The 42,419-nt window shown below is 59.9% G+C and carries 43 protein-coding genes, 1 tRNA gene and 2 rRNA genes; 8 read left to right on the forward strand and 38 right to left on the reverse strand.

The annotated features are described in order from the left end of the window. Nucleotides 1–20: 20 nt before the first annotated feature. The 4 genes from Q7L55_01760 to Q7L55_01775 all read right to left on the reverse strand — a co-directional run bounded on the left by Q7L55_01760 (nucleotide 21) and on the right by Q7L55_01775 (nucleotide 3,154). Complete coding sequence (locus Q7L55_01760) at nucleotides 21–455, reverse strand: hypothetical protein (GenBank protein ID MDO8731291.1); 435 nt, start codon at nucleotides 453–455, stop codon at nucleotides 21–23. Between the two features lie 62 nt (nucleotides 456–517). Beyond that, the gene (locus tag Q7L55_01765) at nucleotides 518–670 is read right to left on the reverse strand and encodes a hypothetical protein (GenBank protein ID MDO8731292.1); all 153 of its coding nucleotides are present in this window, start codon (nucleotides 668–670) and stop codon (nucleotides 518–520) included. Nucleotides 671–817: 147 nt separating this feature from the next. Continuing rightward, the gene (locus Q7L55_01770; protein MDO8731293.1) at nucleotides 818–2,254 is read right to left on the reverse strand and encodes an AMP-binding protein; all 1,437 of its coding nucleotides are present in this window, start codon (nucleotides 2,252–2,254) and stop codon (nucleotides 818–820) included. 27 nt (nucleotides 2,255–2,281) lie between these two features. Then, complete coding sequence (locus tag Q7L55_01775; GenBank protein MDO8731294.1) at nucleotides 2,282–3,154, reverse strand: LLM class F420-dependent oxidoreductase; 873 nt, start codon at nucleotides 3,152–3,154, stop codon at nucleotides 2,282–2,284. Between the two features lie 163 nt (nucleotides 3,155–3,317). Between Q7L55_01775 and Q7L55_01780 the strand changes: the two genes are divergently transcribed. The 4 genes from Q7L55_01780 to Q7L55_01795 all read left to right on the forward strand — a co-directional run bounded on the left by Q7L55_01780 (nucleotide 3,318) and on the right by Q7L55_01795 (nucleotide 8,557). Continuing rightward, nucleotides 3,318–4,220, forward strand: a complete 903-nt coding sequence (locus Q7L55_01780; protein ID MDO8731295.1) for an NADP-dependent oxidoreductase — start codon at nucleotides 3,318–3,320, stop codon at nucleotides 4,218–4,220. Nucleotides 4,221–4,435: 215 nt separating this feature from the next. Continuing rightward, entirely contained in the window at nucleotides 4,436–5,737 is a 1,302-nt protein-coding gene (locus Q7L55_01785; GenBank protein MDO8731296.1) for an ABC transporter substrate-binding protein, read from the forward strand. 148 nt (nucleotides 5,738–5,885) lie between these two features. Then, on the forward strand, nucleotides 5,886–7,643 hold the full coding sequence (locus tag Q7L55_01790) for an MFS transporter (GenBank protein MDO8731297.1): 1,758 nt from the start codon (nucleotides 5,886–5,888) through the stop codon (nucleotides 7,641–7,643). A gap of 128 nt (nucleotides 7,644–7,771) precedes the next feature. Next, nucleotides 7,772–8,557: an oxygenase MpaB family protein gene (locus tag Q7L55_01795; protein MDO8731298.1), complete on the forward strand. Its 786-nt coding sequence runs from the start codon at nucleotides 7,772–7,774 to the stop codon at nucleotides 8,555–8,557. On the opposite strand, the gene Q7L55_01800 is transcribed toward Q7L55_01795, so the two are convergent. Continuing rightward, nucleotides 8,554–9,807 carry an acyl-CoA dehydrogenase family protein gene (locus Q7L55_01800; GenBank protein MDO8731299.1) on the reverse strand — a complete coding sequence of 418 codons (1,254 nt, stop codon included), beginning with the start codon at nucleotides 9,805–9,807 and terminating at the stop codon, nucleotides 8,554–8,556. The genes Q7L55_01795 and Q7L55_01800 overlap by 4 nt on opposite strands. Before the next feature lie 219 nt (nucleotides 9,808–10,026). Between Q7L55_01800 and Q7L55_01805 the strand changes: the two genes are divergently transcribed. Then, complete coding sequence (locus Q7L55_01805; GenBank protein ID MDO8731300.1) at nucleotides 10,027–10,881, forward strand: siderophore-interacting protein; 855 nt, start codon at nucleotides 10,027–10,029, stop codon at nucleotides 10,879–10,881. 31 nt (nucleotides 10,882–10,912) lie between these two features. Here the strand turns inward: Q7L55_01805 and Q7L55_01810 are convergent, their stop codons facing one another. From Q7L55_01810 to Q7L55_01845, 8 genes are all read right to left on the reverse strand, one after another. Further along, on the reverse strand, nucleotides 10,913–11,710 hold the full coding sequence (locus Q7L55_01810; protein ID MDO8731301.1) for an SDR family oxidoreductase: 798 nt from the start codon (nucleotides 11,708–11,710) through the stop codon (nucleotides 10,913–10,915). Between the two features lie 56 nt (nucleotides 11,711–11,766). Further along, on the reverse strand, nucleotides 11,767–13,014 hold the full coding sequence (locus Q7L55_01815) for an MFS transporter (GenBank protein MDO8731302.1): 1,248 nt from the start codon (nucleotides 13,012–13,014) through the stop codon (nucleotides 11,767–11,769). Nucleotides 13,015–13,058: 44 nt separating this feature from the next. After that, nucleotides 13,059–13,982, reverse strand: coding sequence for a hypothetical protein (locus tag Q7L55_01820; protein MDO8731303.1), 924 nt, complete (start codon nucleotides 13,980–13,982; stop codon nucleotides 13,059–13,061). Continuing rightward, complete coding sequence (locus Q7L55_01825) at nucleotides 13,982–15,436, reverse strand: metallophosphoesterase (GenBank protein MDO8731304.1); 1,455 nt, start codon at nucleotides 15,434–15,436, stop codon at nucleotides 13,982–13,984. The genes Q7L55_01820 and Q7L55_01825 overlap by 1 nt, the downstream gene beginning before the upstream one ends. A gap of 76 nt (nucleotides 15,437–15,512) precedes the next feature. Continuing rightward, entirely contained in the window at nucleotides 15,513–16,727 is a 1,215-nt protein-coding gene (locus tag Q7L55_01830) for a hypothetical protein (protein MDO8731305.1), read from the reverse strand. A gap of 96 nt (nucleotides 16,728–16,823) precedes the next feature. Further along, nucleotides 16,824–18,953 (reverse strand): transglycosylase domain-containing protein, encoded by a 2,130-nt coding sequence (locus Q7L55_01835; GenBank protein ID MDO8731306.1) that lies wholly within the window; start codon nucleotides 18,951–18,953, stop codon nucleotides 16,824–16,826. Between the two features lie 74 nt (nucleotides 18,954–19,027). Beyond that, nucleotides 19,028–19,324, reverse strand: coding sequence for a hypothetical protein (locus Q7L55_01840; protein MDO8731307.1), 297 nt, complete (start codon nucleotides 19,322–19,324; stop codon nucleotides 19,028–19,030). Between the two features lie 209 nt (nucleotides 19,325–19,533). After that, nucleotides 19,534–20,892, reverse strand: coding sequence for a hypothetical protein (locus tag Q7L55_01845; protein ID MDO8731308.1), 1,359 nt, complete (start codon nucleotides 20,890–20,892; stop codon nucleotides 19,534–19,536). A 195-nt stretch (nucleotides 20,893–21,087) separates the two neighbouring features. Here Q7L55_01845 and Q7L55_01850 point away from each other — a divergent pair, with 195 nt between their 5' ends. After that, the gene (locus Q7L55_01850) at nucleotides 21,088–21,399 is read left to right on the forward strand and encodes a hypothetical protein (protein MDO8731309.1); all 312 of its coding nucleotides are present in this window, start codon (nucleotides 21,088–21,090) and stop codon (nucleotides 21,397–21,399) included. A 103-nt stretch (nucleotides 21,400–21,502) separates the two neighbouring features. Here the strand turns inward: Q7L55_01850 and Q7L55_01855 are convergent. Beyond that, nucleotides 21,503–21,576 (reverse strand) — tRNA-Pro (locus Q7L55_01855). Between the two features lie 197 nt (nucleotides 21,577–21,773). Here Q7L55_01855 and Q7L55_01860 point away from each other — a divergent pair. Both Q7L55_01860 and Q7L55_01865 read left to right on the forward strand, forming a co-directional pair. Continuing rightward, the gene (locus tag Q7L55_01860; protein ID MDO8731310.1) at nucleotides 21,774–22,442 is read left to right on the forward strand and encodes a class I SAM-dependent methyltransferase; all 669 of its coding nucleotides are present in this window, start codon (nucleotides 21,774–21,776) and stop codon (nucleotides 22,440–22,442) included. 10 nt (nucleotides 22,443–22,452) lie between these two features. Next, on the forward strand, nucleotides 22,453–23,013 hold the full coding sequence (locus tag Q7L55_01865; GenBank protein ID MDO8731311.1) for a YkgJ family cysteine cluster protein: 561 nt from the start codon (nucleotides 22,453–22,455) through the stop codon (nucleotides 23,011–23,013). A gap of 7 nt (nucleotides 23,014–23,020) precedes the next feature. On the opposite strand, the gene der is transcribed toward Q7L55_01865, so the two are convergent. The 24 genes from der to Q7L55_01985 form a co-directional block, all read right to left on the reverse strand. Next, on the reverse strand, nucleotides 23,021–24,520 hold the full coding sequence (gene der / locus Q7L55_01870) for a ribosome biogenesis GTPase Der (protein ID MDO8731312.1): 1,500 nt from the start codon (nucleotides 24,518–24,520) through the stop codon (nucleotides 23,021–23,023). 18 nt (nucleotides 24,521–24,538) lie between these two features. Further along, nucleotides 24,539–25,105: a hypothetical protein gene (locus Q7L55_01875; protein MDO8731313.1), complete on the reverse strand. Its 567-nt coding sequence runs from the start codon at nucleotides 25,103–25,105 to the stop codon at nucleotides 24,539–24,541. Further along, nucleotides 25,102–25,806, reverse strand: a complete 705-nt coding sequence (gene cmk / locus Q7L55_01880; GenBank protein ID MDO8731314.1) for a (d)CMP kinase — start codon at nucleotides 25,804–25,806, stop codon at nucleotides 25,102–25,104. The genes Q7L55_01875 and cmk overlap by 4 nt, the downstream gene beginning before the upstream one ends. Nucleotides 25,807–25,808: 2 nt before the next feature. Further along, a complete protein-coding gene (locus Q7L55_01885) occupies nucleotides 25,809–26,909 on the reverse strand; it encodes a prephenate dehydrogenase (GenBank protein ID MDO8731315.1) in 1,101 nt (366 codons plus the stop codon). Further along, complete coding sequence (gene aroH / locus Q7L55_01890) at nucleotides 26,906–27,268, reverse strand: chorismate mutase (GenBank protein MDO8731316.1); 363 nt, start codon at nucleotides 27,266–27,268, stop codon at nucleotides 26,906–26,908. The genes Q7L55_01885 and aroH overlap by 4 nt, the downstream gene beginning before the upstream one ends. Before the next feature lie 3 nt (nucleotides 27,269–27,271). Further along, nucleotides 27,272–28,003 carry a pseudouridine synthase gene (locus Q7L55_01895; protein ID MDO8731317.1) on the reverse strand — a complete coding sequence of 244 codons (732 nt, stop codon included), beginning with the start codon at nucleotides 28,001–28,003 and terminating at the stop codon, nucleotides 27,272–27,274. After that, complete coding sequence (gene scpB / locus Q7L55_01900; protein MDO8731318.1) at nucleotides 28,003–28,629, reverse strand: SMC-Scp complex subunit ScpB; 627 nt, start codon at nucleotides 28,627–28,629, stop codon at nucleotides 28,003–28,005. The genes Q7L55_01895 and scpB overlap by 1 nt, the downstream gene beginning before the upstream one ends. Next, nucleotides 28,622–29,509, reverse strand: a complete 888-nt coding sequence (locus tag Q7L55_01905; protein ID MDO8731319.1) for a segregation/condensation protein A — start codon at nucleotides 29,507–29,509, stop codon at nucleotides 28,622–28,624. Before Q7L55_01905 ends, scpB begins: the two co-directional genes overlap by 8 nt. A gap of 11 nt (nucleotides 29,510–29,520) precedes the next feature. Next, nucleotides 29,521–30,369, reverse strand: a complete 849-nt coding sequence (locus Q7L55_01910; protein ID MDO8731320.1) for a ParA family protein — start codon at nucleotides 30,367–30,369, stop codon at nucleotides 29,521–29,523. A 51-nt stretch (nucleotides 30,370–30,420) separates the two neighbouring features. Next, complete coding sequence (gene xerD, locus Q7L55_01915; protein ID MDO8731321.1) at nucleotides 30,421–31,344, reverse strand: site-specific tyrosine recombinase XerD; 924 nt, start codon at nucleotides 31,342–31,344, stop codon at nucleotides 30,421–30,423. Further along, nucleotides 31,341–32,042: an NUDIX hydrolase gene (locus Q7L55_01920; GenBank protein MDO8731322.1), complete on the reverse strand. Its 702-nt coding sequence runs from the start codon at nucleotides 32,040–32,042 to the stop codon at nucleotides 31,341–31,343. Before Q7L55_01920 ends, xerD begins: the two co-directional genes overlap by 4 nt. Beyond that, entirely contained in the window at nucleotides 32,042–33,697 is a 1,656-nt protein-coding gene (locus Q7L55_01925; protein MDO8731323.1) for a CTP synthase, read from the reverse strand. Before Q7L55_01925 ends, Q7L55_01920 begins: the two co-directional genes overlap by 1 nt. Nucleotides 33,698–33,711: 14 nt before the next feature. Next, a complete protein-coding gene (gene recN / locus Q7L55_01930) occupies nucleotides 33,712–35,439 on the reverse strand; it encodes a DNA repair protein RecN (GenBank protein ID MDO8731324.1) in 1,728 nt (575 codons plus the stop codon). Next, nucleotides 35,424–36,317, reverse strand: coding sequence for an NAD kinase (locus Q7L55_01935; GenBank protein ID MDO8731325.1), 894 nt, complete (start codon nucleotides 36,315–36,317; stop codon nucleotides 35,424–35,426). The genes recN and Q7L55_01935 overlap by 16 nt, the downstream gene beginning before the upstream one ends. Next, on the reverse strand, nucleotides 36,314–37,150 hold the full coding sequence (locus Q7L55_01940) for a TlyA family RNA methyltransferase (GenBank protein ID MDO8731326.1): 837 nt from the start codon (nucleotides 37,148–37,150) through the stop codon (nucleotides 36,314–36,316). Before Q7L55_01940 ends, Q7L55_01935 begins: the two co-directional genes overlap by 4 nt. 8 nt (nucleotides 37,151–37,158) lie before the next feature. Beyond that, nucleotides 37,159–37,518, reverse strand: coding sequence for a hypothetical protein (locus Q7L55_01945; GenBank protein ID MDO8731327.1), 360 nt, complete (start codon nucleotides 37,516–37,518; stop codon nucleotides 37,159–37,161). Continuing rightward, a complete protein-coding gene (locus tag Q7L55_01950; GenBank protein ID MDO8731328.1) occupies nucleotides 37,518–38,000 on the reverse strand; it encodes a polyhydroxyalkanoate synthesis protein PhaF in 483 nt (160 codons plus the stop codon). The genes Q7L55_01945 and Q7L55_01950 overlap by 1 nt, the downstream gene beginning before the upstream one ends. Then, entirely contained in the window at nucleotides 37,990–38,811 is an 822-nt protein-coding gene (locus Q7L55_01955; protein ID MDO8731329.1) for an HAD-IIA family hydrolase, read from the reverse strand. Before Q7L55_01955 ends, Q7L55_01950 begins: the two co-directional genes overlap by 11 nt. Beyond that, the gene (locus tag Q7L55_01960; protein MDO8731330.1) at nucleotides 38,808–39,284 is read right to left on the reverse strand and encodes a hypothetical protein; all 477 of its coding nucleotides are present in this window, start codon (nucleotides 39,282–39,284) and stop codon (nucleotides 38,808–38,810) included. Before Q7L55_01960 ends, Q7L55_01955 begins: the two co-directional genes overlap by 4 nt. After that, on the reverse strand, nucleotides 39,271–39,624 hold the full coding sequence (locus Q7L55_01965) for a single-stranded DNA-binding protein (GenBank protein ID MDO8731331.1): 354 nt from the start codon (nucleotides 39,622–39,624) through the stop codon (nucleotides 39,271–39,273). The genes Q7L55_01960 and Q7L55_01965 overlap by 14 nt, the downstream gene beginning before the upstream one ends. A gap of 90 nt (nucleotides 39,625–39,714) precedes the next feature. After that, nucleotides 39,715–40,434 carry a tetratricopeptide repeat protein gene (locus Q7L55_01970; GenBank protein ID MDO8731332.1) on the reverse strand — a complete coding sequence of 240 codons (720 nt, stop codon included), beginning with the start codon at nucleotides 40,432–40,434 and terminating at the stop codon, nucleotides 39,715–39,717. After that, the gene (locus tag Q7L55_01975) at nucleotides 40,347–41,456 is read right to left on the reverse strand and encodes a hypothetical protein (GenBank protein MDO8731333.1); all 1,110 of its coding nucleotides are present in this window, start codon (nucleotides 41,454–41,456) and stop codon (nucleotides 40,347–40,349) included. The genes Q7L55_01970 and Q7L55_01975 overlap by 88 nt, the downstream gene beginning before the upstream one ends. 103 nt (nucleotides 41,457–41,559) lie before the next feature. Beyond that, a 5S ribosomal RNA gene (rrf, locus tag Q7L55_01980) occupies nucleotides 41,560–41,676 on the reverse strand. An 84-nt stretch (nucleotides 41,677–41,760) separates the two neighbouring features. Beyond that, a 23S ribosomal RNA gene (locus tag Q7L55_01985) occupies nucleotides 41,761–42,419 on the reverse strand; the annotation flags it as partial.

Raw genomic sequence — 42,419 nt, forward strand, 5'->3', positions numbered from 1 at the left:
CGCTTGTTATAACTCTAAGGTCATCGAGCCGCGCTGTCCAAGATGTAGGTGCCAGTGTCGAGCGATGCTGGGCCACCTTCGGGGAATCCAAGAGTCATCTTCGAGAATGCCAGACTCTTTGGAGCATGTGCGAGACCGCCAAGCTTTATCGTGACGGGGTAGGTGACACCAATGCCCGCCGCACAATTCTGTGGCAGGCAGGTGTTCCACGACAGAACTCCCTTGCCGCGAGCTTCATTTGGGTTCCAGCTTGACCAAGTGATCTTGTTGACAGACACGCCGCCATCAGCACAAGTGATGGTGATGGATGTGGGCTTGACCACGCCCTTGCCAGCACAATTGATCACAGTGGTCGTTCCGGCAGGCGTCGCTGTCGCTGCCGTCGAGGCCCCAATCGCGCCAATCGCGAGCAAGCTGAATGAGGCTGCGAGTGTCAGGGAAAGGCGAGGCTTCATCGTGGCTCCAAGTGATTGTCGGGTCTGCAAGCGGTTCGATGACCATAACCCGACGAAGTTGGCTATTGAGTCAATGACGTATCCGACAGCCCAGAAGAGCGAAACAGGTGCCAGCGCTCACGTGTGAGTTGATGCACCAGGCAGCGATCATCGCCGAATACCTGCATACCGATAGACAGGAATCCCAGCCGCTCATAGCACGCGATCGCACGCACATTGGACTCCAATGGATCGACGTGGCCCCAGTAGTGGCTCGGTTCTACATGGGATCAATGATTTGCACGACGCCTATTGATCGCCTTTCGTCGAACTCAGCAATCCATCCTGCTGCAGCATTAGTGATTTGGGCTGGCTGTTCTTCCCTACTGAGCGGCGTAGCTGGCTCGCAATCTCGCCTTCTCAACCTTGCCCATCGCATTGCGCGGCAGTGCATCAACCACGAAGACCCTCTTGGGCACCTTGAAGCCAGCCAATTGCTCACGTGCGGCCAAGCGGATTGCCTCAGGCGTGGTCGACACAGAGCCGTCAAGCACGACGACGGCAACAACGGCCTCGCCAAAGTCTGGATCGGCAACACCAATGACCGCGGATTCCTCGATGCCAGGCAGCGAATCGAGAAGCAACTCAATCTCCTTTGGATACACATTCAATCCACCGGAGATGATCAAATCCTTCGAGCGCCCAACGATCTCCACATAGCCGTCGTCGTCGATAAGCCCGAGGTCTCCGGTGATGAACCAACCATCGTCGGTGAACTCGCTGGCTTTGAGTTCGGGTCGTCGCCAGTAGCCATCAAACACATTCGGGCCCCGCACCTGGATTCCTCCAGATGAGCCTTCCGCCAATCGCAGTTCAACTCCCGGAAGTGGTGGCCCAACAGTTCCGGCTTTGCGCTGCCCGATCAATGGATTGGACGTGAGCATGCATGTTTCAGTCATGCCATAGCGCTCCAGAATTACTTGCCCTGTTCGCTCGGTGAACTCATGATGAGTGGACACGAGCATAGGTGCCGAACCCGAAGTGAAGAGACGAAGATTCGCAGTCACTCCCCCGACAAAACTTGGTTCGGCGAGCAGTCGAACGTAATGAGTGGGCACTCCCATCAAGACTGTTGATGACGGCAGATCCGCGACCACGCTCTTGGGATCAAAGGATTCATGCAAGATCATTGAAGCGCCGCTGGCCAACGCCGTGTGGACCGCGACGTACAAGCCATGGGTGTGAAAGAGCGGCAGGATATGAAGCAGAACATCATCTGAAGTGAAGCCCCAGGCGACCACCAAAGTTCTTGCACTGGAGGCAAGGTTGCCATGGCTGAGGACGGCACCCTTGGGCTTGCCGGTCGTTCCGCTCGTGTAGAGGATGCTGGCCGGATCCCCTGGACCACGGGCCACGTCTGCGAATTTCGATGCAGCGGCTTCGGCTCTTGCAAGGATCTCGCCGATGCTCAGTCGGGCCACTGCGTGGTTCAAGGATTCCTCACGCACCAGCAGAGTTGGCTCTGCGTCATCGAGCAGCACGATGAGTTCAGTTGGCGTGTAGGTGGAATTCAATGGCAGATAGATCGCACCTGCGCGAATGCAGGCAAGATGCAAGGCAATGGCTTCGGCCGACTTTGGGATTTGCACGGCCACACGATCACCGGGCTTGATGCCAAGCTCGACCAGCACCTGAGCAATCTGCCCGGAACGATCTTCTAAGTCCCCGTGCGTCCAGTCGCGCACGCCAGGCACGTGGATTGCCAATGCATCTGGGGCAGATCTCGCAGTTGCCAAGAGCAGATCGGCGAGCAGGTTCACGCTTCGAGAATCAGTCAACACAAATCGCTAAAGCTCGCTCAACTGCGGTACAACCTTGTCTGCGAACTGAGCGATCCATTCAGCTGGATTCGGTCCGGCGGGCGTTACCCACACTTGGTCAACACCCATGTCAGCAAAGGGCCTCATTCGCTCGACGAAGTTGCTGGCTTCCTGCGCAGGACCCAGCGACCCCGAAGTAATCGTCTTGTGGACGCTGGAGAATTCGCGACCTTCGTCCTTGCAATGCTGCTCGAGTACTTTGATCTTGTGTTGCACGGCGTCCTGATCAGTCGCGAACAGATTGCAGGAGTCCGCATACTTCGCGACTAAGCGCAGTGTCTTCTTCTCGCCACCCCCGCCAATCAAAATCGATGGTCTGGGCGATTGCAGCGGCATGGGTCGGCAGATGGTCTCTGCCAGTTGATAGTGGATTCCTTGATATGGGCCCTCGTTCGGGCTCCACATCTGCAAACAGATCTGCAGAGCTTCTTCAAGCCTCTCGAAGCGTTCTGCAATCGGCGGGAACGCCACCCCAAGACCAGCATGCTCACGGTCGTACCAGGCGGCGCCGATGCCGAGTTCGGCTCGACCACCGGAGAGCACATCCAAAGTGGCTACCGTCTTGGCCAGCAAGCCTGGGTGTCGATACGTAACGCCCGTGACGAGCAGACCTAGACGAATGCTCTGCGTCTGTCCGGCAAGGAAGCCCAAGGTGGTGTACCCCTCAAGCATCGGATCTTGCGCCGTGGCGAGCATTTCCATCTGGAACCAGTGATCCATCACCGTGAACTGCGTGCAGCCGTTCTCTTCAGCCGCGCGCACAGTTGCAGCAATCGTTGGAGCGATTGCCTCGGAGCCACCGGGGAAACTGAAATTCGGGTAATGAACTGCAAGTTTCATGGAGTCAGGCTACTGGCCAAGAGTGTGCGGGGCCGGCTCTTCCCAATGGCCCGAATGCCCCTCGATTCCAGCCCAAACAATGGTGTTGACGCATTCACCCGCGTGACAGGACGACCGGGCGTACTGTTAGTTGAACTATCAACTGATTCAGACTGGAGTTGACATGCGCGCAGTGGTCTTTGAGGAGTACGGCGACCCACAGGTTCTTCATGTTGCAGAAGTTCCCGATACCCATGCCGGACCCGGGCAGGTGCGCATCGCCGTGAAGGCCGCCAGCGTCAATCCTGTGGATTGGAAATTCCGTGCCGGCTACATGGCCCAGATGATGCCCGTGGAGTTTCCATCAGTTATCGGGCGCGACGCCTCTGGAGTCGTGGATGAAATTGGCGAGGGCGTAACAGGAGTGAACATTGGCGACGAGGTGTTCGGCAGTGCGGTTGGCGGCTCTACGGCCCAATTCGCAGTGTTGGTGGGCTGGGGCAAGAAGCCAACGGCCTGGAGTTTTGCCGAGGCTGCGGGGGCTGGCGTGGCCTCATCAACATCAGTTCGCTGCCTCGATCAGTTGGGTGTCGAAGTTGGCAAGACAATCCTTATCGAAGGTGCCGCCGGAGGGGTCGGCTCAGTTGCGGCACAACTTGCAGTTGGCCGTGGACTCAAGGTCATCGGTACTGCTAGCGAAGGCAACCATGAATTCCTGCGATCCCTCGGTGTCATTCCGACAACCTACGGCGAAGGCCTGGCTGCACGAGTTGCAGCACTCGCACCAGAAGGTGTCGATTACGTCATCGACACCGTGGGCTCAGGTTCGATCGCTGATCTCGTGACCCTTGTTCCTGATCCGAACGATGTCATCACCGTTGCCGACCCGAATCCAGCTGCCGTAGGTGCTCGCCGATCGAGCAACGAAGGCGATCTGTTTGCGGCCTACGCAGAAGTGGCCGCGCTAGCCGAACAGGGCAAAGCGATCATTCCCATTCAGGCAACTTTCGGTTTCCACGATGCAGCGAAGGCTCATGAGTTGAGTCAGACCGGGCACGTCCGCGGAAAATTAGTGATCACGCCCTGATCTACTGGCACAAAGAAGCCTTCGCAGGCAAGCTCTTCACTTCAGCGCAATTGCGGCCTTCAAATCACGATGCTGTAACGAATGTCCGTTGCGTATTGGTTTGTTCCCCCACTGTCCTTACTCTCAAAAGTATTGGTGTGGCGGGAGATAGCTAGACACAAATCCCCACTCACCATCGACACCCAAATTGTGTGCCGATCGTTGAAGGGAATTCAATGTCAATCTCAATGACGGGCCGTCGCCGAACAGCGGCAGCCATCGGAGGCGTCAGTGCCGCGATGATCATGTCGCTGGCTGCCAACGGTGCGCTCGCTGCAACTGCGGCACCCAAGCCGGTGACTCCTGCCAGCAACGCGTCGTGCCCCGCCACCCCCGGTGTCACCCCGACCACAGTCAACCTAGGTTGGATTGGGCCAAAGACTGGCGCAGCGGCAGCCAACTACATCGGTTCGTCTGAGGCGGCGCAGTTGCGCATCGATCAGGAGAACGCCAAGGGTGGCGTCTTTGGTCGCAAGCTCATCTACAAGGTCTATGACGATCAGTCCAACGGCAGTGGCCAGATCACAGCCATGCAGAAGGCCCTGCAATCTGACAACATGTTCGGACTGACCGCTCAGACCAACATCACGTCGATGTACCCGACCCTCAAGGATCAGGGCATCCCGGTCACCGGCTTCTCCAACCCAGCCTTTGGCACTGACCGCAATGCCTTCGGTGCAACAGGGGCCACGACCTCCTCCAACCCAGCTATCGCCAGCACCGGCGTGCTGGAGAAGCTCAAGCAAGCCGGTGTGACCAAGGTTGCGAACATCAACCACGTCTCCACGGGTGCTTCGGCTTCAGGAAATGCAACGGCAGCCCTGTTCCAGTACGTGAACGGCATCACTCAGTCACTGCGTATCTCGGACGAGCCTCAGGGCACGCACGATGCAACCTCCACAGCACTGCGCGTCAAGAACTCCGGTTCTGACGGCGCGATCATGGTGATGTTCATCGATGGAGCAATCTCCATCGCGCAAGCGCTTAAGCAGCAGGGAGTCAACCTGAAGACCATGTACGTCGCCGGCCTTTCAGACCCCTCCGTGCTGAAGAGTGCCAACGGCGCTCTTGACGGCGCGATTGGCGTCAACTACGGCACTGTGCCAGTCGGAGTGAACGTTCGTGCAGTGAAGACCTTCGCATCAGGAATGAAAGCTGCAGGGCTCAACCCCTTCTCCTCAGCAGCACCTCAGGGCTTCCTTGGTGCCGATCTGTTGATCAAGGGCCTCAAGGTCGCCGGCAGGTGCCCAACTCGTGCGTCCTTCATCAATAATCTGCGCAATGTCACCAACTACAACGGTGGCGGCCTTGTGCCAGAGAAGATCAGCTTCAAGCCAGGCCTCATGCCCAACGGCAACCCGCCGCTGTGCGCTTGGTACATGATCGCCAAGGGAACCGATCTGGTTCCTGACACCAAGGCAACATGTGGCAACAAGTACATCGACACCACAACAGGCAAGGTCATCCTGGGCGGCTAGTCCTCTTGGCAGATGTGCGTGTGGCGAGTGCCTTCGGTGCTCGCCACACGCATGTCTACAGGAATTTGCCCTCCGCTTCGCCCATCCGTTGGTACCGTGAACAACTGTTCACCAGAACAGGTGGCGCATACGGAACGCAGGTGAAGCCTTGGCACGCACGAAAACGCCGATGCCGCCCTCCGTCATCGTTGCGGTGCTCTGCATCGGTGGCGCCACCGTCTCCGTGATGCAATCGATTCTCATTCCACTGCTGACTGACTTACCAGGCATTCTTGGCGTGAGCGTCAGTGACGCTTCTTGGCTCGTGACCGCCACCTTGCTGGCTGGAGCAATTGCAACTCCTTCACTTACCAGGCTTGCTGACATGTACGGCAAGAAGCGCATGATGCTGGTCAGCCTGAGCATGCTGCTCTTCGGATCTCTCCTTGCAGTCGTGAGTACGAGCCTGTGGACGCTTGTAGTCGGCCGAGCCTTTCAGGGAACGGCGAGCGCCGTGATCGCGATCGGCATTAGCGTGATGCGCGACGCGCTCCCAGCCGAACGCTTGAGTTCCTCGGTCGCTCTCCTGAGTGCCACCCTCGGCATTGGAAGTGCATTCGGCCTGCCCATGGCTGGAGTCTTGTATGGCGCCTTCGGGTGGCAATCGGTGTTCTGGCTCTCAGCGGTTCTCGCCGCTGCACTGATCGTTGCAGTGTCGATTGTGATCCAAGAATCCGAAGTGCGCACAGGCGGCTCTTTCGACATCGTCGGAGCGCTATTGCTGTCCGCAGCTCTGTTCTGCCTGCTGCTTGGGATCACTAAGGCCACCACTTGGGGATGGTCGAGCTCTTCAACCCTGACCGCCTTCGGCGCCTCGGCTCTGATCTTCATCTTGTGGGTTCCCTGGGAACGGCGAGTCAAGGATCCACTCGTCGATATCAAGACCACCCTCAATCGCCCGGTCTTGATGACTCACATCACTGCTGTGCTCATTGGCGCGTCCATCTACATCAACACCCTCGCCACTCTGCAGCTTCTTCAACTGCCGACGAGCACCGGTTACGCATTTGGGCTCACGGCGACAGATGCGGGGCTCTTGATGGTGCCCGCTGCGCTGATGTCACTGATCGTTGCTCCACAGTCGGCTCGAATCACGCGGAAATTCGGAGCTCGCATCACCCTGTGCTGCGGTGCATTAGTGATGGCTACTGGCTACTTCCTTCGAATTCCCTTAGGAGGATCGCTCACGGTCATCATCATGGCGGCGATTGTGGTGTCGGTCGGTATGGCAATCGCATTCGGTTCATTGCCTACCCTGCTGATGGCATCAGTACCCATCACTCAGACTGCCGCGGCCAATGGCATCAATACTTTGGCACGAGCATCCGGAGCGGCTCTCTCCAGTGCAGCGGTTGCGGCATTGCTCGCCGGATCCACTATTGCCGTGGGTGACCACATCTATCCTTCAGATAGCGCATTCATCGACGCCTTCCTCATGGGCGGGGTCATTGCACTGATGGCGGCAGGATTCGCGCTCACTATTCGAGTCAGGACTTCACTGTTTGACTCGCAGGTCGTTGCTGACGAGCAGCAACTGCACGTACCCGTGGTGGTGATGGACGATCATGCGGCAAAGTCATCAGGACGCACTCACGACATGGCTCGCCATGGACGCGTCATCGACGTGAATGGGCAGCCAGTAGTCGCGGCACTCGTTGAGGTTCTGGATGATAAGGATGTGCTCGTCGATTGGTCTCACACCAACGGCGACGGTGTATTCACTGTTGCCATGCCTGAAGCTCGGCAGTATCGAACAATGGTTTCAGCAGAAGGCTGGCAACCGGAGTCGCTGTTCATCGACTTCGCGCATGAAGACGGAACACCTGAGATCCATCTCTCCAAGAGGGTCGAGCAAACTCTCGGCTAGGAAACAATGCCCGGATACGGTTGTCCTCTCACGAGGAGGAACCATGACCGATCGTCCAGAAGGCATTGAGGCTGGACAACACAGAGGACGACGGGCTCTACGGACCCGACAGCGTCACATGGAAAGTGATGGCCGCCCCCGTTGTTGGCCTCGCAGCAGGTGCTGCGGCAATGCTGCAGATGCTGCTTCCGCCCGTGATGTACGTCGTGGATCAATCCTCGTCCGTACGTCAGAAGCCAGAGGAGCGCGCAAAACTCACGGGCGACTACACCGTCACCATCACGTATGGTGATGTCGCATCCGCTGAGCGCGCAGGCGAGCATTTGCGCCGACTCCACGCGACACGCACCGCGGTTGACCCGAATACTGGTGCTTCCTACCGGGCCGACGATCCCGACTCGCTCGCCTGGGTGCATCAGGCACTGACCTGGATGATCCTGCGCGCGGTGCGTGAGTACGGACCCAACCTGACTCCGGCCGAGGAGGATCAATTCGTCAAGGAGCAGAGGGCAGTTGCCGCGCGATTGGTCGGCTGCGACCTGGAGAAGGTCTCCGAGAAGGTCGCGGACCTCGATACCTACATGGATGCCATGATTCCACGTCTTGCCAAAACCACTCCGGTGATCTGGTTCAAGGAAATGATGGTGCCTACTGACTTTCCCAAGGGCCCGGGCGACCTGGTCAAGCGCCTTTTCACTCATGCCTACGCAATGCTGATGAGCGAAGAACAGCAAGAGCTCTACGGATTCCGCTTCAACTTCTTCCAGCGTGTCAGTACTGTGAATGGAACCAAGGCATTGCTCAAAGCCGCTTCTTCCAACGGCAAACTCGACTCAGCGATTCCAGCGATCCGTGACTACGTCGACGCACATGCCTTCGGCGCCAAGCGCGCGCGCATTGTTGATCCGACCTAGCGCCCTCGGCGGACCTCTCGAAACGGCACATCACGATCTGCAGCGAGCTCACGCGGCATTCCAAGCACCCGCTCGGCAATCATGTTTCGACTCATCTCAGCTGAGCCACCACCCAAACTGATGCCCTGACGCATCAAGTAGTTGACTCCAATTGTTTGCAAGTAGCCATTGCCCTGTGCGTCGTTGGTGAGCGCCCTGCTGCCCGCGATATCGAGCATCATGTCCTGCTTCTGCTGAGGCACTTCGGCATGGTTCAGACGCATCATCGCGCTTGCCAGCGCTGGGTACTCCCCTGATGCCATGCCAGTGCTCACGCGCTTCACGAGTTGCCCCATCACCACATCCTGGGCATGCGCCCATCCCACGAGTTCCCTCGTTGCTGGATCTGCTGATTTTCCCACATCGCGTGCGAGATCCTCGATGGGAACCGATGCCATGAAGCCTTGATTGCGGCCGCGGCCACTGGCATACGGAGAGGCGCCGCCGACAGCTTGGCGTTCGTAGAAGAGTTGGCGCTGCGCAACTGTCCAACCATCGTTCTCAGTGCTGATGAGATTCTCGGCAGGAACAACAAGATCGGTGAAGAACTCCTCGCAGAACTCTTCGTCACCGTTGACCATGCGCACTCTGTTGAGGTGAAGTGATGGATGATTGATTGGCACGATGATCATCGACAGACCCCGGTGCTTTGGTGCATCCCAATCAGTTCGCACCAAGCAAGTGCCGTAGTCAGCGGCGTAGGCAAAGGTGCTCCATGTCTTCTGGCCGTTGACGATGTAGGTATCGCCATCGCGGTCAGCCCGAGTGAGCAAGCCAGCAAGATCGGATCCTCCGCTGGGCTCCGAAAGCAATTGACACAAAACCAGCTCACCTGAGACTGCCCCGCGCACAAACTTCTGCTTCTGCTCTTCAGTGCCCATCTCCAAAATCATGGGTGCACAAATCAGTAATGATGCGCCGGTGATCTGCCACGGCATTTCATACTCGACGCATTCTTCATTGAAGGCATCCTGATGCGCTCGAGTAAGACCCTGGCCTCCGTATTCACGCGGGTAGCAGATTCCGGCAAATCCCCCAGCGAAGAGCAGCTTCTGAAGTTCGCGATGGCGAGCCCATGACGCAAGATGCTCATCCGTGGTTAAGCGGGTGCCAACTGGGCGTTGATCTGGCATGTCATCTACCCGTGGCATGTTGTCCTTGAGCCAGGTGCGAGCTTGCAGCCGAAAGTCCTCGACGGTGTTTGCAGACATAGAGTCCTCTCGCGGTCGCGCAGCAGTCGAAATGCAGACTAAGTGAAGGCAAAGCCGCGCGTGGGAAAAGCTGAGCATGGAGCCAAACGAGCTGGCGAAGGGCAGGAATGAGACTGTCTCCGACAGTCGAGCGCCAATCCCAGATGGGAAGTTAGGGTAGGCTAAGTACAAGCAATCTGTGCTGAGACGAGCCGGCACCTCAAGGGAACGGACCAACTCATGGCAGAGGCAAAGCAGGATCCATCGGCAACGCCACGAAAGACAGCCCGCATGCAGCATGTGCTGACGGTGGATTCAACCCAATGGCTTGGCCCGCACCTGATACGCGTGGTTGCAGGTGGGCCCTCACTTGCTGACTTTGCACACGACGGCAACACTGACGCATACGTGAAGTTGATGTTCGCTGATCCCGCGCTCGGCCTTGAGCCCCCGTATGACATCGCTGCATTGCGCGAGACCTTGCCAGCCGAACAACTCCCGGTGACTCGCACGTACACAGTGCGCTGGTTCGATGCCTCCGCGCAGAAATTGGCAATTGACTTCGTCGTGCACGGCGACACCGGCATAGCTGCTCCGTGGGCAGCAAATGCCAAGCCCGGTGATCGATTTGCGCTGAGCGGACCTGGAAGCGGATTCAAGCCAGACACTGAAGCCCGATGGCATGTCTTCGTCGGCGACCTTTCTGGATTGCCGGCTATCAGCTGTGCAATCGAGAGCTTGCCTGCAGAAGCCGAAGGAGTTGCCCACCTCGAAATCACCCAGACAGACGACATCATCGAAATCGCTAACGTCAGCAAGGTGCGCGTTGAATGGCTGCTCAATCCCGATGCTTCTGATGCGGAGTTCCTCGCGCGTTGCCTGCAGGAAGGGCAGTGGCCTCAGGAGACCAACAAGGGTGCTGGTGTGCAGGTCTTCGCGCATGGAGAGCGCGAATCGATCAAGGCAGTGCGCAGGGCTCTGGCTCAACGTGAGGTTCCCCGCGAGGCCATCTCAATTTCTGGGTATTGGGCGCGAGGCCGCACTGAAGACATCTTCCAAGCAGAAAAACGCGAACCCATTGGGAAGATCGACTAGCACGGCTGATACCCAGAGGAAGGCGGCCGTTTCAGTAGAAGATCGGCCCCGGGGTTCCGCCTCCGGCAGCAATGGCATCCCCGTTGATCGCGACGCTGCGAGGCGAAGCAAGGAAAGCGACGACCGTAGCCACTTCGGAGGCGTCCAGCATCCGGCGAATTGAATTTTGACCCATGAGCTTCTCTGCTTCGGCAGCAGTGATGCCTTGAGTCTCGGCGAGCCTTGCCAATTTGGATGCGCTTGCCTCGGTGCGCGTCCCGCCAGGGTGCACAACGGTCACATTGATGCCTTGCGGCCCGAGTTCATCGGCGAGGTTCTTGGTCATAGCGGCCACCGCGACGTTGCGCATCGAGCCCAGAGTCGCACCTGTCGAGCGGGCGGCCAGCCCAGAAATATTGATGATGCGGCCCCAGCCACCCTCGAGCATGTGTGGCACCACGGCCTGAGCGCAACGCAGATAGCCCAGCACCTTGACGTTCATGTCTTCCCAGAATTCTTCGGCGGTGATGTCGGCCAATTTGGGAGGCGGCTGAGGGCCACCCGGGCGGGCGGCGTTGTTCACCAAGATGTCGATGCCGCCGAGCGCAGCTACGGCTTCGGCGACCATGCCCCGGATCGCTGTTGCAGAGTTCGTATCGGCAACGACCGGCACCACACGACTTCCTGTTATGTCAGCAAGTTCTGCAGCACTCGCGCGCAAAGCCTCCTCGTTCCGCGCTGTCACCACGACATCGCAGCCCTCTTGTGCCAGCGCCAAGGCGATGGCCTTGCCAATGCCGCGACTCCCGCCAGTCACAAGTGCGCGTTTGCCAATCAGTTCCAAATCCATATCCGAGATCCTGTCATCTACGATTCGCGAAGCTGCTCGTGAATTCTGTACGAGTGCTAGTCGGTCAGATTCACGAGGTCAGGCGTGTTTTCGACTGCAGCAGCCTTGCGGGCAACCCGCTTGAAGTTCCAGAACATCGGCAGTCCAAAGACGAGGAGCGCGATGGCCGCCAGCGGGAAGACTGCGGTGAATCCGACGTGCGCCGCGACGATGCCGCCGATCGCAGGTCCGATCTGTGAGGACAGCGACTGCACGCTCTGATATAGGCCGAACATCGAGCTGAGTGCGGCAGCCGAGACCAAGGTCGGCAACAGTGCCACTGCGCTGGTCTGGAGCAGCCCTTGGAAGATGGACATGAGCACGACCAGAAATGCCAGCGCCACGACAGTCTTGACGATGCCCATTGGGAACAGGAACACCGCAACGCCGAGCGTGGAAATCAGCAGTAGTCGCTGGATTCCGGACCGCGAGATGAGCCGGCCCGCGTTCATGGCGGCTATGGCACTTGCTGCTGAAATTCCGAAGAAGAGCATGCCGACCGCGACAGTCGGGTTGGTGCCTGGCGGGAGGAGGGTCACGACGTACGGTGCCAAGATCGGCTGGATCATCGGGCCCGCGAAGCTGAGGCTGAGTACCAGTCCAAGGGCAGCCCAGGCCACTGGCGATTTGAGCACCGAGCGCATGCCGCGCTTCTCGGTCGTGTGCACTGGAGCAAGGGCGAACTTTGGCTCGCGGATCATGATCATCACGACGGCTGCTCCAGAGAACATGAGAATGCCGGCGAGGATGAAGGTCGGGCGGTAGCCCCACATCGCAACCAGCACGATGGCGATCACGGGACCAAGAGCCGAGCCGCCCATTATCGAGGCCTGCAAGCGGCCCAAGGCCTTGGGCAGCGAGGCGCCAGGTGTGCCGGCTGCGATGAGCGCCATTGCAGCCGCCGGTGCACCGGCCATCAGGCCGATGAAGAAACGGATCGCCACGATCTGCCAGGTGGTGGCTGCGAAGCCCAGGAGCAGCAATCCGGTTGCTCCGCCGAGGCAGGCGCGCACGAGCATTGGCTTGCGCCCCCATCGGTCGCCGGCCATGCCCCAGAACGGGCCAGATACGAAAGCACCAATCCCCTGCAAGCCAGTTGCGATGCCTGCCCACATGGCCGCCTCTGGTCCACTCATGCCATCGATCTGCTGGATGTAGAGCGGCAAGAAGGGATTGGTGAAGGCGAAGGTGATGCACAGCAGAAAAACTGCGAGGCTGGCGGCAGCGTTGTTGCGCTTCCAATCCAGCAGGTGTTGCTCGGACATCCATGCCTCTCGGGTATGCAAGTGATGAGGCTGTCCATCGGAACCTAATGGAGCGATGCTGCTTCCGCATCGGATACGCGACGAAAACTGCGGACCGCGGGTAGGTACTCAAGCAGCCACCACGACACTGCGTACATCGCAATGGCCACAACAATGCCGTAGACGGCTGCCATCAGGCTGTGCTGATGCAGAACCTGGGTCGCAGTAATGATCAATGCGGCCAAGACCACCACTCCGAGCGACCACCACCGCCTCTCGCGGCGTACCCATGCGATCGCCAGAGTGACAGACCAGGCGACATGCACGCTAGGGAAATCGCCGTAGTCAGGTATCGAGAACATGTGCTCATCCATGTATCTCATCCATGACCAGAGGAAGTTGCTGTAGGCGTCTTGGCTGAGCACGATCGTGTTGACATCAGTTTGGAACAGAAAGAAAGTACCGATCGCCGTACTAACGCAGAGCAGTCCGGCGACCAGAACGGTTCGCAGATGCCGGTTGAGGAGACGGAGTGCAAAGAAAGTGACGGTCGATACAACCCACACGTACGTGAAGAGATACGGAACTATGAAGGCAGGAATAGTGGGAACGAACTGATCCCAATGCCCTCGCACTGAGTGACTCCCGTACAGCGGCGCGTTGGCAGCGCCGTAGGCGGTCATCAGCATTGGCAGTAATACAAGGAGCACGATGTTCGTCCAGCCAATCCCGGTGATGCGACCGCGAGTTGTCAGGCCGCTCGCGTCCCCTCCATAGCGCAGGCTCAACAAGATGTAGGTCGGCAGCGCAATCAAGAAGGACAAGCCTTCTGCTGCCGTCAGCAGCCAACCAGTGTTCAGCGCAACGGCAGCCCAAGCGCCCACAGCCATAAGGGCAAACACGACCCAGGTTGCGATACGGCCAAGTGATGTTGTCCGAGCCGTCTCGTATCCGAGCCCCGGAAATGCTGTCTGATGGTCCTGGTGCATTAGTGCGTGGTGTTCGAGCAGAACAGCCGTCGCTGGTCCACGCCGCACCTGGCGTATTGCGTGCCTGAGTCGTCGAGCATTGCCATCCTCCACGAACCTGCCTTGGCGTTTGGATAGGCCATCGCGTAGCCAAAGCGCGCGTCAACCCACGCATACGCCGGTGCCGGATATGCCTGATCGGCACCGACCACCTGACCAGTGGTGGGCAGTGCATAGCCGACAGCCGGATCGAGCAGGGTGCCGCCATTGCCGAGCACCAACTGCCCCGGGAGCCCAGGCAGCTGCACCGCCTGAGCGAGGTGTATGTGCGAGGACGAGACGAGATCGAAGTTGCCGAGCAGCCCGAATGCAGCGGCAGCCTGGTCGCGGGAAGTCCAAGGATCGAAGGCCTTGCCGGGCTTAGCGAAAGTGCTGGAAACGAATGCATACAGCGGGCGGTGCGTGACCAACCAAGATTCACGCCCGCTTGCTGGCGCAGCGAGCCTGGCCGCTTCCTGGTATGCCGGTCGCTGTACTGCCGCGTACGCCGTCACCTCCGTGTCGCTTCCGCCAGCGGTGTCCACTATCGCCAGCCGCAGTGTCCTAGTGGGGTTCACCTGCAGGTCGATTGCGTATGTCGGAGTTGGGATTGTTGGCGCCGCCTCCAGTCCCTTGCTCTTGACTACCGGAGCGCAGGTTGACTCTGTTCCCTGGCGTGGGTCAAAGAGCAGGAAGTAGCCGTTGCCCGCCCGATTGCAGGCCTCGTGATTGCCGCGCGTGACGACCAGCGGTGCCGTTTGCAGCACGGGCGCCATGGGAAGCAGCACATCGGCGATCCACCCGTAGGCACTGTCGGTAATGGGCAGGCTGCTGATCGGCGCCGGGCTGGAGCCGCACTCGTCATCGTCAACAGATGGGCAGGGCGCCTCGCGATAGAAGAAGTCGCCGTTGAAGACGATCGCATCTGGATGCTGCATTGCCATGCTGCGCCCCAGGCGCGCCAGCGGCCACTGATTCACGTCAGCGCAGTCCTGAACCTCCCCGACCACGATGCGGCAGCCGGAATCGCCAAACATCGCCAGCTTGGCAATGTGATCGGGCATGTGCGCGGGAACCGTGTGGCCACCGATGCTCGCCGTCACGACACCAATGGGCACCGGTGCCGAGCACACGAGTATTGATGCGAAGGCTGCACCTGTCGTTGCTGGCGCATTGCGCGGAATCATGGGGATAGCGCGATGCGCGCGACTTCCAGAGTCACCTGTAGTGATGTCGAGCGTTGGACAAGTGGAACCTGCCGGCACCACAGCCCGGACCACAAGGCCCGAAGGCGTCTGGCTGACCGGCGCCGCCAGAGCGTACGCGGCGATCACCCCATGGTCGGGAACTGCGCTTGCAACAACGGCCCCGGCGACCGCGCCGAGAGCGAGTCCGACCGACACGGTCATTGCACCGAAATGAGTCACGCGAATCATGTGCAGAGGCTACTGACCGACGGGCGGCAATTCTTGAACAGCACCGCACGTAGCTGGCCCACTGCCAAACGGAACTCTAGGCACCGAACCAGACGGGCATTCGACCGATCATTACCGTGGAGCCGCCGGTTACCGCGCTGCACACGTTGAGGGCGTCGCACAAACGTGTGGCGTAGGCGGGCACGAGGAATGCGCTCTCGGTACCCGCACTCATCCAGGCGACTTCGGAGAGCACTCCTCCTTTGCTGATGTGGCAGACCCTCACAGTTGCGCTCGTGCATCCCACGGTCGCCTGCGCGAGCCAGGAGTACGTGGTCTGATAGGCGATCGCACCCAGGGTGCCATCGAACAGTGTGACGCCAAGGAGATCGGTCGGCGGCGACCATGAATACCAGTAGGTGCGAGCAAGTCGCAGGCGGATGCTGTCGAGATACGTCTGCGCGACATCCGCCGCAGCAGGTGCTCCCTCCACGTCAACATCCGGATAGGCAGTGCCTGGCCCCTTGATCCCGTAGTTGATTTCGGTGTCCCAGAGCGGTCGCGCAGGCGCTTTCGCCGCCTTGAGTCGCGCCCGCGCACGCGCGACGTACGCCTCGCGAATCGCAGGTGCTGCCGTACTTGGGCCATAGGTATGGATCGCGAACACATCAACGGGCCAAGCTAAACGCTTGAGCTCATTGAGATACTCGGGGAAGAACCGACTGAACGAACTGGTCAGCCTTATCGTGCTGCTGGCTGCGATGACCTTCGCGGTGGGGTCCAGTTTGCGGATGATCCGCTTGGCCTCCAGAGTCAACGTCGCCATCTGGCGAGTTGTGCCCTGCCAAAACGTCGGGAGGTTCGCCTCATTCCAGATCTGATATGCATCGATTGAGCTGCCGTGGCGTCGCACGACGGCAGTCACCCACGTCCGCCAATCAGCCAGATACTTGGGATTCGATGCAGCACCCTTGTTCGGGTAGCTGCCCTGATACGTGTGGGTCGCCGCCCACTTCGGCGTTGAGCCGAGCACGTAGACGATCTCCGCGTGCTGGGCTTTGGCAGCCCCGATCGCCCGATCCAATCCAGCCCACCAGTAATGACCACGGCTCTGCTCTACCAAGCCCCATGCGATACCTGAATCCCAGAGCCGGATCGATCCGTAGGAGACGGTCGGCACTGCCCCATTGGCGATCTGCGGCACGTGCAGACCGAAGAGTCGGCCGTCGACGTAGGTGTCGGCCTGTGCAGTCGCAGAGCCGCCGATGCCCACGGCAGCAAGAACACACAGCAGCACAACGAGTCGTCTCAATTGTCTGCTCCATTGCGTGGGCTCGCGTAGATGCGCACCACCGAGAGAGCTGCCAGCTCAACCATGAAGGAAGACTACGCACGCCGAGTGAAGGGGCTATTGGGCGAACAGGTGCACGACTTCACCCTTGCCGACCTGTACTCCCGGTCCGGGAACGGTTCTTTTCACGACAGCAGTGCCCGCGGTAGTCGTCGATTCGGGTATCAGTCCGGCATCCCCAATTGCTGCGGCAGCATTAGCGAGCGTCAGACCCGTGACGTCAGGAACGACTCTGCTCAGGGAGGTTTGCTCCGCAAGCAGATACTCGCTGTCCAAGGAACCCACCATCGGCTTCACGGGCAAGCCTCGATGGATAGCCGTCATCGTGTCGACGAAGACCGCAGCTGGGATCGTGCCTCCGTAGACGCGTGAGTAGCCCAAAGTATTGACCAGCGGGTAGCGCGGTCCTCGAGGATCCGCAACCATGACGACCGTCGCCCAATCGGGGGTATAGCCGGCAAACCAGGCCGAGGCCACGTCTTGCGATGTCCCGGTCTTTCCGGCTACGGGTCGGTCGGGGAGCCTCGCGGACTTGCCTGTCCCCTCCCCCGTCACCTGCTCAAGGGTCCACGTGACTGCACGAGCAGCTGCAGGGGTGAGCACCTGCTCACATACCGTTGGAAAGTCACGGCGCCCGGCCGGAGTTGTAATAGACGTGACGAATGTTGCAGGGCATGCCAGTCCGTTGGCCGCCACCGTGGCGTATGCCGCTGCCATCTGAACTACGGGGATCTCGCGCGCACCGAGAGTGAAGGATCCCTCGTCGTGGAGCACCGCTCTGGGACCGGTTAAGGGAATCGCAGTGGCACCCATGCGGGTGGCGAGATCAGCGATACGGAGCACGCCTACACGCTCCTCCAGTTGGACGAAGGCCACGTTGAGAGATCGAGTGGTTGCCTGCACGATCGAAACATTGGATGCCGGCGAGGTGTTGTAGTTGTGAAATGCACCTGAGGCGGGGTTCGCCATAGTCGGCGAGGTGTAACTGGTGCCACCAGGCAGGACTGTGGTCAATGGGATTCCGTCGGACACCGCGCGCGAAAGAGTGAAGAGTTTCATGGTGGATCCTGGCCCCGTCACTGGAGCCGTGCCCAATGGTAATTCTGTCTTTCCGCGGCCGCGCCCGAAGTCCTTGCTCAGTGCCAGTGCGGCCACCTGTCCAGTGCCAGGCTTCACGACAGCAACCACTGCTGACACCCTGTGCTGAGCAGGCACATGGGCGCGCGCGGCGGCACGTGCCGCTAGCTGTGCGGTGGGAATCAATGCGGTGCGGATTACCAAGCCGCCTCGCGTCCAGGCTGCATCTTGCTCTGCCTGCGTGCTTCCCAAGATCTTGTCATCCTTGAGCTGACGCAGCACGGCATCGCAGTAGGTCCCCGAGCCGCCGCTTGCTGCTTCGCATCCGCGCCCTGGGTATGTGGCTTTCAAACCCAGCGGCTCTGCCTGAGCCTGCTTCGCGTCGATCGCACTGATGTCACCATTGGACTCCAGTCGGTCAAGGACGAGATTGCGTCGCGCAAGTGCGCCGTCTGGGTTTCGAATTGGATTCAGCAACGACGGCGCTTTGAGTATCCCGACTAAAGTCGCAGCCTGGCTCAGACTCAGACTCTTCGCGTCGCGCGAGAAATAGCGGCGGGCTGCCGCTTCGATGCCGTATGCGTCGGATCCGAAGCTCACAACATTCAAGTAACCCTCAAGAATTTGCTCCTTCGTCAGCCTGCGCTCAAGAGCAACCGCCTTGACGACCTCGGTCAACTTGCGTGAGATCGTGCGTTCGGTGGCCTGTCGCACCAGCTCAGGATCTCCAGAGAGTTCAGCCTTCAGCAGGCTGACATTCTTGACGTATTGCATGGTGAGGGTTGATCCGCCCTCCTGCGAGGAAGTTCCGGCGTTATTGCGCAATGCACGGAGCAACCCGAAGATGTCGAATCCATGGTGCTGATAGAACCGAACGTCCTCTGTTGCGACGAGCGCTTTAGGCACCCACGGTGAAATCTCGGCCAAGGCGACTGGCTTCCTGTCATAGGAAGCGAAGCGGGCAATTTCGGTGCCGTCGGCAGCGAGCATGACGGACTCGCCAGGGAGTTGCAGGTTCAGGAAGTCGCTCAGCAACCCGTCCACCTGGGCGGACACCGCACGGGTTCCAGCCAGCACCGGCAGCATCAGACCAGCGATGAGTGCGCCCATGACCGCCAGGCTGACTGCGAAGTCGCGCCATTGCGGCCGATGAGGCCGACTCACTGGCAAGAATCGGGGAAGCCTCACGGATGTGTCGCTTCCACTTTGAGATGCACATACGCAAGGACGGTGGCCCAAGGAAGGCTCGCCGTCAGCGACTGAACATCAGTGGTAGTCAGGGAGATCCAGTCACCCTTGAGTTGTGCTGCGATGCTCGTGGGCTCGTCTACCGTGAGTTTCCAGCCCTTGCTGAGCAGTTGGGTGCGGTAGTTGCTGACTGGGTTACTCGCTGAACGAATCGCCGCCTGCCAGCCCTGAGCACCACGGGATTCATAGTCAATAACGGAGTCATCAATTACACGCTCGCCGGATGCCGTCACTAGCAAACCGTCGAGAATAGGCCTCGGCTGCGTGGACGTACTCGCCGACGACGACGCAGACGGTTGTGCGGACTTCGAGTTAGAGATGGTGGGTATCGACGAACTAGTCCCGGATCGTGATGATTGCTCCGACACAGCGGTGCAGGCACTCATGAAGACCGTGACGATGGCGGCAAGAGCGACGAGGACGGTCAGTCGACTGGAGCGTGTCATCGCGCGCCCGTTGCTGTTGGGCTAGGCACCGGCGAACCGGTTGGCTCGACGGATGGCACATCGGTCGGCGCTGCTGATGGCAACTCTGAAGGTGCAGTCAAAGGCTCAACGGGAACATACGCGTACCAGGTGTCCAGCGAGATCTTGCGCCGGTCGACTGCAGCCTGCAATGCGACGGTCGCCTTCCTGCGTGCATCGTCATATCTAGCCCAGGCCGCAAGTGCTGCCCGCGTCTGTGCATCTTCGAGGGCGTGTGTGTGCGCATCCACCGACCACGCAAGCCACGAGGCCAATTGGTCCGCCGCGGTGGTGAAGGCGCCATCGATCCGGCCCTGCAACTCGATCCCTGGAAGTGCCGGGTCGAATGCAGGCGCTACGGTGCCCGCAAATGACCATCCACATCCAGGTCCCACCGTGTCCGGACGAGCAAAATAGGCAGTGGCTGTGGTCGGGAAATGTGGGGAAGCCGGCGGCGCGGCTCTAGGTCGTTTGACCGCGGGCGGCACTATTTCGGCTGGATCAACGAGAACCGGTATGCGACCAATCGGAATTTGCTCTACGTCCGTCGTATACGGGTTGAACGTGACGTCAGGGATCGCGAAGACTGCCAGCTTTGGCCACGCTCTCGCCTCGGGGGCCGCCCATTCGACGGTCGCTGATAGGTCAGGCACCTTCGGACCACCGGGCTCTGGGGTATCGATTGGAACCGCGGGGTGCCATGGACGGTAGCCCGGGCGCCAGGGATTGCGTCCCGTATCTGCGTCCGGGTCGCTCAGGCATTGCGAGGCGGTGCGTTCCACCACAGTGGTGGCGATCAATTCGAGAGCCTGCGTCGACGCACTGTACGAGGCCTGAAGCACGCTGACGAGCACATCCTCGTGTCGAGCAATGACCCACGTCACCGGAACGTCAGTCCGGCGCAGGGCCAACGATGTGGGCGTTGAATCGACAATGCGGAACTGGGTGCAGCCAGAGAGTTCGGCAAGTTGCTGCTGCCAAAGTCTCGCGCCGTCGCCAGCGCTGCCAATCACGGTTGCCACTTGAGTGCCATCAGCGGTCACGCCGAAGCCCTTCCAAGGCCCCTCAGGTGGTGCACCGCACCATGAAGGCCAGTTGCCAAGATCCGTGGCTGCTCCGACGCTGGCAAGCGCCGCTTCCATGTCTTGCACTCCGGGCGGACGCGCACTCGCTGGCGTGACCGCCAGTTGTGTCTCCGGACGCGCCAACGACGGCTCGACTGACACTTCGGCAGCACCCGATGAGCCAGAGGCTAGAGGGCCCACAAGCAACAACACGGCCACTGCGTTGATCGCCAATAGCCCGCAGGCGCCACTGACGACGACGATTTTCCGCATGATCCCGCTAGCGTAGGTCGCCACCACCGAGCGCGTCGCCAATAGCCCTGCGCGCGTGGCGAGGGCTTGCCGGTCACTCGTTCATCTCCGTGCCTTCAACATTTGCGCCGACGCAATTGAGAAAGTCCCCGTCGCCGGGCCGTGACCGTGTAGCGTCCCGCTCGAGCAGCATCCAGGGACTTTGATGGAGGAACAATGAAGCGCACTCTTGCAGTGACCATGGGCCTTGCCCTTGCGCTGACACTCGCCGCATGCGGGGGCAACAGCAGCGACGCTGGTACGATCCCTGATCGCGATGCGCTGATCGCGGATCTGCGCGCTGACGGCGAGAAGAACGGTGCGCCGACTGAGCAGATCGATTGCGTTGTTGACGCGATTTCGGAGCTCGACGCTGCGCAGCTGCAATCGGTCAAGGACGGGACGCCAGACGCGGCGACCCTGGCGGTCATGACGGCAGCTTCGGACAAGTGCATCCCGAAGGATTCCCCATCACCGGCGGCCTCCTAGCAGCTGAGGTCAGCTCAAAGCTCGGCAAGGTGCGCCGCCTAGACCCATAACGGCGCCTCGAGTGGTGTGGAGCGGCCGCGGATCGGTGTGCGGAGGAATTGAGTCGGGCTGGCAGGATTCGAACCCACGACCCCTTGACCCCCAGTCAAGTGCGCTACCAAACTGCGCTACAGCCCGAGCACTTACCCCGTGAGGGATTTATGCACTTGCGAACACTAGTCGTCGCGTCATTTGGGTGGAGCACCACCTGTGGCACCACAGACGCAACAGTGGATCCGCGCAAAGCCGATGGAAACTCCAAACTGTTCGCCACAATTACTAGGCCGTGAGTGGCTACCATTCCGCAGCGAACGCACCTAGAGCTAGGAACACCGATGAAGCATGCCGCCCGTCTCGTTCCGTCACGCTACGTGCCGGCCGCAAGAACGATGAAGCGTTCAGTTTCAAATGCATTTGCCAAATCACCACTTGGCGCTGCCGTAGAGGCGAAAAAATGGGCTGATCGTTGCTACGACATGCCAGCACCGCAAATGGTGAAGTGGTCTGTTCTCACACGGTACGGCCACCCCTTGGGAACTTGGGTTGAAACTGGAACCTACCTAGGTGAAACGACAGCATTCCTTGCGGGTTCAGCCAATCACGTGTACTCCCTTGAACCTATGCCGGATCTGGCTCAAGCAGCAGTTGAACGATTCGGCGGCATTGCAAATGTCACGATCATTCAAGGACTGTCCGAAGACTGCTTGCCCGAAATCCTCGACGGGATTGCAGGTCCCGTTTCATTTTGGCTCGACGGTCACTTTTCGAAGGGCAATACCTTCCAAGGCCCATCGGATACCCCAATCCGAGCAGAACTTGCAGCCATCGAGCCCCACCTTCCCCGCTGGGACTCGGTCACTGTGCTGGTCGATGACGTGCGCTGTTTCGACCCCTCAAACCCAAACTTTGCCGACTACCCGACTCGCGGATGGCTCGTGGATTGGGCAGAACGCAATAACTTGAACTGGCTCATTGAGCACGACATCTTTGTGGCCCGCAGGTAGACAGCTGGCCGTGAGAGTCGACAACAGCGTTACGCCGGCCGTCCCCGCGGGCAATTTTCTGGTCTGGTTGGGCGAGATCAAGCACGCAATTTCAGATGGCGCAGATTCTGAGGTGCCGTGCGGAACATGCAGTGCCTGTTGCCGTTCTTCACAGTTCATTCTCGTTGCCGACACTGATGCAGCCGCTCGTTCGGTCATTCCTGCGGACCTCCTGTTCGCGGCTCCGGGCCTGGCTGCTGGCAATCACATCATGGGTTACGACTCCCGCGGCCATTGCCCGATGTTTGGCTCAGATGGCTGCTCGATCTACTCGAACCGACCACAAGCCTGCCGCGCATACGACTGCCGCATCTTTGCTGCCACAGGTATTGAAGTTGCGGCGGACGGGCACACAGAGATCGCTGCGCGGGTTCAGCAATGGCAGTTCGACCTTGATGCCGAGGGCGAGTCGGCCCTGGTTGATATCAGGGCCGCAGCCTCGTACGTCAGTCAGAATTCGGCATCGTTGGGCATTGGTACAAGCGCGACTGCGATTGCCATTGCGGCAATCACGATGGCAACCCAGCGGTAACTGCTTGTTACTTGCGCACTCGCTTTTCGCGCACGCGCATCAGGATGCGTATCGGCGTGCCTTCAAATCCGTACTCTTCACGCAATCGGCGCTCAAGGAAGCGGCGATAGCCGGCCTCAAGGAATCCGGTGGTGAAAAGCGCAAAGGTTGGCGGGCTGACTGACACCTGAGCGCCAAAGAGAATGCGTGGCTGCTTGCCACCACGGATTGGGTGCGGATTGGACTGCACGATCGAACCGAGGAACTGATTGAGGCGACCCGTTGGAACTCGCGTTTCCCAACCCTTGATAGCTGCTTCCAATGCAACCTCAAGGCGTTCGATATGTCGGCCGGTCTTGGCCGAGACATTGACATGCGGAGCCCAGGGCACCTGCACCAGATCGCGATCGATCTCGCGCTCCAAATAGGTGCGGCGCTCTTCGTCGGTGAGATCCCACTTGTTGTAGGCGATGACGATTGATCTTCCCGCTTCTTCGGCCAGCGCGATGATGCGAACGTCCTGCTCGCTGATTGGCTCGGAAGCATCGATCAGAACAAGTGCCACTTCAGCGCGATCAAGAGCAGTCTGGGTGCGCAGGGTTGCGTAGTACTCGTGGCCACTTGCTTCTTTAGCCCTTCTGCGGATGCCGGCAGTGTCAACGAACCACCACCATTTCTCCTTCAGCTTCACGAGCTCATCGACAGGATCAACCGTGGTGCCAGCAACGTGATCGACCACTACGCGATCAGAACCAGCCATCGCGTTCAGGAGGGATGACTTGCCAACGTTTGGCTTGCCAAGCAATGCCACCCGACGTGGGCCCGCACTGCGCATCCGGCCTTTACCTTCGGCGGGCAGGATGTTGACGATGGCGTCGAGAAGATCTCCGGCACCGCGACCATGCTGGGCCGAAACCGGGATCGGCTCGCCAAGTCCAAGTGACCACAGCGCTGCTGCTTCATTCTCCAGGACGGCATCGTCAGCCTTGTTTGCAACGAGCAACACCGGCTTGCCCGACCTACGCAAGACCTCAACAACGGCCTCGTCTGTGTCGGTGGCTCCAACAGTGGCATCAACGACGAAGGCAACCGCATCAGCGTCGTTGATCGCACGCTCGGCCTGCGCCGCAATTTGGGCAGCCATGCCCTTGACCTTGCGATCCCAACCACCGGTGTCGATAACGATGAAGCGCTTGCCGTTCCAGTCTGCTTCATAGGTCACTCGATCGCGTGTGACACCAGGTATGTCTTCAACCACGGCCTCTCGGCGTCCGAGTATGCGATTGACGAGAGTCGATTTGCCGACGTTCGGTCGGCCCACGACAGCAAGCACAGGCCAGCCTTCTTGGCTGGTCTTGTCAGTCAGGTCAGCAAGATCGTCGTCGAACTCGCCAAACTCAGCGCGCGCAGCTTGCAGGGCACGATCAAGGGCAGCGAGATCCTCGCCTTCCTCAAGTTCAGAGTCTTGCCCCTCTTCGAGAACGAGATTTTCGTCGTCTCCATCGATTGCAACCCAGGAGTCGCTCATCCTTCACTCACTCTCGTTTTAGGCCTGCGCATCCGCGCGAGCCTGTCGCACCTGCTCAGCAACCTCTTGGACGGTTGCGAGCGCACATGGATCGCCTTGGACTGCAATCTCGATAGGTGCTTCGAACACGATACTGATAGGCGATCCGGGCTTTGGCGGGTCGGTCCGCACTCGGCCACCGGCCCCGGTCACACGTACCGGCACAATCGCAGCGCCGCTGGCGGCGACCAAATAGCCCAAGGGCGGGTGTTCCCCCACAAATGCGACTGATCCACCAGATTTCAGCACGCTGATTGCTTCCTCTGCGGCACCAAAGCCGAAGCCCTCCATGCTGATGTCGCCGGCCAGAATCTGCGAGCGGCCAAGAAAAACCTTGTTGAGTGCTCCGGAGACAATGAACTGGACAGGACGTGGCGCAACCGCCTTCAAGGCCGGACCAGACAGCAGTTCATCGCCCTCAATATGGAATATGACCGGACCAGAGGCGGGCACCAGGGACTGCCCGGAAATTCGCAGTCGATAGATGAACTTCAGCGCAGATGCCGAAAGAGAATCCAGCATCCCGTTCTTAGAGGTCCTGCTCATCGTGCAGCTTCCTTGGCGTAAGAGACAACCTTGGCGATGACCTGCTCGAGGGTGAGCGCACTGGTGTCGAGTTCGATCGCATCTTCTGCTTTGGTCAACGGTGAAGTCTCACGCGAAGTATCCAGCTGATCGCGCATAGCCAGCGCTGCTTGCGTTGCTTGCACCGCATCAGCGGCCACCATTCCCCCATCCGCCTGCTCCAGCGCGCGGCGCTGGGCGCGAACTTCGGGGTCGGCAGTGAGGAAGATCTTCAAATGCGCATTGGGCAAGACGACAGTCGTGATGTCGCGGCCTTCGACAACGATGCCAGTTCCAGAACGCATTGCAAGTTGCGCGGCATCTCGCTGCTTTTGCACCAGGAGTTGACGCACCTTCGGCACTGCACTGACGGCACTGACAGCGCTGGTGATTCTGTCCTCGCGGATTGCGTCACCGACATCGGTGCCATCAACCTCGATTGTTGGCTGATATGGATTCGAGCCACTCGCGATGTCGGGCTTCTTGGCGAAGCTGGCGACGGCATCAGCATCATTGGGATCAATACCGGCATCGAGAACAGCCCAAGTCATCGCCCGATACATGGCACCTGTGTCGAGATAGTGCCAACTCAGTCGAGCAGCAGTGCCGCGGCAAACGCTCGACTTACCCGAGCCGGCAGGACCGTCAACAGCAACAACAAGCGGTCGAATGTCGTTCGTCATATTCAGCTTCCCCGAACGTCAAAGCCGCGCTGCTGCAGAGCTTCTACCAAGAGATCCGCGGCCTCTGGCTTGACAGCCAGTTCCACTCGCCCGCTTGGACGACCGAGCACATGCTCGATCCGCACATCTTCCAGATTGATGTCGGCTTCGCCAGCGGCGATGAACAGCCGGGCGAGTTCACCTGGCTCATCTGCGACTACGACGGTGACTTCGCGGTAAGGCGAGTCTGGTGAACCGTGCTTGCCCGGAATTCGCATGCGTCCGAGGGCACCTGCACGAAGGGTGGCATCAATTGCGTGTTGATGATCGCGATCACCGGCTGCGAGTTCTTGCAGGGCACGCAGCACTTCTTGCAACTCGAACACCACTCCGCTGAGCACCTCAGAGACAGGACCAGCGTTCTCACTCAGAATGTCGAGCCACAGAGCGCTGTCAGAAGAAGCGATGCGAGTCATGTCGCGAAGACCTTGACCGGCTACGGCGATATGAAGTTCCTTGGCAGGCAGCAACTGCGCAGCCAGTGCGCTGGATACCACCTGAGGAGCATGCGAGACCAAGGCCACTGCGACGTCATGCTCACTAGCAGCCATCTCAATTGAGATAGCGCCGCATGTAGCAACAAGTTGTTGAGCGCGCTTGACATGCTCGGTGTCTGTTTCGAGGGTAGGAGTGAGAATCCACAGTCGATCGTCAAAGAGATCCGCACGCGCTCCCTCGGCGCCGGAAACCTCGCGACCGGCCATTGGGTGACCGCCGACGAGTCGCGAAGAATCTGCTCCGGCGAACAGCGCCTGACGCAGGATGCCTGACTTCACCGAGGTGACATCAGTAATTGTGGCTCCGGGAAATTCCTTGCTGGCCGCAGCAATCACCTGTGGCGCTGAACTTGGCGGCACAGCAACGACAACAAGCTCAGGAGTTCGACCGTTGAGCTCCGATCCAGCCGCCATCTCGATGGCTGTCGCGAGTTGATGCGCATCCTCATCGCGCAAGAACACGTCGACGCCAGCGCGAACAAGAGCTAGGGCAATTGAAGTACCAATCAGTCCGGTGCCAACAACCAATACCGGCCCGAGAGTCGCATTCGGCAAGGCCTGCGTCACAACTGTGTGTCCGGGCGAAGAACTTCGGCGCCGCGAAGGTAGACATGCACGATCTCGGTACGCGGGCGATCAGTGTCGACGTGGAGCATGACGCGTACTACTCGTTCAAGCGCACCTTCCACGTTGATTTCCTGAGCGCACATGAGCGGAACGTCGGTAAATCCAACTTCACGGGCGGCCTTGGCCGGGAATGCGCAACGAAGGTCGGGGGTGTTGGTGAACAGCACACTGATCACGTCATCTGGCGTGATGGCATTACGTTCAAGGATCATGCCCAGCAGCTCGCCGACGGCTTCCTGCATCTCGTCAGCATCATCTCGCTGCAAGCACACGGCTCCCCTGATTGCGCGCATCGGCAAAGCCTACAGACCAACGGCCGTGTAGAGCGCCCGTAAGTCAGGACCAGTCAGCTCGCGCATCTGCCCGGCCTTCAGGTTGCCCAGGTGCAAGGGACCAATGCGGGTGCGCACCAGTTCAACCACAGGATGTCCAGCCTCGTCTAGTAGTCGGCGCACGATGCGGTTGCGGCCCTCATGGATCACAAGTTCAAGCATTGAGCGATCCTTGGCCTGCTGCACGATGCGAACCGAATCGACCTTCATCGGCCCATCGGCAAGCTCAACTCCCTCGCGCAGCTGCCGCAAAGTCTGAGTACTGACCTGTCCGGTCACCGTTGCGACATAGGTCTTGTCCACCCCGTGCGCGGGATGCACAACACGGTTGGCTAGTTCGCCATCGTTGGTCAACAGAAGCAGACCTTCGGTCTCAGCATCCAAGCGCCCCACGTGGAACAAGCGCTCGGGCCGATCCGCCACGAGATCACCCACGCATGGCCTGCCGTGTTCGTCGCTCATCGTTGAAACTACGCCGCGCGGCTTGTTCAACAGGAGCACGACATTGCCAGGTGCAGTTGGAACTCGTTGGCCGTTGACGTGCACGATGGCGGTCATCGGGTCAATGCGCATTCCCTGCTCGACCACGAGTTCGCCATTGACTTTCACGCGACCCTTTGCGATCAGCTCCTCGCACCGGCGGCGGCTGCCTATGCCTGCTTGCGCAAGAACTTTCTGCAGACGGATCTCGGTCTCACTCACTAGTCACCCGTTGCCACAGAATCCAGAACCTCTTCAAGGTCGGCGAGGTCTGGAAGATGTTCGGCCAATGGCGGCAGATCGTCCAGCGAGGCGATGCCCAAACGCTCGAGGAAGGTCGAAGTCGTGCGGTAGAGGATCGCCGATGATTCGTCTTCATGACCGGCTTCCTCAATGAGCCCGCGAGTCACCAGGGTCCGGATGACCCCATCAACGTTGACTCCACGAACCGCGCTCACTCGACCACGGGTCACTGGCTGGCGGTAGGCGATCACGGCCAAGGTCTCAAGAGAAGCCTGCGTGAGTCGAGCTTGCTGACCATCGAGCACATAGCGCTCGACAAGGGGCGAGCATTCGCTGCGGGTGTAATAGCGCCAGCCGCCAGCGACTTCGCGCAAATCAAATCCCCGCACTGATGCGTCATATTCCGCTGCCAAGGCCCTGACCGTTTCCTCAACCTCTGCCGTTGGTTGACGAGTTGCCTGGGCAATGGACAGCACAGACATCGGCTCATCGGCGAGCAGCAGCAAGGCCTCGATCGCGGCAGCCAGACTCGGCGCACCCAGACTGTCGGAATCTTCCAGCTCCTGGAAGGGCTCGATTTCTTCTTGCACGCCTTGGTCAGTCATCGACCAACTCCTTCATTTCAACTTCAGTCTCTTCGGTCAAGGGCGGATGATCGATCTCTCGTTCGACATCAAATTCATCGGCGACGCTGATCTCACCCTCGTCGGATCCTGTCCAACGAATGGTCAGGTCGCCCAGAGGTGTGATCTGCTCGAATGCCACAGCTCCCTCGCGATACAGCTCAAGCAGTGCGAGGAAGCGTCCGACAACGAGCAAGGTGGTGTCACAGTCGGCAATGAGCGCGCGGAATGTGCTGGTGCGTTGGCGTCGAAGCCGATCGACCAAGATGTCCGCTTGCTCGCGCACATTGACTCGCTGCACATGTGCGTGGGCCATTGAGACTTCTTCAATTGGCTTGGGCGCCAATGCCCGGGCAGCCAGCGAAGCGAACTGATCTGGACCTAGCCCCAACAACACTTCGGGCAGCAATGCCGCGAACTGCGGCTCCAAGCCGACGGTGCGTGGATAACGACGATTCGCTGTGGCCATGCTCTCGGCAAACAGGCCCGACACCACCTTGTAGGCGCGGTACTGAAGCAGGCGTGCGAAGAGCAGATCGCGCGCCTCAAACAGTGCAAGGTCTTCCTCGTCCTCGACTTCACCCGATGGAAGAAGTCGCGCCGCCTTCAGATCAAGCAGAGTTGCTGCCACGACGAGAAAGCTGCTGGCTTCATCCAGATCCCAGCTTTTTCCTTGGCCTCGGATGTAACCGATGAATTCATCAGTCACCAAGTGCAAGGACAGATCAGTGACCTCGAACTTGTGCTTGGAGATCAGCGACAACAAGAGATCGAAGGGACCTTCGAAATCACCGACTCGAACAGAGAAGCTTTCCGGGGCGGTTGACTTTGCAACGGCTGGCGCAGTGACGTCATCGGCCAGCCCGGCTTCGGTCACCGGGCCAGAACCTCCCGCGCCAACTGGCGGTAGGACTCTGCGCCCGCACTGGTCGGGGCAAAGGTAGTGATGGGTTCGCCAGCAACAGCCGCATCTGGAAACTTCACTGTACGGTGGATTGCTGTCTGGAACACCTGATCGCCAAAAGCCTGACGCACGGTCTGCAGCACCTCGCGGCTGTGCAAAGTGCGCGGGTCGTACATCGTTGGCAGCACACCGATGATGGTGAGTTCTGGATTCAACCGAGCTTTGACCTTATTGATGGTGTCCTGCAGGAGTGCAACACCGCGCAGGGCGAAGTACTCAGTTTCCATCGGCACGATCACACCTGTGCTGGCCGTCAACGCATTCAAGGTCAACAGGCCAAGTGAAGGCTGGCAATCGATCAACACGATGTCGTATTCGGGCAGCAGCGGCGCCAGCGCACGCCCGAGGGCGTACTCGCGACCAACCTCGCTGACCAGTTGCAGTTCTGCCGCGGAGAGATCGATATTGCTAGGAAGAAGATTGAGGTTCTCGACTTCGGTGGCGAGCACAACTTCACGAATATCGCACTCGTAGTCAGTGAGCACGTTGTAGATCGTGCGGGTCATCTCATTGGGATTCACGCCGAGCGCGACAGACAGCGCGCCCTGTGGATCGAAATCCACCAACAGGACTCGACGGCCGTATCCAGCCAACGCAGCGCCGAGGCTGACCGTCGACGTTGTCTTGCCCACCCCGCCCTTCTGATTGACCATCGCAATGACCCAGGCCGGGCCGTGAGAGGTCAGTGGCGTTGGTTCAGGGATGGACGTCGCGTCTGGCGCAGGGTCTCCCGCTGCCTCCAGCACTTCCGAATCCATAGCCATCCTCTCGATCGTGCACGTTCTAGGAAGCCCTCAGCCTAACGGCCCTTAGCCCTGAGCTCGTGGATGACTCGTGGCATAGACCTCACGAAGAGTGTCTGGGGTCACTGCCGTGTAGATCTGAGTGGTCGTCACCGAGGAATGCCCGAGCAGCTCTTGCACCACGCGGACATCAGCGCCGCCCTGGAGCAGATGGGTGGCGTAGCTGTGCCGCAAGGTGTGCGGACTCACTTCGACTTCCAGCTGGGCCTTCTCGGCTGCCTTGTGGACGACGGCGTAGGCGCTCTGACGGGACAGGCGCGCGCCCCGGGCATTCAGGAATACCGCGTGATTACCTCGGCCCCGGATGAGCAAGGCGGGGCGAGCGCGAACCAGATAATCGCCCAGGGCTGAGACCGAATAGCCCCCCAACGGCAGCAGGCGCTGCTTATCCCCCTTGCCCGTCACAATGAGGGTGCGCTCCTCAAGTTTGAGGTCATCGATATCGACATTGACGGCCTCGCTGATGCGCACGCCAGTGCCATAGAGCAATTCGACCAAGGCACGATCCCGAAGCCCAGCCGGAGTGCTGTCGTTGCCCGTTGCCTGCAAGAGCCTGCTGACCTGTTCGTAACTCAAAGCCTTCGGCAAGCGCTTCACCGCGCTGGCTGGAGAGATGCGCTGGCTCGGGTCTTGGCTTGTGAGCCCTTCTTCAAGTGCGAATCGATGGAAGCCGCGAATGGCGACCAGCACCCGACCAGCACTGGCAACCGCCAGCGGAGCGCCAAGACTTGGGTCGCGCAAACTCGCAGAAAAATCCGAGATATCAATCTCGACGATGGCATCCGCCGAGGTGATCCCTCTCGCCTGACACCAAGAGAGGTACCGGTCCAGATCGCGTCGGTAGGCGGCCAAGGTGTTCTGCGACAACCCGCGCTCGATGGCCAGGTGATGGAGATAGGTGCGGATCGATTGATCCAGCTGCTGACTCAGGAGAGTCCTGGTTTCTTGAAATGTTCGGCGACTCGACCAATCGCCAGCAAGTGATCGCGCATCCGCCAGGGCTCAGTTGCCGGCCGCAGCGACTCCCAGCCACCAGCGCGAGCAGTCCATGCGGCGAGGATCCCCACCACGGCAGATGGTCCGCTGATTGCTCCGGAAAGCACAAGATCCTTGGCTTCATCCAGGCTCACCCAGACTCGGGGCAGATAACCCTCTTCGGCTTCACCTGTGTGCGGACGACCGCCATCCATCGGCGATACCTCGCGCGCCAAGTAGATTCGAATGGCTTCACTCGAGCCGCCAGGCGAATTCACGAAGTCGACAAGAGTGTCCCAGCGGTCAGCTTGGTAACCAGATTCCTCAGCGAGTTCGCGTACTGCCGTGTTCAAAGGCGGTTCGCCAAGGTGGTCGAGCAAGCCCGCAGGAGGTTCGAAGATGTACTGGCCGATCGCGTGACGGTATTGCCGAATCAGCAGCACCTGATCGTGTTCATCCAGAGCCACGATCACCACAGCGCCAGGGTGTACCAAGACGTCGCGGTTGATGACTTGACCATCGAAATCAACGGTGTCGGTGCGAACAATCCAAACCTTGCCAGCGAAGTGCTCGACCGAGTGCATCGTGCGAAAGGGCTCACCACCGTCAACGACGGGGCCGTCCCAAGTCTCTTCGGCGAAATCCGCAACCATCAGGCGTGAATGGCAGTGCGCTGTCGCGCTCGATCCAAGGCCGCGGCTGCGAGTCCGGCAAACAGCGGATGTGCTCGCGTTGGGCGCGAGCGGAACTCCGGGTGCGCTTGAGTTGCGACGTAGTACGGGTGCACCTCTGCTGGCAGCTCGACGAATTCCACGAGTCGGCCATCAGGAGAGGTGCCAGAGAACACCAATCCGGACTCTTCCAGGTGACCGCGGTAGTTGTTGTTGACTTCGTACCGGTGACGGTGCCGCTCATCGACATACGGTGCGCCGTACACGCCAGCGACAACGGATCCCTCTTGCAACTTGGCCGGATACAGACCAAGGCGCATGGTTCCACCCATGTCTCGTTCGCCCGAGACAACCTCGCGCTGATCGGCCATGGTGGCAACGACGGGATGCGGAGTGGATTCATCGAATTCCAGTGAGTTAGCGCCTTCAAGGCCCGCAACATTGCGTGAGAACTCGATCACCATGCACTGCAAACCCAGGCACAAGCCAAGGGTCGGGATGCCATGAGTGCGGGCGTACTTCAGCGCACCGAGTTTGCCTTCAATGCCGCGAACGCCGAAGCCGCCGGGAACGCAGATGCCATCGAGTTCTTCGAGCACCTCGCGTGCACCCTCTTCGGTGCTGCAGTCATCGCTGCTCACCCAGCGAATGTTCACCTTGGTGTCGTGATGGAAGCCGCCGGCGCGTAGCGCCTCGGTCACCGACAGATAGGCATCGGGAAGATCGATGTACTTGCCAACGAGCCCGATCGTAACTTCATTGGTTGGACGATGCACTCGCGTGAGCAGCGCATCCCAAGCCGTCCAATCGACATCGCGGAAGGGCAAGTCCAAACGACGCACGACGTAGGCATCCAAGCCTTCACTGTGCAGCACCTTTGGAATGTCATAGATGCTTGGCGCATCGACTGCGGCCACCACTGCCTCAAGATCAACGTCGCACATCATTGAGATCTTCCGCTTGATGGCGGAGGGCACCGGTCGATCCGCGCGCAAGACGATGGCATCAGGCTGGATACCGATATTCCGCAATGCAGCAACGGAGTGCTGAGTTGGCTTGGTCTTGAGCTCACCTGAAGGGCCGATGTAGGGCAGTAAGGAGACGTGCAGGAAGAAGACGTTTTCGCGGCCGATCTCATGGCGGACCTGGCGCACTGCCTCAAGAAATGGAAGTGACTCAATGTCACCAACGGTGCCACCGACTTCAGTGATCACTACGTCGATGTCAGGGCCAGCCATTCGCCGAATGCGCGACTTGATCTCGTTGGTGATGTGCGGGATGACCTGAACGGTGTCACCCAGATACTCCCCGCGCCGCTCCTTGGCAATGACCGACGAATAGATCTGGCCAGTTGTGACATTTGCCGAGCCGTGCAGGTCGGTATCCAGGAAGCGTTCGTAGTGACCGATATCGAGATCGGTCTCTGCCCCATCGTCAGTCACGAAGACTTCACCGTGCTGGAAAGGGTTCATCGTGCCGGGATCGACATTCAGATATGGATCCAGCTTTTGCATTGTGACCCGCAAGCCACGATTGGAAAGCAGATTACCCAGACTTGAGGCGGTGAGGCCCTTGCCGAGTGAGGAGGCGACGCCCCCAGTAACGAACAGATGCTTGGTTTGCCGGGGGGCACTCATGGAAGGCCAGACTATCAGCGAGCTCGCTCGGTTGCCGCCACCGCAAGCAATTCCTCCGCGTGCGCGAGTCCGGCATCTGACTCTTCCAAGCCGGAAAGCATGCGCACGAGTTCGACCACTCGCTGATTTCCGCTCACGTCCTGCACGCTGGACTCAGTGACGAGCCCATCGCTGCTCTTTGTGACGACCAGATGGCGATCGGCGAAGGCTGCGACCTGCGGCAGATGCGTGACGACAATCACCTGGGCTTGCCTTGCGAGTCGCGCGAGTCGGCGGCCAACCTCGACCGCGGTGCGACCGCCGATTCCGGCATCGACTTCGTCAAAGATGAAGGTCGGCACGGAGTTACGCCCGGCCATCGTCACTTCAATGGCAAGCATCACGCGCGACAACTCGCCCCCGGATGCGGCCTTGGTCACCGGCTGCGCATCTGTGCCCGAATGCGGTCGAAGAAGAAAAGCGATCGAGTCAGCGCCAGCAGAAGTGAAATCTTCAATCTCGGTGGTGCTCTGGACCTCAATAATCAATTCGGCTTCGGGCATCGACAGCGAACGCAGTTCATCGGACACCTGACTTGCGAGCTCATGGGCAGCCGAAGTGCGAAGGCTCGTCAGCCGCTGCGCTGCCGACCCAACCTCGATTGCCAGCCGAGCAATGTCGGCGCGGATCTGATCTGTGCGATCCTCCCCTCCCCCAGGAGCCGAGAGCTTGCGGTCAGCGTCAGCGCGCCATTGAATAACGTCCGCCAAATTTGGCCCGTAACTGCGCATGAGCTTGCGCAGCGCCGCGCGACGCTCTTCGACCCAGGCTTGGCGAGTGGGATCTGCCTCCAGATCCAGGAGTGCGCTCGACAGTTCGGTACCGGCATCGGCAAGCAGAGCCGTGACTTGCGCAAGTTGCGTGCGAAGCAAGCCGAGGGTCGGATCAATCGCTGCAGCCCGGTCAAGGGATTTCTGGGCCAAGCCGACTTGGTGAAGCGCGCCTGGCTCAATGTCGGTTCCAACGAGCCAGTCGTGCGCCGCAGTGATGTCCTCGTGGAGACTGCCGGCGTTGGTCAATCGAGCCGACTGAATGTCGAGGCTTTCGTCCTCAGCTGGCTCCGGCGCGACGGCATCAATCTCAGCAATGCCGGTTTCGAGAAGTGCAGCCTCACGCTCTCGCTCCGCCCTATTCGTGGTCAGCGACGCAAGTTCGTTCTTCGCCTGCCGCCAACTCCCAAAGACTGCCCGATATTCCTGAATGGTTTCGCTGCACTGAGCACCGGCGTAAAGGTCGAGCATCTCGCGTTGCCGCTCGGCGGAACGCAACTGCCATTGATCGGCTTGACCATGAATGGCAAGGAGCTCGGACGCGACTTCCTGCAGGAGACTTCGTGGCACGGTTCGCCCGCAGGCCACCGCGCGCCCACGTCCTTCAGCAGGAACCGATCTCACAATGATGAGTTCGGCGCCGTCATCTTCAAGATCGGGTGGGGCGCCAGCCTCGGTCAAGCGCGAGATGACTGCCTCGCTATTCGCGGGGATCAGCCAATTGCCTTCGACGAGCGCCTCCGGTTGACCCCGTCGAACCAATGAAGGGTCGGCCTTTGCGCCGGCAAGCAGGCTGAATCCGGTGAGCACCATGGTTTTACCGGCTCCCGTTTCACCAGTAATGACAGTGAGGCCCGGAGAAAAACTCATTTGCGCATCGTCAATGACACCAACCCCTCGGATGTGGAGCCGGGTGATCAACTGGTGCGCCACCCGTCAACAGGCAGGGCAAATTTGGCGACGAGCCGGTCGGTGAAGGGTGCCTGCACGAGTCGTGCCAGCAATACAGGTGACGGATCGCGACGGACTTCTACCCGGTGGCCACCGCGCACTTCAAAGGTGCGACGGCTGTCAGCAGCCAACCAGGCATTTGAGTCTTCGGAGAGTTCCAGGCAGATCAGACTTGAAGGTCCCACGACAAGTGGACGTGCGAACAGTGCGTGGGCGCTCAGTGGCACCAGGAGCATGGCTTCGACATCTGGCCAGACCACCGGCCCGCCTCCAGAAAACGCATAGGCCGTCGAGCCGGTGGGAGTAGCGGCAACAATGCCATCGCAACCCCAACGCGAAAGCGGGCGACCATCGATTGCCACTAAGACTTCGATCATGCGACCCCCGGCCGCCTTTTCCAAACTGATCTCGTTCAGTGCCCAAGTGCGCAGCAAGAGTTCATCGCCGTCGAGGACGCGTACGTCAAGAGCCATCCGCTCCTCAACGTGCCACCGGCGGTGCACAATCGCCTCAACGACGGCATCGATGTCTTCCGACTCTGCTTCAGCAAGAAATCCGACGTGTCCCAGGTTGACTGTGAGCAGCGGGATACAGGCCCACCTGGCGCGCTCGGCCGCTCTCAAGATCGTGCCGTCGCCACCAAGGACAACCACGATCTCGGTATCATCGGCCGCATGCTCGTCGGCAGAAACTACTTCGATCCCCGGCGGGGCATTGGCGCCCCAAGAGGCCACGTCATCGCTGGCCACCCGGATGTTGAATCCGTGCGACTGCAATGCGCTGATCACCAACAAGGCAGCGGCACGCGCCTCAACCCGCCCGGGATTGAGCACAAGGAGAGCCTGACGCAGTTCTGTCACAGCGGTCCCTCCTCAATGGCTCGGCTGATAGCAGCAGAGAGTGCATCATCCCGCAGAGTGATAGGCGTGTCGGCACCATCCACAGTGTTTCCTCCCGCGCCGTTGCGCATCCAGAGGAAGAATTCCACGTTGCCTTGCGGGCCTGGCAGCGGGCTGGCCACAACGCCAAGAACATCAAGGCCTCGCTGCACGCCGTGGTCGGCCACCGCCTGAACTGCCCCAGCACGAACGACGGGATCGCGAATGACCCCATCGCCTACCAACTCCCGGCCGACTTCAAATTGCGGCTTCACCATCAGTATGAAATCAGCATCTGGCGCGGCACAGGCGATGAGGCTTGGCAACACCAGGCGCAGGGAGATGAAGGACAGATCAGCTACGAGGAGATCTGGCCGATAAGGCAGATCATCAGCGGTGAGAGTCCGGATGTTTGTTCTCTCCATCACTGTCACTGCCGGGTCATTGCGCAATTGCCAGGCGAGCTGGCCGTAGCCGACATCGACAGCCAGCACCCGGGCCACGCCACGCTGAAGCAGCACCTGGGTGAAGCCACCCGTGGATGCGCCGGCATCGAGGCAATCACGTCCTGCAAGTTGGATGCTCGTGAAGTTGTCGAGGGCCCCACTGAGTTTGACCGCCCCACGCGAGACGAAGCCGTGGTCTGTACTGGCAAGAACTTCGATTGCCTCGGACATCTCCACCTGTGTGGCGGGCTTGGTCGCCACCGTCCCACGCACGGTGACAGCACCAGAAGCGATGAGTTCTTGCGCTTGCTCGCGAGAGCGAGCTAGTCCGCGACGGGTGAGTTCCGCGTCCAGACGCCGACGCGCCATCCTTCGAACTAGGCGCTGATGTCAGTCAGCCGCTGATGCAGGCTGCTGTGCACAGAAGTCAGGACTTCGGCGTGATCATGCACCGAGAGTTCATCGAGTGTGGCGAGCTCTTCGAGAGCGGCATCGACCTGCGCATCGCCTGTCGGCTCCCAGACGGGCAGTACGAGAGCCACGTCGACATCTTCGAGCACCATGACTGAATCTTCAATCTGGACTTCGGCAATCACGACCTCAACTTCAAGCTCAGCCAGTGCGAGATCCTCAGATTCGGAGGACTCAAACTCTTCCGAATCATCTTCGAAGCCCGCGGTTACGAACTCTTCGGCCTCAGTTACGTCTGGCTCTTCGGCTCGAAAGGACTCATCCATCATTCGGCAGACTCGCCTTCAGTGTGTTCTGCGACAACGGCTTCTGTGTCTACCGGCTGAGTGGCAACGGGCTCGGCAGTGGCCGGTGGGGAAGGCTTCTTGGCCGCCTTCTTTGCAGCCGGCTTCTTGGCCGCCTTCTTTGCGGCAGGCTTGGCACCGCCGTTCTTGCTGTGCATCTCTTGTTCGAGCCGCTGCACATGGCGACGGACTGCGGCCAACTCATCCTCGCGAACAAAACCCATCCGACTGACCGTGCGATCGACTTCCGTTCGCACCATCCCGACGAGCATCTCGCGGTTATTGCGGCTCGTTGACAGCAAGTCATCGGCCAACTCCTGCACCTGACCCATGAGATCAGGCGCCTTGGTGGAAAGGATCAGTCCTTGAGTGATGAGACTCGCGGCTATTTCCTTGGCTTTGGCCGCCGTAACATCGCTGAGTCCATTGGCTAACTGCAGGTATCCACGCAGGTCATTGAGCATGGACTGACGGTACCGCGAGGAAGTGACGATCAGGTAACAAGCAGCCCAGGTCCGCGGAGACATAGGTGGGGCGCAACTCGCCGATAGCGCTCATCGCTTCGGTGGCTGTGGAGATGCCCGTTGTGACGAGCAGGGTGGGCATGCCCAGACGAGCACCAGCAGCCATGTCAGTGTCCAGCCGATCGCCGATCATCAAAGGTCGAATTGCACCAGTTCGTCGCAGTGCTTCCCGAAGCAGTGCAGGCTCTGGCTTGCCTGCGACGGCATCAGGGCGCCGGCCAGCGGTCTGCGCCACGACTTGCACAAGTGCCCCGTTGCCTGGAGCGATGCCTCTGGCTGACGGGAAGGTGGAATCCAGGTTGGTGGCAATCCACGGAAGGCCCGCACGAACAGCGAAGGTCGCCTCAGCGAGGTCCTTCCAGCCAACATCGGGGCCATAGCCCTGCATCACCGCTTGCACTGAGTCTGAGAACGTCGAGACTGGAGTGAAGCCGCGTTCAATCAGCGCCGCTGAGACGCCCTCACCTCCGATGGCCAGCACTTCACCACCAGTGATGTGTTCGGCCACCAGGGTTGCCCCGGCCATAGAAGAGCTGATGACGTCAGCCTCTTGAGCTGGAATGCCGAGGTGACGCAGATGTGCAGCTACTTGCGCGGGAGTTCGCGAGGCATTGTTGGTGACGTAAATGCAGCGAGCGCCTTGCGCCCGCGCAGACTCAATAGCCTCGATCGCGCCCGGCACCGCCTCTTCGCCGACGTAGACGACTCCGTCAAGGTCGAACAGCAGCACATCGAAATCGCCGACGCTCATGACTCCTCGCTCAATGGGGCGTCGAGTTGGGATTGCTGCTCAAGTGGGCCATTCAGTGGTAGGCCGCCGGCCTCACGCGCTGCCAAGGTCGCCTTGACTTGAACCAGTGCTCGGGCATATTCGGGTCGATCGGGCTGCATCACGCTGGCCATCGCCAGCTCATCTCGGGCAGGTACAAACATCTGGGTTCGCCAAAGAGCCAGACCCTTGCCGAAATGGGCGTAGTCATTGTCGGGGGCGAGTTGGATCAAGAGATCAAAGGCCATCGCGGATGCGCCAAACTGCTTGGTATCAAACAGCGCTCGGGCATAAGCCTCGACAGCCGATTGGGAGTGCGGTTCAATTGCCAGCAGACGATCGATGAGCAAGAGTGCAGCATGCGCATCGCCGGAGTTCAGCAACTCCATCGCGCGCTGATACCAGTCGTAGGCCTGCCCTGCAGGGTCGCTGCGATCCAGCTCAGGGTTTGACACCTGAAGATTCTCGCACGCGCGTCAGCGCTCGCACTTCGATCTCAGTTGCGCTGCCCAGTCCGCCGCCCCCTTGCCAGAATCGTCGGCGCAGTGAGCCATGCACCTCGACCCATGAGCCAGGAGCCCAAACTTCGACTTTACTTCGAATCTGCGCACGAGTGGTCTGGCAGGCCAGCGAATCCACGCGCGGTGAACCTTCACGCAGCCGTCCACTTCTTGCGACGATCACCGTGAAACTTGCGATCTCATCGCCACTGGGCAACTCGCGGGTGATCACCTGCTGACCAAGGCGGCCGACAAGATGGACTTCATTGATATCAGCGGCATCGTCTGTAGTCATGGAAGCACTGTCGACCATCCAATTGCGACCGTCCACGCCGTTCAATGAGCAGTGGATGTCGCCCGCCAAGGCGAATTCCTGTGGAATCTGCTACTCGTCTTCCTCTGAGAATTCGATCCCGTCCATGATGTCGCACTGCACCTCTGCATCCGTCACACCATCCAGATCCGAGCCAGCCGCCCGCTCCATCCATTCGCGAGCCTCATTCGTACGACCTGCATCACGAAGCAAACTGGCATAGGCGTACTGCAAGCGGGCACGTGAATCACCCGGGCGAAGGCGGGTGAGTTCGGGAACCTGCAAAGTGACAATCGCCTCTTCAAGTTGACCCATGTCCGATCGAGCTCCGGCGGCAACGATCATCAACTCAGCTCTGGTTTCAGCATCCAGACCCTGAGTATCAAGGGTCCTGATGTAGTCCAGCGCTTTTTGTGGACGCCCAAGGCCACGTTCGCAGTCAGCAATCATAGGCAGGTAGACACCGCCGCCACTCATCCGACGAACGGCTCGAAGCTCTGTCAGAGCCTCGCCAAATCGACCCGAGCGGTACGCCACGATTCCCGCAGCTTCACGGACAGTAGAGATGCGCGAGGCGCGGCGACGCGCAGCCTTGACGTGCTCAGTGGCGAGGTCGAGATTGTCTTCGTCCATTGCGCGCTCTGCGGCTACTAGGTGCCGAGCAACGAGAATCTGCAAGCCTTCAGGCAGGCTGCGCAACTCCATCAGCAACCCGCGATCAAGATCCTCTGGCGTGATGTCATCGGGAATGCGCGGATCACGAATCTGATCGCCATCATCACGACGACGCACAGGCGCACGCGAACCGCGATCATCGCGCTCCTCGCGAGGGTTGCGCGAACGGCCAGCTGCCGGCCGATCCGAGGGGCGAGATGACCGTTCATCACGGCGTTCGTCTCGGCGATCGGAATATCCAGACCGAGGAGCAGCCGAGCGCGAGCGCTCATCTCGATCACGAGTCTCGCGAGGTCCGCTAGTGCGCGGAGCACTCGACCGCGGGCGGTCATCGCGACCACGATCGTCGCGACCACGGCTCTCACCACGATCCGAATAGCTCGAGCGCGGAGCTGAAGTGCCTGAACGGTCAACACGTCGATCCGGAGAACCTCTCCGAGGCGCTGAACTACGCGGACGGTCACTGCCGGGACGAGACTGCTGACCACGGTCATCGCGATCATTGGAACGCGGAGCCGAGGTTCGGGATCGATCATCACGGCCACGCGAGTCGGGTCGATCCGAATAGCCCGAGCGCGGACGATCATCGCGACCACGGCTTTCGCCACGATCGGAATAGTTCGAACGTGGCGCTGAGGATCGGGGGCGATCATCTCGACCGCGGTCGTCACGACGATCACTTGAACGCGGAGCTGAACTTCGGGGCCGATCATCCCGACGATCCGAGGATCCCGAACGAGGCGAGGAACTGCGCGGACGATCACCGCCTGGCTGATCTGTGCCGGGGCGGGGATCCATGCCGCGTCGATCACGACCACCCGAGGGTCGAGGCGCACTCGAGCGAGGACGATCATCTCGACCTCGGTCGTCACGACGATCACTTGAACGCGGAGCTGAACTCCGGGGCCGATCATCCCGACGCTCATCACGCCGGTCGGAGGACCCACTGCGAGGCGCACTCGAGCGAGGACGATCTGATGAGCCATTTTGCTTGCCGCGGCCCGAGGCGCTGGAGCCACGCGAGCCGCCAGTTGGCTTGCCTCCCCCTGAGCGACTTCCGGTTGAGGGCGGGCGACCCGAACCGGATCGACCACTGCCACTGCCTGAAGGCCGCGGTGACCGGGCTCCACCTCGGTCATTGCGCTCTGCCATGAGTTCATCCTCTCGCACGCCCAGGCGTGCTTGCTATTCGTGCTGGAATAGAAATGGCCACCCCAATGGGGTGGCCATTTCTGAAAAATTGTCCGGCGGCGTCCTACTCTCCCACGCAGCTTCCCGCGCAGTACCATCGGCGCTGAGGGTCTTAGCTTCCGGGTTCGGAATGGAGCCGGGCGTTTCCCCCTCGCTATGGCCGCCGAAACTCTATTGAGATTTCAATTGGGCTTTAGTCCCCGACCGAATCTCGGGAACCACACAGTGGACGCGAACAAGAAAGTTAAAGTTAAAGGCAAGTCCTCGGCCTATTAGTACCGGTCAGCTCCGTGCATTGCTGCACTTCCACGTCCGGCCTATCAACCCAGTCATCTAGCTGGGGGCCTTACCCGGTTAACCCGGTGGGAATCCTTATCTTGGAACGGGTTTCCCGCTTAGATGCTTTCAGCGGTTATCCCTTCCGAACGTAGCTAATGAGCAGTGCTCTTGGCAGAACAACTCACACACCAGAGGTTCGTCCAGCCCGGTCCTCTCGTACTAGGGTCAGATTTCCTCAAGATTCCTGCGCGCGCGGCGGATAGGGACCGAACTGTCTCACGACGTTCTAAACCCAGCTCGCGTGCCGCTTTAATGGGCGAACAGCCCAACCCTTGGGACCTACTCCAGCCCCAGGATGTGACGAGCCGACAGCGAGGTGCCGAACCTTCCCGTCGATGTGAACTCTTGGGGAAGACTAGCCTGTTATCCCCGGGGTAGCTTTTATCCGTTGAGCGATGATCCTTCCACTCGGAATCACCGGATCACTAGACCCAACTTTCGTTTCTGCTTGACCTGTCGGTCTCGCAGTCAAGCTCCCTTCTGCTCTTACACTCAACATCCGACTTTTATTCGGATTGAGGGAACCTTTGGGCGCCTCCGTTACAATTTAGGAGGCAACCGCCCCAGTTAAA

It is taken from the genome of Actinomycetota bacterium (assembly GCA_030650795.1).
Taxonomy (GTDB): Bacteria; Actinomycetota; Actinomycetes; order S36-B12; family S36-B12; genus UBA11398.

What these genes read in the sequence shown, in the direction of transcription:
- Q7L55_01775 (MDO8731294.1), bottom strand. Translation starts at nt 3,154, where the DNA reads ATGAAACTTGCAGTTCATTACCCGAATTTCAGTTTCCCCGGTGGCTCC.
- Q7L55_01945 (MDO8731327.1), bottom strand. Translation starts at nt 37,518, where the DNA reads ATGGATGAGTCCTTTCGAGCCGAAGAGCCAGACGTAACTGAGGCCGAA.
- Q7L55_01825 (MDO8731304.1), bottom strand. Translation starts at nt 15,436, where the DNA reads ATGATTCGCGTGACTCATTTCGGTGCAATGACCGTGTCGGTCGGACTC.
- Q7L55_01845 (MDO8731308.1), bottom strand. Translation starts at nt 20,892, where the DNA reads ATGCGGAAAATCGTCGTCGTCAGTGGCGCCTGCGGGCTATTGGCGATC.
- Q7L55_01850 (MDO8731309.1), top strand. Translation starts at nt 21,088, where the DNA reads ATGAAGCGCACTCTTGCAGTGACCATGGGCCTTGCCCTTGCGCTGACA.
- Q7L55_01785 (MDO8731296.1), top strand. Translation starts at nt 4,436, where the DNA reads ATGTCAATCTCAATGACGGGCCGTCGCCGAACAGCGGCAGCCATCGGA.
- Q7L55_01815 (MDO8731302.1), bottom strand. Translation starts at nt 13,014, where the DNA reads ATGTCCGAGCAACACCTGCTGGATTGGAAGCGCAACAACGCTGCCGCC.
- Q7L55_01950 (MDO8731328.1), bottom strand. Translation starts at nt 38,000, where the DNA reads ATGCTCAATGACCTGCGTGGATACCTGCAGTTAGCCAATGGACTCAGC.
- Q7L55_01955 (MDO8731329.1), bottom strand. Translation starts at nt 38,811, where the DNA reads ATGAGCGTCGGCGATTTCGATGTGCTGCTGTTCGACCTTGACGGAGTC.
- Q7L55_01820 (MDO8731303.1), bottom strand. Translation starts at nt 13,982, where the DNA reads ATGCACCAGGACCATCAGACAGCATTTCCGGGGCTCGGATACGAGACG.
- Q7L55_01805 (MDO8731300.1), top strand. Translation starts at nt 10,027, where the DNA reads ATGGCAGAGGCAAAGCAGGATCCATCGGCAACGCCACGAAAGACAGCC.
- Q7L55_01810 (MDO8731301.1), bottom strand. Translation starts at nt 11,710, where the DNA reads ATGGATTTGGAACTGATTGGCAAACGCGCACTTGTGACTGGCGGGAGT.
- Q7L55_01780 (MDO8731295.1), top strand. Translation starts at nt 3,318, where the DNA reads ATGCGCGCAGTGGTCTTTGAGGAGTACGGCGACCCACAGGTTCTTCAT.
- Q7L55_01835 (MDO8731306.1), bottom strand. Translation starts at nt 18,953, where the DNA reads ATGGGCGCACTCATCGCTGGTCTGATGCTGCCGGTGCTGGCTGGAACC.
- Q7L55_01795 (MDO8731298.1), top strand. Translation starts at nt 7,772, where the DNA reads ATGGCCGCCCCCGTTGTTGGCCTCGCAGCAGGTGCTGCGGCAATGCTG.
- Q7L55_01875 (MDO8731313.1), bottom strand. Translation starts at nt 25,105, where the DNA reads ATGAGCAGGACCTCTAAGAACGGGATGCTGGATTCTCTTTCGGCATCT.
- Q7L55_01965 (MDO8731331.1), bottom strand. Translation starts at nt 39,624, where the DNA reads ATGACTACAGACGATGCCGCTGATATCAATGAAGTCCATCTTGTCGGC.
- cmk (MDO8731314.1), bottom strand. Translation starts at nt 25,806, where the DNA reads ATGACGAACGACATTCGACCGCTTGTTGTTGCTGTTGACGGTCCTGCC.
- der (MDO8731312.1), bottom strand. Translation starts at nt 24,520, where the DNA reads ATGAGCGACTCCTGGGTTGCAATCGATGGAGACGACGAAAATCTCGTT.
- Q7L55_01860 (MDO8731310.1), top strand. Translation starts at nt 21,774, where the DNA reads ATGAAGCATGCCGCCCGTCTCGTTCCGTCACGCTACGTGCCGGCCGCA.
- Q7L55_01925 (MDO8731323.1), bottom strand. Translation starts at nt 33,697, where the DNA reads ATGAGTGCCCCCCGGCAAACCAAGCATCTGTTCGTTACTGGGGGCGTC.
- Q7L55_01800 (MDO8731299.1), bottom strand. Translation starts at nt 9,807, where the DNA reads ATGTCTGCAAACACCGTCGAGGACTTTCGGCTGCAAGCTCGCACCTGG.
- Q7L55_01920 (MDO8731322.1), bottom strand. Translation starts at nt 32,042, where the DNA reads ATGGTTGCGGATTTCGCCGAAGAGACTTGGGACGGCCCCGTCGTTGAC.
- Q7L55_01760 (MDO8731291.1), bottom strand. Translation starts at nt 455, where the DNA reads ATGAAGCCTCGCCTTTCCCTGACACTCGCAGCCTCATTCAGCTTGCTC.
- scpB (MDO8731318.1), bottom strand. Translation starts at nt 28,629, where the DNA reads ATGACTGACCAAGGCGTGCAAGAAGAAATCGAGCCCTTCCAGGAGCTG.
- Q7L55_01910 (MDO8731320.1), bottom strand. Translation starts at nt 30,369, where the DNA reads ATGGATTCGGAAGTGCTGGAGGCAGCGGGAGACCCTGCGCCAGACGCG.
- Q7L55_01940 (MDO8731326.1), bottom strand. Translation starts at nt 37,150, where the DNA reads ATGGCGCGTCGGCGTCTGGACGCGGAACTCACCCGTCGCGGACTAGCT.
- Q7L55_01975 (MDO8731333.1), bottom strand. Translation starts at nt 41,456, where the DNA reads ATGACCGAGGTGGAGCCCGGTCACCGCGGCCTTCAGGCAGTGGCAGTG.